This is a genomic window from Flexistipes sp., assembly GCF_036172515.1.
In the GTDB taxonomy this organism is placed as follows: domain Bacteria; phylum Chrysiogenota; class Deferribacteres; order Deferribacterales; family Flexistipitaceae; genus Flexistipes.
Genome location: NZ_JAXKVW010000006.1, coordinates 57,672 through 113,597 on the forward strand (window position 1 = coordinate 57,672; position 55,926 = coordinate 113,597).

52 protein-coding genes, 1 tRNA gene and 2 pseudogenes (1 of these 55 cut by a window edge) are annotated in these 55,926 nt (G+C 37.3%); 21 read left to right on the forward strand and 34 right to left on the reverse strand.

The window, feature by feature from the left end:
- From UMU13_RS05900 to UMU13_RS05960, 13 genes are all read right to left on the reverse strand, one after another.
- Positions 1–197: the beginning of a histone deacetylase family protein gene (locus UMU13_RS05900; RefSeq protein ID WP_328217780.1), read on the reverse strand. 811 nt of this gene lie to the left of the window's left edge; the window shows 197 of its 1,008 coding nt (coding positions 1–197); the start codon lies at positions 195–197; the stop codon falls past the left edge of the window.
- A 3-nt stretch (positions 198–200) separates the two neighbouring features.
- Positions 201–1,007 (reverse strand): RnfABCDGE type electron transport complex subunit B, encoded by an 807-nt coding sequence (locus UMU13_RS05905; RefSeq protein WP_328217781.1) that lies wholly within the window; start codon positions 1,005–1,007, stop codon positions 201–203.
- 34 nt (positions 1,008–1,041) lie between these two features.
- Positions 1,042–1,620, reverse strand: coding sequence for an electron transport complex subunit RsxA (rsxA, locus tag UMU13_RS05910; protein WP_328217782.1), 579 nt, complete (start codon positions 1,618–1,620; stop codon positions 1,042–1,044).
- A gap of 411 nt (positions 1,621–2,031) precedes the next feature.
- The gene (locus UMU13_RS05915; RefSeq protein ID WP_328217783.1) at positions 2,032–2,664 is read right to left on the reverse strand and encodes an electron transport complex subunit E; all 633 of its coding nucleotides are present in this window, start codon (positions 2,662–2,664) and stop codon (positions 2,032–2,034) included.
- A complete protein-coding gene (locus tag UMU13_RS05920; protein WP_328217785.1) occupies positions 2,661–3,218 on the reverse strand; it encodes an RnfABCDGE type electron transport complex subunit G in 558 nt (185 codons plus the stop codon). The genes UMU13_RS05915 and UMU13_RS05920 overlap by 4 nt, the downstream gene beginning before the upstream one ends.
- Complete coding sequence (locus tag UMU13_RS05925) at positions 3,215–4,207, reverse strand: RnfABCDGE type electron transport complex subunit D (protein WP_328217786.1); 993 nt, start codon at positions 4,205–4,207, stop codon at positions 3,215–3,217. Before UMU13_RS05925 ends, UMU13_RS05920 begins: the two co-directional genes overlap by 4 nt.
- Positions 4,204–5,502, reverse strand: a complete 1,299-nt coding sequence (gene rsxC / locus UMU13_RS05930; protein WP_328217787.1) for an electron transport complex subunit RsxC — start codon at positions 5,500–5,502, stop codon at positions 4,204–4,206. Before rsxC ends, UMU13_RS05925 begins: the two co-directional genes overlap by 4 nt.
- Before the next feature lie 14 nt (positions 5,503–5,516).
- The gene (locus UMU13_RS05935) at positions 5,517–5,966 is read right to left on the reverse strand and encodes a deoxycytidylate deaminase (RefSeq protein ID WP_273266153.1); all 450 of its coding nucleotides are present in this window, start codon (positions 5,964–5,966) and stop codon (positions 5,517–5,519) included.
- Positions 5,963–7,219: a serine hydroxymethyltransferase gene (gene glyA, locus UMU13_RS05940; RefSeq protein ID WP_328217789.1), complete on the reverse strand. Its 1,257-nt coding sequence runs from the start codon at positions 7,217–7,219 to the stop codon at positions 5,963–5,965. Before glyA ends, UMU13_RS05935 begins: the two co-directional genes overlap by 4 nt.
- A complete protein-coding gene (rpiB, locus tag UMU13_RS05945) occupies positions 7,219–7,710 on the reverse strand; it encodes a ribose 5-phosphate isomerase B (RefSeq protein WP_328217790.1) in 492 nt (163 codons plus the stop codon). The genes glyA and rpiB overlap by 1 nt, the downstream gene beginning before the upstream one ends.
- Before the next feature lie 235 nt (positions 7,711–7,945).
- The gene (gene purB, locus UMU13_RS05950; RefSeq protein WP_328217791.1) at positions 7,946–9,382 is read right to left on the reverse strand and encodes an adenylosuccinate lyase; all 1,437 of its coding nucleotides are present in this window, start codon (positions 9,380–9,382) and stop codon (positions 7,946–7,948) included.
- Positions 9,383–9,460: 78 nt separating this feature from the next.
- Positions 9,461–9,808 carry a four helix bundle protein gene (locus tag UMU13_RS05955; RefSeq protein ID WP_328217792.1) on the reverse strand — a complete coding sequence of 116 codons (348 nt, stop codon included), beginning with the start codon at positions 9,806–9,808 and terminating at the stop codon, positions 9,461–9,463.
- A gap of 33 nt (positions 9,809–9,841) precedes the next feature.
- Positions 9,842–11,128, reverse strand: a complete 1,287-nt coding sequence (locus UMU13_RS05960) for an amidohydrolase family protein (protein WP_328217793.1) — start codon at positions 11,126–11,128, stop codon at positions 9,842–9,844.
- Between the two features lie 415 nt (positions 11,129–11,543).
- Here UMU13_RS05960 and pruA point away from each other — a divergent pair, with 415 nt between their 5' ends.
- The gene (gene pruA, locus UMU13_RS05965) at positions 11,544–13,187 is read left to right on the forward strand and encodes an L-glutamate gamma-semialdehyde dehydrogenase (RefSeq protein WP_328217794.1); all 1,644 of its coding nucleotides are present in this window, start codon (positions 11,544–11,546) and stop codon (positions 13,185–13,187) included.
- A gap of 44 nt (positions 13,188–13,231) precedes the next feature.
- Positions 13,232–14,143 carry a proline dehydrogenase family protein gene (locus UMU13_RS05970; protein ID WP_328217795.1) on the forward strand — a complete coding sequence of 304 codons (912 nt, stop codon included), beginning with the start codon at positions 13,232–13,234 and terminating at the stop codon, positions 14,141–14,143.
- A gap of 142 nt (positions 14,144–14,285) precedes the next feature.
- Here the strand turns inward: UMU13_RS05970 and UMU13_RS05975 are convergent, their stop codons facing one another.
- Positions 14,286–15,740 carry a catalase gene (locus tag UMU13_RS05975; RefSeq protein ID WP_328217796.1) on the reverse strand — a complete coding sequence of 485 codons (1,455 nt, stop codon included), beginning with the start codon at positions 15,738–15,740 and terminating at the stop codon, positions 14,286–14,288.
- Between the two features lie 255 nt (positions 15,741–15,995).
- On the opposite strand from UMU13_RS05975, the gene UMU13_RS05980 reads away from it, so the two are divergent.
- The 3 genes from UMU13_RS05980 (at position 15,996) to mqnB (ending at position 18,298) form a co-directional block, all read left to right on the forward strand.
- Positions 15,996–16,406, forward strand: coding sequence for a Fur family transcriptional regulator (locus tag UMU13_RS05980; protein ID WP_328217797.1), 411 nt, complete (start codon positions 15,996–15,998; stop codon positions 16,404–16,406).
- A 374-nt stretch (positions 16,407–16,780) separates the two neighbouring features.
- On the forward strand, positions 16,781–17,644 hold the full coding sequence (metF, locus tag UMU13_RS05985; RefSeq protein WP_328217798.1) for a methylenetetrahydrofolate reductase [NAD(P)H]: 864 nt from the start codon (positions 16,781–16,783) through the stop codon (positions 17,642–17,644).
- A gap of 9 nt (positions 17,645–17,653) precedes the next feature.
- Positions 17,654–18,298: a futalosine hydrolase gene (gene mqnB / locus UMU13_RS05990; protein ID WP_328217799.1), complete on the forward strand. Its 645-nt coding sequence runs from the start codon at positions 17,654–17,656 to the stop codon at positions 18,296–18,298.
- Positions 18,299–18,355: 57 nt separating this feature from the next.
- On the opposite strand, the gene UMU13_RS05995 is transcribed toward mqnB, so the two are convergent.
- From UMU13_RS05995 to UMU13_RS06050, 12 genes are all read right to left on the reverse strand, one after another.
- Positions 18,356–19,912: an acetyl-CoA hydrolase/transferase C-terminal domain-containing protein gene (locus UMU13_RS05995; protein ID WP_328217801.1), complete on the reverse strand. Its 1,557-nt coding sequence runs from the start codon at positions 19,910–19,912 to the stop codon at positions 18,356–18,358.
- Positions 19,913–19,922: 10 nt separating this feature from the next.
- Positions 19,923–20,726, reverse strand: coding sequence for a nitrilase-related carbon-nitrogen hydrolase (locus tag UMU13_RS06000; protein WP_328217802.1), 804 nt, complete (start codon positions 20,724–20,726; stop codon positions 19,923–19,925).
- Between the two features lie 204 nt (positions 20,727–20,930).
- On the reverse strand, positions 20,931–21,899 hold the full coding sequence (locus UMU13_RS06005; RefSeq protein WP_328217803.1) for a GDP-mannose 4,6-dehydratase: 969 nt from the start codon (positions 21,897–21,899) through the stop codon (positions 20,931–20,933).
- Between the two features lie 110 nt (positions 21,900–22,009).
- On the reverse strand, positions 22,010–23,443 hold the full coding sequence (gene cysS, locus UMU13_RS06010) for a cysteine--tRNA ligase (RefSeq protein ID WP_328217804.1): 1,434 nt from the start codon (positions 23,441–23,443) through the stop codon (positions 22,010–22,012).
- Between the two features lie 15 nt (positions 23,444–23,458).
- Complete coding sequence (locus tag UMU13_RS06015) at positions 23,459–24,388, reverse strand: ABC transporter ATP-binding protein (RefSeq protein ID WP_328217806.1); 930 nt, start codon at positions 24,386–24,388, stop codon at positions 23,459–23,461.
- 109 nt (positions 24,389–24,497) lie between these two features.
- Positions 24,498–26,054 (reverse strand): long-chain-fatty-acid--CoA ligase, encoded by a 1,557-nt coding sequence (locus tag UMU13_RS06020; RefSeq protein WP_328217808.1) that lies wholly within the window; start codon positions 26,052–26,054, stop codon positions 24,498–24,500.
- Entirely contained in the window at positions 26,041–26,643 is a 603-nt protein-coding gene (locus UMU13_RS06025; protein WP_328217810.1) for a Maf family protein, read from the reverse strand. The genes UMU13_RS06020 and UMU13_RS06025 overlap by 14 nt, the downstream gene beginning before the upstream one ends.
- A gap of 15 nt (positions 26,644–26,658) precedes the next feature.
- Positions 26,659–27,162, reverse strand: coding sequence for a Gx transporter family protein (locus tag UMU13_RS06030; protein ID WP_328217812.1), 504 nt, complete (start codon positions 27,160–27,162; stop codon positions 26,659–26,661).
- Positions 27,146–27,511: a NusG domain II-containing protein gene (locus tag UMU13_RS06035; protein ID WP_328217813.1), complete on the reverse strand. Its 366-nt coding sequence runs from the start codon at positions 27,509–27,511 to the stop codon at positions 27,146–27,148. The genes UMU13_RS06030 and UMU13_RS06035 overlap by 17 nt, the downstream gene beginning before the upstream one ends.
- Entirely contained in the window at positions 27,495–28,496 is a 1,002-nt protein-coding gene (locus UMU13_RS06040) for an FAD:protein FMN transferase (RefSeq protein WP_328217816.1), read from the reverse strand. Before UMU13_RS06040 ends, UMU13_RS06035 begins: the two co-directional genes overlap by 17 nt.
- A complete protein-coding gene (gene amrS / locus UMU13_RS06045) occupies positions 28,463–29,464 on the reverse strand; it encodes an AmmeMemoRadiSam system radical SAM enzyme (RefSeq protein WP_328217817.1) in 1,002 nt (333 codons plus the stop codon). Before amrS ends, UMU13_RS06040 begins: the two co-directional genes overlap by 34 nt.
- Positions 29,464–30,438 carry a polyprenyl synthetase family protein gene (locus UMU13_RS06050; RefSeq protein ID WP_328217818.1) on the reverse strand — a complete coding sequence of 325 codons (975 nt, stop codon included), beginning with the start codon at positions 30,436–30,438 and terminating at the stop codon, positions 29,464–29,466. The genes amrS and UMU13_RS06050 overlap by 1 nt, the downstream gene beginning before the upstream one ends.
- 236 nt (positions 30,439–30,674) lie before the next feature.
- Between UMU13_RS06050 and UMU13_RS06055 the strand changes: the two genes are divergently transcribed.
- Complete coding sequence (locus UMU13_RS06055; protein WP_328217820.1) at positions 30,675–31,358, forward strand: hypothetical protein; 684 nt, start codon at positions 30,675–30,677, stop codon at positions 31,356–31,358.
- Positions 31,359–31,368: 10 nt separating this feature from the next.
- A complete protein-coding gene (locus tag UMU13_RS06060) occupies positions 31,369–31,749 on the forward strand; it encodes a Rid family detoxifying hydrolase (RefSeq protein WP_328217821.1) in 381 nt (126 codons plus the stop codon).
- 481 nt (positions 31,750–32,230) lie between these two features.
- Here the strand turns inward: UMU13_RS06060 and UMU13_RS06065 are convergent, their stop codons facing one another.
- Positions 32,231–32,473, reverse strand: a complete 243-nt coding sequence (locus tag UMU13_RS06065) for a hypothetical protein (protein ID WP_328217822.1) — start codon at positions 32,471–32,473, stop codon at positions 32,231–32,233.
- Positions 32,474–32,659: 186 nt separating this feature from the next.
- Complete coding sequence (mazG, locus tag UMU13_RS06070) at positions 32,660–33,490, reverse strand: nucleoside triphosphate pyrophosphohydrolase (protein WP_328217823.1); 831 nt, start codon at positions 33,488–33,490, stop codon at positions 32,660–32,662.
- A 356-nt stretch (positions 33,491–33,846) separates the two neighbouring features.
- Between mazG and UMU13_RS06075 the strand changes: the two genes are divergently transcribed.
- Complete coding sequence (locus tag UMU13_RS06075; RefSeq protein ID WP_328217824.1) at positions 33,847–35,781, forward strand: cytochrome C; 1,935 nt, start codon at positions 33,847–33,849, stop codon at positions 35,779–35,781.
- 38 nt (positions 35,782–35,819) lie between these two features.
- Here the strand turns inward: UMU13_RS06075 and UMU13_RS06080 are convergent, their stop codons facing one another.
- Entirely contained in the window at positions 35,820–37,112 is a 1,293-nt protein-coding gene (locus UMU13_RS06080) for a sigma-54-dependent transcriptional regulator (RefSeq protein WP_328217825.1), read from the reverse strand.
- Positions 37,090–38,946, reverse strand: coding sequence for a sensor histidine kinase (locus tag UMU13_RS06085; protein ID WP_328217826.1), 1,857 nt, complete (start codon positions 38,944–38,946; stop codon positions 37,090–37,092). Before UMU13_RS06085 ends, UMU13_RS06080 begins: the two co-directional genes overlap by 23 nt.
- Positions 38,947–39,335: 389 nt before the next feature.
- Here UMU13_RS06085 and UMU13_RS06090 point away from each other — a divergent pair, with 389 nt between their 5' ends.
- From UMU13_RS06090 to UMU13_RS06115, 6 genes are all read left to right on the forward strand, one after another.
- Positions 39,336–39,575 carry a MoaD/ThiS family protein gene (locus UMU13_RS06090; RefSeq protein WP_328217827.1) on the forward strand — a complete coding sequence of 80 codons (240 nt, stop codon included), beginning with the start codon at positions 39,336–39,338 and terminating at the stop codon, positions 39,573–39,575.
- Positions 39,576–39,661: 86 nt separating this feature from the next.
- Positions 39,662–40,141 carry a 4Fe-4S dicluster domain-containing protein gene (locus UMU13_RS06095; protein WP_328217828.1) on the forward strand — a complete coding sequence of 160 codons (480 nt, stop codon included), beginning with the start codon at positions 39,662–39,664 and terminating at the stop codon, positions 40,139–40,141.
- 1 nt (position 40,142) lies between these two features.
- Entirely contained in the window at positions 40,143–41,945 is a 1,803-nt protein-coding gene (locus tag UMU13_RS06100; protein WP_328217829.1) for an aldehyde ferredoxin oxidoreductase family protein, read from the forward strand.
- A gap of 57 nt (positions 41,946–42,002) precedes the next feature.
- The gene (locus tag UMU13_RS06105; protein WP_328217830.1) at positions 42,003–42,236 is read left to right on the forward strand and encodes a MoaD/ThiS family protein; all 234 of its coding nucleotides are present in this window, start codon (positions 42,003–42,005) and stop codon (positions 42,234–42,236) included.
- A gap of 3 nt (positions 42,237–42,239) precedes the next feature.
- Positions 42,240–43,466 (forward strand): NAD(P)/FAD-dependent oxidoreductase, encoded by a 1,227-nt coding sequence (locus UMU13_RS06110; protein WP_328217832.1) that lies wholly within the window; start codon positions 42,240–42,242, stop codon positions 43,464–43,466.
- Between the two features lie 79 nt (positions 43,467–43,545).
- Positions 43,546–43,618, forward strand: a tRNA-Gly gene (locus UMU13_RS06115).
- Positions 43,619–43,695: 77 nt separating this feature from the next.
- On the opposite strand, the gene UMU13_RS06120 is transcribed toward UMU13_RS06115, so the two are convergent.
- The 4 genes from UMU13_RS06120 to UMU13_RS06135 form a co-directional block, all read right to left on the reverse strand.
- Positions 43,696–44,832, reverse strand: a complete 1,137-nt coding sequence (locus UMU13_RS06120; protein ID WP_328217833.1) for an Arm DNA-binding domain-containing protein — start codon at positions 44,830–44,832, stop codon at positions 43,696–43,698.
- A complete protein-coding gene (locus UMU13_RS06125) occupies positions 44,833–45,258 on the reverse strand; it encodes a helix-turn-helix domain-containing protein (RefSeq protein WP_328217835.1) in 426 nt (141 codons plus the stop codon). It abuts the gene before it with no gap.
- A 455-nt stretch (positions 45,259–45,713) separates the two neighbouring features.
- Positions 45,714–46,124 carry a hypothetical protein gene (locus UMU13_RS06130; RefSeq protein WP_328217837.1) on the reverse strand — a complete coding sequence of 137 codons (411 nt, stop codon included), beginning with the start codon at positions 46,122–46,124 and terminating at the stop codon, positions 45,714–45,716.
- Positions 46,121–47,089 carry an integrase domain-containing protein gene (locus UMU13_RS06135; RefSeq protein ID WP_328217838.1) on the reverse strand — a complete coding sequence of 323 codons (969 nt, stop codon included), beginning with the start codon at positions 47,087–47,089 and terminating at the stop codon, positions 46,121–46,123. Before UMU13_RS06135 ends, UMU13_RS06130 begins: the two co-directional genes overlap by 4 nt.
- Before the next feature lie 1,033 nt (positions 47,090–48,122).
- On the opposite strand from UMU13_RS06135, the pseudogene UMU13_RS11795 reads away from it, so the two are divergent.
- The 7 genes and pseudogenes from UMU13_RS11795 to UMU13_RS06165 form a co-directional block, all read left to right on the forward strand.
- Positions 48,123–48,476 (forward strand): annotated as a pseudogene (locus UMU13_RS11795) (type I restriction endonuclease); the annotation flags it as partial.
- A 51-nt stretch (positions 48,477–48,527) separates the two neighbouring features.
- Positions 48,528–50,639, forward strand: coding sequence for a DEAD/DEAH box helicase family protein (locus UMU13_RS06140; protein WP_442902135.1), 2,112 nt, complete (start codon positions 48,528–48,530; stop codon positions 50,637–50,639).
- Between the two features lie 376 nt (positions 50,640–51,015).
- A pseudogene (locus UMU13_RS06145) lies at positions 51,016–52,496 on the forward strand (N-6 DNA methylase); the annotation flags it as partial.
- 120 nt (positions 52,497–52,616) lie between these two features.
- On the forward strand, positions 52,617–53,174 hold the full coding sequence (locus tag UMU13_RS06150; RefSeq protein ID WP_328217843.1) for a restriction endonuclease subunit S: 558 nt from the start codon (positions 52,617–52,619) through the stop codon (positions 53,172–53,174).
- An 18-nt stretch (positions 53,175–53,192) separates the two neighbouring features.
- Positions 53,193–53,570, forward strand: coding sequence for a hypothetical protein (locus UMU13_RS06155; RefSeq protein WP_328217840.1), 378 nt, complete (start codon positions 53,193–53,195; stop codon positions 53,568–53,570).
- A gap of 27 nt (positions 53,571–53,597) precedes the next feature.
- Entirely contained in the window at positions 53,598–53,861 is a 264-nt protein-coding gene (locus UMU13_RS06160) for a hypothetical protein (protein WP_328217841.1), read from the forward strand.
- A gap of 171 nt (positions 53,862–54,032) precedes the next feature.
- A partial coding sequence (locus tag UMU13_RS06165) for a P-loop NTPase fold protein (protein WP_328217842.1) occupies positions 54,033–55,926 on the forward strand: 1,894 nt, incomplete at its 3' end.

Below are 55,926 nucleotides of genomic sequence, written 5' to 3' on the forward strand. Positions count from 1 at the left end.
TAACCCGGTGAATGGATTCGTGCAATTCGGTTTATATCATAGTTAAATTCAGCTTTTACTGCATTTACACGATCGGTTTTTACCAAATCACTTTCAAAAAGATGATTGTAAACGGACTTTAATCTCGAGGGATGTTCCGGATGCTTTTCACCGGTGTTATGTCTCAAAAAGTCGTTGTGATAGATAAATCCAAGCACTTGTTAACTTTGACTGGCGCAGTGATTACAATAATTGTTAATTGTTTTCATTGGGCAGACTTCTTCACATTTTCCGCAGTTTGTGCATATTTCGGGATCGATTTTGGCCAGATTGTTTTCCACTGTAATGGCATCAACGGGGCAGTTTTTGGCACACAGTCTGCAGGCAATACATCCCACACTGCATGCTTTTTTAGTTTCCGGTCCTTTATCCTTTGAACAGCAGTTTACAACAAATTTATTTTCAATCGGCATTAGTTCAATGATATCTCTTGGGCAGGCTTTTACACACATCCCGCAGGCGGTACATTTATCCTCAAAAATACGGGGGATTTTGTCTTCACCCATTTCCATAGCGTTGAAAGCGCATGCCTTCACGCAGCTGCCGCCTCCTACACATCCGTATATACATTCTTTGTTTCCACCGGCAAGCATGGTTATACTGTGGCAGTCGCCAGGACCGTAATATTTATACTTTTCAGGTGAGTTGTGGCATCCTCCGTTGCACTTTACCCTTGCAACATGTTTAACATTGGTTCCTGCTTCAATACCGAGAAGTTCTGCTATTTTACCAACTGACTCATTGTCCGCCACCGGACACGCAGATGGTAAAACATCTCCTTTTACAATAGCTTCTGCCAGCGATGAGCATCCGGGCAAGCCGCATGCCCCGCAGTTTGCTCCGGGGAGAAGTTCATCAACTTCTTCTATTTTTGGGTCCTTTTTAACAGCAAACTTTTTGGATGCGATAAAAAGACCCAGTCCTGCAACAAAACCGGTGGAACCGAGTACAATAACAGGTGTAATCATATTTTTAACCTAAAATGATATGTATTTATTGGTTTCATTTAACAAGTCCGCTAAATCCCATAAACGCAAGAGCCAGAATACCTGCTGTAACAAATGCTATCGGTACTCCCCGAAAGTATTTAGGAACATCGGCCAGCTCAACCCTTTCCCTTATTCCGGAGAAAATGATAAGTGCAAGCCCGAAACCGAGTGCCGATCCGATTGTAAAAACAAGCATCTGGATAAAAGAAAAACCTTCCTGTATGTTCAGTATTGCAGCACCTAAAATGGCGCAGTTTGTCGTAATAAGCGGCAGAAATATGCCGAGACTGTTATATAAAGCGGGGGATATTTTCTCAAGCACAATCTCTACAAACTGAACAAGTGAAGCGATAACCAGTATAAAAACAATTGTCTGCAGATAACCCAACCCGAAAGGATTAAGTACGCTGTATTGAATAATCCATGTAATAATGCCTGCCACAGTCATGACGAATGTGACTGCAAAGCTCATCCCTATTGCAGTGTCCAGTTTTCTTGAAACTCCGAAAAAAGGACAGAGCCCCAAAAACCTGCTGAGCACAAAATTGTTTACCAAAACAGCGCTGATAAAAAGTAATACCAGTTCAGCCATAATACATCCTTGTCAAATTACTTTGTTTTCATACCACCCCTAGCTCCTATTATCTTAGAGGGAGAAAAAGAGGGGTATATTTTGTCAAATAACGTTAGAGATTTCTCCGCTCCACCGGTCACATAAATGTTTATGTGACCGCTTCTGGTCGAAATGACATTGAATGTTTGTCATTCCGAGCGAAGCCGAGGAATCTGCTTGTCAAACAACGATTACTTACCCCATCCTAACCTTCCCCTAGGTTAGGGGAAGGAACTTCACTCTCCCTCTACTTTAGGGGGAGATACAGAGGGGGTACATTTGTCAAATAACGGTGGAGATCTTTCGACTCCACTTCGTTCCGTTCGAGATGACAACAACTTATGTAATCCCGATTTATATGGTAATAATTTATGCAAACCTGCTTACTATTTAGTCAACTGCACAGTGTTCTTTTGTTTGACTTTCCTGCCCGCCGCTTCTTTTATCTTCAATATAATTATAGCCAACCAAAATAAACCCTAATGCTATAAAAGCTCCCGGCGGCAATATCATTGCTATTGCCGGAGAAAAACTTTCCGGAAAAATCGTAAAATTAAGAAGGCTGCCGCTTCCGAGTACCTCTCTTACTCCGCCCAGAATGAATAATGCGAATGTAAAACCGAGCCCTACGCCGAGACCATCAACTATTGATTTGAACGGAGTGTTGTTTGATGCGAAACTTTCAGCTCTGCCCAGAATCATACAGTTTACAACTATAAGGGGGATAAACAGCCCCAGAACCTTATGCAGGTTGTGGACGTAAGCATTCATTAATAAATCCACCATAGTTACAAAACTTGCAATTATAACAATGTATGACGGTATACGAACCTTTGCAGGGATTATGTCTTTGATAAGAGAGACGACAAAGTTGGAACATAAAAGAACGGCTGTGGATGCCAGACCCATAGCGATACCATTTATTGCTGATGTTGTCACAGCCAGGGCAGGGCACAGACCAAGCACCTGCTTGAATACAGCATTGTTCTTCCAGAAGCCCTCTTTAAAAATCTTGCCTATCAATTTTTCCGCTCCAGTACATTTTCGGTTACAAATTTGAGGCCTTTATCAACGGCTTCACAAACAGCTCTCGGACTTATGGTTGCTCCGCTGAACTGATCTATTATACCACCATCTTTTTTTACTGCAATATCGTCTTTAACTGTCAGGTTATCGAAAGATTTCTGCCATGATTCTTCTGTTATCTTAGTCCCCAGACCGGGGGTTTCAGCATGTCTTAGAATTTCGATTCCGTTGATCCGCCCGTCGGGTTTGACCCCTATCAAAACCACAACATCTCCTCCATAGCCTCTCGGAGAAGTTGATTTTATGGCATAAGCAACAGTTTCATTATCATTTTTTGCCACGTAAACTTTTTTGCCTTTGACGTTCAAAATTGTTTTGTCCGGTTCGTTGTCATATTCCGGTAAAACAGCTGTCAAGCCTCTTAAAAATTCCTGACGGTAAGCTTCGGCAATTTTTTCTTTTGTAGCCATGTTTACCAGTGAAAGGATAAAAGCTGCCACAGCGGCAACAGCACAAAGTATCAGAACCATTTTGAAATTGCTGTCTTTCATACTTTTTCAGCCTCTCCCAGACTTTCAGGTCTTATATAATAATCTATCAGCGGTACAAAGGCATTCATTATAAGTATTGCAAAAGATACACCTTCCGGATATCCACCAAAAAGTCTTATTACTGCTGTTAAAACGCCGCAGCCTACTCCGAAAATTATCTGTCCTTTTTTTGTGATGGGGGAGGTAACCATATCCGTTGCCATAAAAAAGGCACCCAGCATCAATCCGCCGGTAAAGAGGTGGATAAAAGGACTCAGCGATTTATCGGGAAAAAATAGCCAGTAAGGTATAACGATAATCAGAAATGAGGCTAAGTAGCTTACAGGTATATGCCATGAGATAATTTTTTTATAAATCAGATATAATCCGCCCAGAATAAGAGCGATGGCGGAAATTTCACCCAGCGAGCCGCCGATATTTCCCAAAAAGTATGCTGATGCATCTGAAAAGTCGGTTAGAATCTTTCCGTTTGAAATGAGTTCAGTTTTAGCCTGGCTTAGAGGAGTTGCAGCGCTTACACTGTCAAAATTAAAATTTTCTATTATTGGAGTTGGTTTTATCCATGAAGTCATTTGTGCGGGCCATGAAATTAGAAGAAAAACGCGTGCCACTAGTGCCGGATTGAACGGATTTTGCCCGAGACCCCCGAACACCTGTTTCCCCACTACTATTGCGATAAAACTTCCTATCAGTATAAGCCACCACGGTGATGCGGGAGGAAGGTTCATAGCAAGGAGAATAGCAGTTACCAGTGCGCTGTTGTCATCCAGGGTGATCCTTCTGCCTCTTATTTTTAAAAACAGAGCTTCAAAAGCCAGAGTGAAAATAATGGTTAATATGTATGTTTTCAGAGCAAAAAAACCGAAATAATAGATAGATACTGCAATAGCAGGAATGAGTGCATATATTACATTGAGCATTATTTTATCTGTCTGTACGCTGTCTCTGATATGCGGGGAAAAGGTTACCAGCAGTTTATTTTCACTCATTTATTTTCCCTTTCTTTAACGATATTCATTACCTGTCTTTTTCCTGTTTTAAAATACCCCACTAAGGGTCTGCGGGCAGGGCATACATAACTGCAGCAGCCGCATTCTATACAATTTAAAACGTGCCAGTCCAGAAGCCTTTCATAAAGTTCGCTTATTGCAAACTGCTCCATAATTGCCGGAACCAATCCCATCGGACAAGCGCTTACGCACCTGCCGCAGCGTATACAGTTTGTCATTTTAAGGCTTGGGAGATCTTCTTTCCTGAAAACAATAACTCCGCTCGTAGCTTTTGAGACAGGCATGTCAGTGGTATTTGCGGAAAACCCCATCATAGGTCCGCCGATAACAATTTTTTCCGGCTCACCCACATATCCTCCGCAGGCATCAATGAGTTTTGATACCGGGGTTCCTATCTTAACAAGCAGGTTTTTTGGTTCTTTAACGGCTCCGGTTACTGTGACCGCTCTTTCCGTAAGGGGTAAACCGTTTTCAACTGCATCGTATAAGGCTTTGCAGGTTGCCACATTGTGAACTATGACCCCCACTTCCAAAGGAAGTTTTCCTTCCGGGACAATTCTTCCCAAGACTGAGAGGATAAGCTGTTTTTCACCACCCTGGGGATAAACTGTCGGGAGAGCTTTGACTTCAAAATTGAATCCGTGTATGTATTTATTGAAAGCTTTTATTGCCTCAGGTTTATTATCTTCCACAGCAATAATCAGTTTTTCTATTTTCAGCTCATCCTGAATAATCTTTGCGCCTTTTATGATTTCTTCGGTGCTTTCAATCATCAGCCTGTAATCACACGTGAGGAACGGCTCGCATTCGGCACCGTTAATAATTAAGGTGTCAATTTTTTTTGGAGGAGAAAGCTTAACATGGGTAGGAAAAGTAGCTCCGCCCATTCCCACTATTCCGGCTTCCAGTATTAAATCCTGAAATTTCTTACCGGTGTCTATTTGTTTTGGAGAATCTTCCGGGTTGGATATTTTAATGTTAATTCCTTTGACTTTTCCGGTCAATGGACTGTTCAGATTTCCAATGGAAACAACTTCCCCTGTGACAGAACTGTGTATATTAGTGCTTATAAAACCTTTACTGGCACCTATTTTTTGACCGCATAAAACCTGTTCTTTCTTTTTGACCAGTTCCTGCGCCGGGGCGCCAATATGCTGGCTAAGCGGTACAGAAACAATTTCGTCTTTTTCGTAAGATAACTTTTCTATCGGCTTATCTGCTGTCAGTGTTTTTTTATAGTCTGGATGAATACCGCCGATAAATCCGTTTGTCATTGTGCGAAGTCCCCTTATTTGTCAGAATTAACGTTAAATAGGATGATATCTGTTTCGCTTAAGATATCATCAGCAAGCTTGTCTTTATAGTATTCTTCAAAAACAATACGCTTTATTCCTGCATTGACAATCATTTTGGTGCATATTGAGCAGGGTTTTGTGTTTGTATACAGTGTTGAGTCTTTAATGCTTGTTCCGTGATGGGCTGCCTGAATTATGGCATTCTGCTCCGCATGCAGTCCGCGGCACAGTTCATGCCTTTCTCCGGAGGGTACATTAAGTTGTTCCCTTAAACAGCCTGTTTCAGAGCAGTGGGTAATTTTTGACGGAACTCCGTTATAGCCGGTGGCAAGTATATGATTGTTTTTTACAATCAATGCCCCCACCTGTCTTCTCAGACAGGTGGAACGTTTTTTGACAACATTTGTTATTTCAAGAAAGTATGAATCCCAGTCAGGTCTCAATATAAATCACCTTTGTACAGAGGAAATCTGGCACACAGCTCAAGGACATCTTTTTTCACATTTTCTATAGTTTTTTCCGAATCAATCTCATCCAAAACATCTGCAATCATATTTCCTATTTTTTCCATCTCCGGTTCCTTCATTTTTCTTGTGGTAACAGCAGGTGTACCTATTCTGATTCCACTTGTTACAAAAGGGCTTTGAGTTTCAAAAGGAACGGTATTTTTGTTTACTGTGATGTTGGCTCTACCCAGCGCTGACTCAGCATCTTTACCGGTTAACTCTTTGTCAGTGAGGTCAAGGAGCATAAGATGATTATCCGTACCGCCTGAAACAAGTTTGTAGCCCCGTTTGTTCAAAGTTTTTGCAAGCATTTTAGAATTTTTTACTATTTGAGATTGATACTGCATAAATTCATTCGTCATTGCCTCTTTAAACGAAACTGCTTTTGCTGCAATGGTATGCATTAAAGGGCCGCCCTGCATTCCAGGGAATACTCTGGAATTGATTTTTTTGGCCAACTCGGCGGTGGAAAGAATCATACCGCCTCTGGGACCCCTCAATGTTTTATGCGTTGTTGTTGTAACTATATCGGCATACGGAACAGGATTAGGATGTTCACCAGCCGCAACAAGGCCTGCAATGTGGGCCATATCAACCATTACGTATGCACCAACCTCATCGGCTATCTCTTTGAATCTTTTGAAATCTATTATTCTCGGATATGCGCTTGCACCAACAACTATCATTTTGGGTTTATGTTCCAGTGCAAGTTTTCTGACATTTTCGTAATCTATCTGTTCCGTTTCTTTATCAACACCGTAAGATACTACATTAAAAAATCTGCCGGAAAAGTTTACAGGACTGCCGTGTGTCAGATGTCCGCCGTGGGTTAAATCCATTCCAAGGATGGTGTCGCCTACGTCCAGAATTGCAAAATATGCAGCAATGTTCGCCTGGCTCCCCGAATGTGGCTGTACATTTGCATGCTCTGCACCAAAAATCTTTTTGGCACGCTCAATGGCAATATTTTCAGCAATATCTACAAATTCACATCCACCGTAATATCTTTTACCGGGATATCCCTCTGCATATTTATTTGTCAGAACAGAACCCTGTGCTTCAAGGACGGCCTTGCTCACAAAGTTTTCACTTGCAATAAGTTCCAGATGCGTTTCCTGTCTGTTTACCTCTTTTTCCAGCGAGTCGTAAACCTCGGGATCAAATTTTTTAACAGTTTCGTAAATATTCATTAAACACCCTCTTTGTTTTTAAGATATTTGCTCCAGAAATCTACTGCCAAGGCATCTATCTTTTCAATTCTTCTCAAGTGTCTGCCACTTTCAAACTGAGTGTTAAGCCAGGCTGAGACAATTTTTGAAGCAGTTTCGAAATCCGTAGTCCTGCCGCCGAAAGCTAAAATATTTGCGTTATTATGCTCTTTGCTCATTTTAGCGGAATATTCGTCCCAGCAGAGGGCGGCTCTGATTTCGGGAAAGCGGTTGGCAGTGATTGAAATACCGATCCCTGTACCGCACATAATTATCCCTCTGTCTACTTCATTGTTTAAAATCCCCATTACAACTTTGTATGCGTAATCAGGGTAATCAACTGAATCGCCGTTATTTGTTCCGTAATCGATTACTTGATAATTGTTCTCTTTAAGAAACTCTGTAATTTTTAACTTTAAATTAAAGCCCCCGTGATCGGAGGCTATGCCTATAATGTTATTTGCTTTATTCATCAAAATATATCCTGATTGTTTTATTTTAACCTTATAATTAATATAACCGCCATCGTCAAGAACTTTACGTCAGTATTAAGTGTTAAGCGCTAAGTACTAAGTACTAAGTACTAAGTACTAAGTACTAAGTAGCAAGAGCTAAGATTTATACATTTTACTTGAAAATTTTACAGCAAAAAATATAAACTTAAAACTTAAAACTTAACACTTAACACTTAACACTTAACACTTAACACTATACCTTTATATCCACATCCATCCCGATAAAGCTTTTATATTTATTTATCAAAGGTTCCACCTCATTATTTATGAAATCCTCCACCTGGGATTCTGATCTGCCGGTGAAATCGGATGGATTTAAAAGGTTATTTATATCATCTGAATCCAAAGGAATCCTTTTGTCAGCAGCGAGCATATCTAAAAGGTTGTTTTCGAGGCCTTCATTTTTTACTTTTGACGCAGCTTTCATTGAATTTTCTCTTATGACCTCGTGCATCTCCTGTCTGCTGGCACCTTTTTTTACAGCTTCCATAATAATGTTTTCTGTTGCCATGAAAGGAAGTTCTTCCATCACATGTTTTTCTATCATCTTTTCATAAACTACCAATCCGTCAGTGACATTGTACATAAGATCGAGTATTGCATCTGCTGTAAGAAAGGATTCGGGAATGCTGATTCTTCTGCCGGCAGAATCATCAAGAGTTCTTTCAAACCACTGTACCGCATGCGTCATATAAGGATTAGTGGAAAGCGCTATTATATGACGGGAAAGCGAACATATGCGTTCTGTCCTCATCGGATTTCGTTTGTAAGCCATAGCGCTGGAGCCGATCTGTTTTTTTTCAAAAGGTTCCTCAATTTCTTTCATATTCTGCAGAAGGCGGATATCTGTGGCCATTTTGTGAGCTGATTCAGCTACCCCGGCTAATGTTTTTAAAATTCTGGAATCCTGCTTTCTGGTATAGGTTTGGCCGGTGATTTTTAATACTTTGTCAAATCCCATTTTTTGGGAAACCAGCTGATCAAGTTTTTTTACTTTCTCATGATCGTTTTCAAAAAGCTTCAGGAATGAAGCCTGGGTGCCCGTTGTTCCCTTTACACCTCGGAATCTTAGCTCATCTATTTGAAATATCAAATCGCCGGCATCAAGCATTAAATCCTGGATCCACAGACATGTACGTTTGCCGACAGTTGTTAATTGAGCAGGCTGAAAATGTGTAAAGCCGAGTGTGGGAATATTTTTATATTTTAATGCGAATGTCTTAAGATTATTTATTACGTTTATTAACTTTTTCAGGGTAAGTTCTGCAGCTTCTTTCATTACTATAAGATCTGTGTTGTCACCAACAAATGCGCTTGTAGCCCCCAGATGAATAATTGGCATAGCTTTGGGACAGGCTTTGCCGAATGTATGAACGTGCGCCATTACATCGTGGCGGAACTCTTTCTCTTTTTCTTTTGCGTAATCAAAATCAATATTTTCGATATTTCTTTTCATTTCATCAATTTGCTCATCAGTGATATTGAGCCCCAATTCTTTTTCCGCTTCAGCCAATGCTATCCACAGTTTTCTCCAGGTGGTGAATTTTTTGTGAGGGGAGAAAATATACTGCATGTTTTTACTTGCATATCTTTCATTCAAAGGGTTTGAATAAGTTTTCAGATTGTCCATGACGACTCCTGCTTTATAAGTTTTAAGTTCTAAGCGCTAAGCAATGAGAAGTAATGTCAGCTTACTTACTACTTAGTACTAAATACTTTTTTTTAAATTGTTTATTAGTCCGCTTAGCATTTTTAAAATTTCATCCGATTCATTAATCCAAATATTCCCAGTTTCATTGTCTATATAGCCAATTTCATTTCCTATATGTATCTGTGTGATAAGCTCTGCACACGAACCCTTTGCGATATCCAGGAATTTTATGCTATCCTTTTTGGAAGCTTTTTCCATTTCTTCGGCTATATTTGAAGCTATGGATAAGCTGCTTCTTGTAATTTGGTCTTTAAATCCATAATCTTTAGAATCCTGCAAATATTGATAGATACTGACTGATAGTCGACAGCTTCTTTGCCAAACGTCAAGATTTTCACACTTCACAGCTTTATCCCCTTAGCACTTAACACTTAACACTTAACACTTATTAACTTTCTTCTGCCAATATCTTGCCTTATCTTTTATCGCCTGTTGATCAATAAAAGTCAATTTTCCGTTTTCCATAAGCTGACGGCCGTTTATGAAAAGATCTGTAATATTTTCAGGGTTGGCTGAATATATGAGATGGGATACGGGGTTGTAAACGGGCAGGGTGTTAATGTCATCCAGATTCATTACGAAAAAGTCAGCACAATTTCCTTCTTTCAGCTCTCCCATATTCCTAAGTTGTAAGCTCTTTGCAGCATTTCTGGTGGCCATATTCAGCACTGATTCTGCATCAAAGACAGTAGCGTCTCTGTTCAGTGCTTTGTGTATTTTAGCCATAGTAGACAACTCACTAAGCATATCCAGATCATTATTACTTGCAGCTCCGTCGGTACCTATTGTTATGTTTGTGCCAGCTTTATACAACTGATACATTGGAGCAAAACCGCTTGCCAGTTTCATGTTGCTTTCCGGGCAGTGGGATACATTTACTTTTTTTCTTCCCAGGAGTTCTATTTCTTCTTCTGTTAAATGTGTGCAGTGAGCAAAAACAGCATCGGTGTCAAACATCCCAATTTCATCAAAAAGCTGTACCGGAGGTTTGCCGTATTTGGATTTTATCTCTTCGATTTCCCATTCTGTTTCAGCCAGATGAGTGTGGATTGTTATGCCGTTTCGTTCGGCAAAATCGATACATTTTTTATAATTTTCAGGGTTTACTGTATACGGAGCGTGCGGGCATAATGCAGTTGTGATGAATCGGCTGCCTTTGAATTCATCGAGAAAATCCCCCGCTTTATTTATGTATTCATCAGCGTTTTGTGCGAATTTTGTCGGAAAGTCCAGCACACCGAGACCAACAACACCTTTGAAATTTGCATCTTCTATGGCTTTTGCTATACTTTTTGAAAAGAAATACATATCGTTTGCACAGACAGTTCCGGACTTAATCATTTCAGCAACGGCGTGGATAGTGGCATCGTAAACGAACTCACCGGACAGCCATTTACTTTCAGCAGGCCATATGTATTTCTGCAGCCATTCCATTAAAGGCAGATCATCGGCCAAACCTCTGAAATAAACCATTGGCAGATGTGTGTGTGTATTTATCAGACCCGGGAAAATTGCTGAATTGGGAAATGACTTAATTGGTGTTTCATCAGGGTTGTTTATTTTATCTCTGAGACCGATAATTTTTTCATCTTCCACAAGTATATATTTGTTTTCATGCAGTTTACCATCATAATATATATAATCTGCATAATAAGCTTTTATCATAAAATAACCTCCGACGATTCGCTTTTATCAAATATGCATACTTTATTCAATATGATTTTGTTTCTATCGTCACTCATTTTTCGCTGATCAAATTTTATTGTAATCAGTATTATGTTAGCCAACTTTATTTAAAACTCTAGTTTTATGTAAGTTTGGGGTGATGCCAAAGTTTTGTTTAGTGCTTTATTTCCAAGCCAAGATTATTAAACCCACATTGTTTTTCCCGATAAACAGAATTTTTACACTGAGGTGATAATGGGCAGCGTGGAACTTAAGTATCTGTTTAATTTTTTAGTATATTTTTAATGGACATAAAATTTGTAAAAAAATGTTATAAAAATCAAAATTCGCATTGACTGTTCACTTTTTTGAAATTAGTATTATATCAGAACACAAAATAATTGAGAGGTGTCTTATGATAACGTACAATAATTCCAAACTTAAAGTGCCACAGCCTCAGAACGAACCTGTTTTTTCTTATGAACCCGGTTCAGAAGAAAAAACTCTATTGAAAGCTGCTTTGAAAGAACTTAAGGGACAGAAAATAGAGATTCCGCTGATTATCGGAGGTAAAGAGGTAAAAACAGGGAACATGGGTAAAGTAGTATGTCCGCATGATCATCAGCATGTGCTTGCAGAGTATCATAAGGCCGGCGAAAAAGAGGTTCAGATGGCTATTGAAGCTTCTCAGGAAGCGTGGAAAGAGTGGCAGGAATATTCATGGGAAGACAGGGTGGCGATATTTCTTAAAGCTGCTGAACTTTTATCCACGAAATACAGAAATATAGTCAATGCGGCTACAATGCTCTCCGTCAGCAAAACGGCACATCAGGCAGAAATTGATTCGGCCTGCGAATTGATAGATTTCTGGAGGTTTAACTGTTATTTTGTGCAGCAAATTTATGCGGAGCAGCCGCTAATCAACCCGAAAGGAATATGGAATTATACTCATACACGCCCCTTGGAAGGTTTTGTTTTTGCTGTTACACCGTTTAATTTTACTGCAATTGCAGGAAATCTTCCCACTTCTCCGGCTATTATGGGCAATGTGACTATATGGAAACCGGCATCCACCGCACTTTATGCTCCTTATTTTCTAATGAAAATTTTCAAGGAAGCAGGACTTCCGGACGGTGTAATTAATTTTGTTCCCGGTTCCGGATCCACTGTAGGTAATGTATGTTTCAATGATCCAAGACTTGCAGGTGTTCATTTTACCGGCAGTACCGCTGTATTTCAATCTATGTGGAAACAGGTGGGTACAAACATTGCAAAATATAACAGCTATCCAAGAATTGTCGGTGAGACAGGGGGTAAAGATTTTATTTTTGCCCACAAAACCGCTGATGTGAGAAAACTTGCGATTGCAATGATACGGGGTGCTTATGAGTACCAGGGGCAAAAGTGTTCTGCAGCATCAAGATCATACATACCCAAATCTTTGTGGGGTGAGGTGAGAGAAATTCTCGAAACGGAAATTGCCAAAATTAAAATGGGTGATGTGGAAGATTTTTCCAATTTCATGAATGCCGTAATAGATAAAAATGCTTTTAGCGATATTACCGGCTATATTGATTATGCAAAACAGTCGGACGATGCCGAGATTATAATCGGCGGTAATTATGATGACAGCAAGGGATATTTTATAGAGCCAACCGTTATACTTACCACCGATCCCAAATTCAAAACTATGGAAGAAGAGATTTTCGGCCCTGTTATGACAGTTTATGTTTATGATGATGATAAATATGAAGAGACCCTTGACATTTGCGATCAAACATCACCTTATGCCCTTACTGGTGCTGTATTTGCAACTGAAAGGGGAGCCATTAGGACAGCTATGAAAAAGCTGGAGCACGCGTCCGGCAATTTCTATGTAAACGACAAGCCGACAGGTTCCATAGTAGGACAACAGCCATTCGGCGGCGCCAGAGCTTCTGGTACAAATGATAAAGCGGGAAGCTATCAGAACCTTATCAGATGGGTTTCCACCAGAGCTGTTAAAGAAAATTTTAATGCTCCGGAATCTTTCGAATATCCATTTATGGGCGAAGAATAATTTTTGAAGGGGATTGTTAAATCCCCTTTTCTTTAGGAGGAAATATGTCTGCTCTGAATTTTTTGATTTCCAAAACTATTATGCATGTGCCCGGACCTGTGGTGAGTATTTTTGCGAAAAGTTATATTGCCGGCCAGGAGTTATCCGATGCAGTAAGAGTTACCAGAGATTTTAATAAACAGGGAATAATGAGTACCATTGACTTGCTTGGCGAATTTATAAAAACAAAAGATCAGGCAAAATATTTTAAAGAAAGATGCATAGAAATTCTCGATACGATTAATAAGGAAAAACTTGATTCTAATTTATCCATCAAACCTACACAGATGGGATTGAGTCTGGATGAGGATTTTGCATTGGAAAACATTAGAGAGATAGTTGCATATGCCGCCTCTATAAACAACTTTGTGCGTGTCGATATGGAAGATACGCCGAATACCGATAAAACGCTGAAACTTCATGCGGAATTAAAAAAAGAATTTGGCAAAAGCGTGGGTACTGTGTTGCAGTCTTATTTAAGGAGAACACCTTCAGATATTGATAATCTGGATCCCAAAGATTTGAATATAAGACTTTGCAAAGGTATTTATAATGAACCCAGGGAAGATGCTTATAAAGATCCATATATTGTAAATCAAAATTTTATACACTGTCTTGATAAATTGTTTGCAAAAGGGGCATATGTAGGTATTGCAACACATGATGAAAAGCTGATTTTTGAATCCCTCAGACTGATTGAAAAATATAATCTGAAAAGGGAAGATTATGAATTTCAGATGCTTCTCGGAGTGGATGCGCAGCTCAGAAAAATCATTGTTGATGGGGGACACAGGCTCAGAGTGTATGTGCCTTTTGGAAAAGACTGGCTCCCATATTCCAAAAGAAGATTGAAAGAAAATCCAAAAATTGCAACACACGCTTTGAGGCAGATGTTCGGAATACACGGCCATAATTAATTTATTATTAGCATGTTTTGAAGCTGAGCCGGATGATTATTTTTCCAGCTCAGCTTTTCATTCTTAATATTATATCCAGCAGCTATGTAATTTGAAAATTTATTTTACGGGTGCTGTTTACAATATTTCCCGTTTTTACTTATTAACCATTTTCTATCCCTTTGGCAATGCGGTCACCTATTTCTTTGTCTATGTTGCGCCAGTATTCAAGCGCACGTTCAAGAACAGGTTCGGAAACACCATCTGAAAGATGACCAATAACATTGGACACAAGTCTGTCACGTTCTTCTTCACTCATAACCTTGCGTACCAATGTACCTGCCTGTCCCCAATCATCGTCATCTTTACGCAATGTATAAGCAGAACGTATGAAATTTCCGCTGGCACTCCAGACGGTTTCCTCAGGATAGTTTTCAGAATCGGCTTTAGGACCTCCCTTTGTATTGGGTGCATAGACAGGATCGGACGCATTTTCAATCCGCATTGTCCCGCCTTTGCTGTAGCTGTTTACTGAACTTTTTGGTCTGTTAACAGGAATTTGTTTGTAGTTTACTCCTAATCGCGCCCTGTGAGCATCCGAATACGATATTAAACGGGCCTGAAGCATTTTGTCAGGACTTGCCCCGATGCCCGGGACGAGGTTGCTTGGCTCGAATGCTGCTTGTTCAATTTCTGTGTGAAAATCGCTTGGATTACTGTTAAGAGTCAGCCGGCCGACTTCATGCAACGGATAGTCTTCGTGCGGCCATACTTTTGTAAGGTCGAATGGATTGAACCGGTAGTTTTGAGCTTCTTCAAAAGGCATAATTTGAACTTTTAGTGTCCAGCTTGGATAGTCCCCTTCCTTGATGGCATTGAATAGATCGCGCCTATGATAATCCGCATCTTCACCTGCAATACGATCACCTTCCTCTTGTGTGAGACATTCGATTCCCTGATCGGTTTTAAAGTGATATTTTACCCAGAAACGCTCTCCTCTGTCATTTATCCACATGTAAGTGTGGCTTGTGTACCCGTTCATATGTCTATAACTTTTTGGAATACCGCGGTCACTCATTAATATTGTAACCTGATGGGCAGATTCAGGAGATTGAGTCCAGAAATCCCACTGCATATCATTATCCCGCAATCCGCTGTCCGCCCGGCGCTTCTGGGAATGGATAAAATGCTGAAATTTCATGGGATCGCGGATGAAAAACACAGGGGTGTTATTTCCCACCATGTCATAGTTGCCCTCACTGGTGTAAAATTTGAGAGCGAAACCCCGGACATCCCTCCATGTATCGGGACTGCCGCTTTCCCCGGCTACTGTTGAAAAACGGGCAAGCACTTCAGTCTTTGTTCCCGGCTGAAACATGGCAGCTTTAGTGTAGGCACTGATATCCTTAGTTACTTCAAACTGACCAAATGCACCTGAACCTTTGGCGTGGGGCTGGCGGTCCGGAATCATTTCCCTATTAAAATTAGCCATTTGTTCCATCAAATAGTGGTCCTGCATCAGAATTGGGCCGTCAGAACCCACCGTCAGTGAAAACTCATCACTGGAAACAGGGATTCCGGCATCTGTCGTTGTAAATTTTTTGCTATTTTTTTTCATTATGGTCCTCCTTTTGATTTTGTTAATATGCTTACTTTGTGCTTTAAATTATATCTTTCTTAAAAACAGTAGTCAATAATAATATATATTTAAGGAAAAAAATTATTAACTAACTATAGGACTCATTTCAAACCAATTGTTTGTTTCCAAAATTCCGAGAAAATTTATCTTTGTATTTTTAAATAACTTAAGAAAGGGGCGGGTGAAAAAACTACGGATTGACAATTGCTGTTTATTAGGTAATTTACAATAATTATGGAAAATCAAATGAGTGCTTTATTAAAAAATTACGGACTAAAGGCGACTCCTCAAAGAACAGTTATTCTGAAGGAGATAACTGAAGCAGGGCATATTAATGTCGAAAATTTATATGAAAAAGTAAAAGAGAAACTTCCAACGACTTCTCTTGCCACTATTTACAAAAATGTTCACAGCTTGGTCGAATCAAATCTGCTTACAGAGCTTTTTATAGAAGGCAGAAAAACTATGTACGAAATTGACAAAGGCTATCATGTACATTTGATATGCAGTAAGTGCGGAAGAGTAAACGACTTCTTTATGGGCTCAGAGGATTTGATCGAATTTTTTTCCGCATATATTGATAATAAAATTACATTAGTCACAGCTAATATTTATTATATTTGCAATAACTGTCTTCAATCATAATTAATTTTCAGACTTTAAATAAGAGTAAGCCCGGCACTCTGAACATTATCCTGAAATCAGTTATTACAAGAACTCTGTAAAACATTTTTAAGTATTTCTTGTAGAGTAATTGTTAGTTTGTCTGCTTGAATATTTCTGACAAATGGATTAAACAATATTTTTAACTAAGGAAACTCCGTTAATGTGATGTATCGTTACGATGAAAAAAGAATAATGTAACTAAAATTGCAAAGTTAAAAACTTAGTTTATGAAAATAAAGATAATAATAGATTTGATGTTTGCAATATATCATAATTTATATAAAATACTGTCTGAAAAAACTTTCTAATGCTTTTGTGTTGGTTTGCAGGAAAATTATTACAATGGAGTTGTTATGAAAATTAGTGACATTTTATCCAGAAAAGAGAGGTTGTTATCTTTTGAATTTTTTCCGCCTAAAAAGGTTGAGAATGAGCATATACTTTTTGAATCTATAGAAAGGCTAAAAGGGTGGAATCCGGATTTTGTGTCGGTAACTTACGGAGCAGGCGGAAGTACACGGGATAAGACTCTCGACTGGACAAAGAAAATTAAAGATGACTACCTTCTCAATGTCATGATGCATCTGACATGTATAGCTTCAACCCGTGAAGGAGTGATAAATATCCTTAAAGAACTGAAAAAAAATGGTATTGACAATATTTTTGCCTTACGCGGCGATATCCCGGAGGAACTTGATAATATAGAAGAGGCATTTAAGGATTTCAGGTATGCATCTGATCTTGTAAGGCTCATCAAAGAAGTTGATGACAGTTTTTCAATTGGAGTTGCCGGCTATCCTGAAGGTCATATAGAATGCCCCAACATTGGTGAAGACATAGAAAACCTTAAAAAGAAGATTGACCAAGGTGCTGATTTTATTATCACACAGCTGTTTTTTGACAACAGATATTTTTACGATTATTTGGATATGCTGGAAAAATATCGTATAACGCTGCCTGTAATAGCCGGAATTATGCCGATTATCAATATAAAACAGGTTATAAAATTCACAGACATGTGCGGGGCAACGGTTCCGGAATATCTTAAAAATAAGATGATGGACAGGTCTCCGGAGGAGATGCTCAATATAGGTGTTGATTTTGCCACTAAGCAGTGCAGAGATCTCTTAGAAAACAATGTTAAAGGGCTGCATTTTTATACTCTCAACAGATCCAGGGCCACAATTAATGTCCTGAAGAATTTGAATCTGGACTGATGGGGCAGCATGAAAAAAAGTGTTGTTTTTGTACCCACACTTAAAGAAGCGGAAAAGATTTTTGAAAATGTTTCATTTATAACAAATGATCACAGTCTGTATCTTGCAGAACTGAAAAATATTGACGTCATAATAACGGGTATCGGAAAGTCAAACGCTGCTTTCTCTTCCTGTATTTCATTGGTAAATTCAAGTTATTACACTGTTTATCTTCTCGGCATTTGCGGAGCTTACCGAAATTCCGGTCTTAAACCGGGAGATATTGTGAGCATCACAAAGGATTATTTTGCTGATGAGGGGCTGATGAATTCAGATGATGAGTATAAGCTATTATCAGAAATGGGCTTTACCATAAATGACGGGCGAAATTATTCTGAGTTTAACTGTGCGGAAGGCTTGAAGAAAGTTACCGGGAATACCGTTTCCTTTCTTAGCGGTACAGATAAAACGGCCGGCTTATACCAATCCAAAACGAAAGCATCGGTTGAAAACATGGAAGGGGCTTCGTTGGGTATGGTGTGTGAAAGACTGAACATATCAGCTCGGCAGGTGAGGGCAGTATCAAATTTTTGCGGTGATAGAAAGAAACAGGAATGGGATATTAAAAAAGCGTTTAATGTACTGAGAAAATTTGCCGAGGATTATATTTTGTGAATTGTCTATAGAAGTAAATATGGAAAAAAAGGGGTGCTTTGGCACCCCTTTTTTAATTTATTTTTCCCAGAATCTCATTGTTCCGTTTTCGATGAAATTAAGCTGCATTTTGTAAACTTCATCCAAAAGATGCGGCTCGTGTCCCATCCCCTTTTCAATTCCTTTTTTGGTAGCTCTTTCAAGATAATCGTTAAGGTAATCCTTGTAAGCAGGATGTGCACATTTTTCAATTACTTCTTTGGCTCTTTCTTTGGGTGCAAGACCTCTTAAGTCTGCAAGTCCCTGCTCTGTTACCAGAATATCAATATCATGTTCTGTGTGGTCGACATGTGTTACTTTGGGTAACACAGTTGTAATGCCGAACTCATCGTTTTTAGAAGGTCTGCAGGAAGGAGCATGCATGATGGAAAGGTATGCATTTCTTTCAAAATCACCTGAACCGCCGAGGCCGTTAATCATACGTGTACCCAGAACGTTTTCAGAGTTTGCATGAGCATAAATATCAAACTCAACAGGTGTATTCATACCTATACAGCCAAGCCTTCTGATAACTTCAGGGTTGTTTGATATCTGCTGGGGTCTGAGAACAATTCTTTCTTTGTATTCATCAAACTTGTCAAAGAATCTCTTGAAACCTTTCGGTGAGAGACTTAATGATGTGGCACTGGCGAAATCCAGTTTGCCGCTGTCAAAAAGATCCAGCATTGTATCCTGTAAAACCTCTGTGTAAACGTTAAGGTTTTGAAAATCACCGTGTACAAATCCACCCACGATTGCATTGGCTATATTTCCAACGCCTGACTGCAATGGGAACAGATTTTCAGGCAATCTTCCAACTTTCACTTCGTTTTTAAAGAAGTCCATAATATGACCGGCAATAGTATTGGATAAGTCATCCGGCTCTGTGAGCTCACGGCCATTATCAAGCAAATCTGATTCCACAATGGCAACTATTTTATCATGGTCACAAGGAATATAAGTAGTACCGATTCTGTCCGCAACATTTGTTATCAGATAGGGTTTTCTGTGGGGAGGCATATCTGTAATCAGTACATCGTGCATACCCTCAAAAGAAGGCATCTTTGTGTTAACTTCAATAATCAGCTTGTCTGCTATGTCAACAATTTCCGGAGCAGTACCAACAGATCCTGCAAGAATGATTCCGCCGTCTTCAGTGATTCCGGAAGCCTCGATTATACCTATATCCAGCTTGCCGCCTTTATCCTTAGTATAGAATCCGTATTTGAGATCCTGAGCAAACATTGATAAATGCTTTGAACCGAATCTGATTCTGCCGCTGTTAATGCCTTTCTGAATATTTTTACCGGTGTTGTAAGGCCAGCGTCTGTCTATCATGTCCAGAGATGCCCATCTGTCTTCTGTTTCAGCGCCGACTGAAGCGCCGATAAAAAGATTAAACCTTAATTTACCCTGTAAATTATTTTCTTCTACATAATTAGCCAAAGCTATCGGTACTTTTTTGGGATAACCCACAGGCGTAAAACCGGACCATCCGAGATCCATTCCGTTTTCAAAAAACTTAATAGTATCTTCCGCCTTCATTACTCTGTCCAGCAGTTTCTTTTTACGAACGCGTTTTTCTAATTCTGACATTTACTCCTCCTTATTGAGTCCTTATTTTGGACTTTCTTTTTATTTCAAACACATTCTTTGCGTCGTTAAAACTGGGAATTTTCTCCCTAATTTCGCTGCATTTGGCAATATCCACATTACATTGAACAACTTCTTCTCTGGATTCGGAGCCTTCGGCAAGTATTGTCCCCCAGGGATCACAGATAAGCGATACTCCGCAGTTGATGACTTTTTTGCTGGTATGGGCATTGCCGGCATTACATCCTGCCACAAAACACTGATTTTCAATTGCCCTGGCTTTGAGCATTGTCTTCCAGTGATTTTGTTTTTCTGCAGGCCATATTGCGGGAACGAGCATCAGCTGGGATCCTTCAAAGGCAGCCATTCGGAAAAGCTCAGGAAATCTTATTTCATAGCATGTGTGAAGAGACAGTTTTACGCTGTTATGTTCAAAGACTGTCATGTGGCATCCTTTGCTGAAATATTGATCTTCTTTTAAAGGAGAGAAAAGGAAATTTTTTCTGTAAACAGCTTTAACACCAGAGGAATCCACAGCATAAAGTGTATTATATATTTCACCTTCTTTGTTTTCAGGCAGTGATGAAATTATAACAGAATTTCCACCTGCAATGCTTGATAATTTGTTCAGGATATCAGGTGTGTTTTTAGAATGGGATTGCAAATTATTATAATCAAAACCGGTAGCCCACATCTCAGGGAGTAATATTACATCACAATTGTCTCCGGATGCAGATTCTATCTCCGGCAAGAAAGTATCCAGATTTTTGGAAATATTTCCTAAATATACATCTTTTTGTATGCAGGATATTTTCATATAGCTCCTCTAATACTTCTTCTTTTTAAAACAATATTTTTTTATTGTCAAGTATTATGTTGTATGGCTTGTTTATAAATATTTTCTATAGATTAAATCAAAAATTTTTAAGCATATAGTTGCTTGTTTTAAAAAGGTTGGTGGATGGGATAAATTGCCGGCCGGCCTGTATAGACGGCGACCGGCTGAGAGTTACTTAAATTGTCAGTCTCTGAGTTCTATGTTTTTCGTAAATTCTATATTATCCAGAAACCATTCGATAGTTTTGTCAATTCCCTGTTCCGGGGTGTGCTCAGGTTTCCACCCCAGGATATTATCGGCTTTTTGTATGTCAGCCCAGGTTGCGGTCATATCAGCTTTATGAAAAGGTTTGTATTCTATTTCTGCTTTTTTGCCCAACTTTTTTTCAATCATCTTAACCACATTCATCAGTTCGTAAGGGTTATTGTTACCCAGATTAAATATTTCATAACCTACATTTTTTAAAGCTTTTACAGTACCTTCTGCTATATCATCAACGTAGGTAAAATCTCTGGATTGACTTCCGTCACCGTAAATGGTTATCGGCTGCTCTAAATAAATCTGCTTTATAAAACGGAATATACTCATATCCGGCCTTCCGGCAGGACCGTAAACGGTAAAATATCTTACTACTGATACGTCAATATCAAAAAGGTTGTGATATGAATAACAGGTAACCTCTGCACCTTTTTTGGATGCTGCGTAAGGGGATATAGGTGTATTTACAGGTTTGTCTTCGGTAAAAGGCATTTTTTGCCCGGCATATAGACTTGATGTGGAAGCCAAAACAAATTTCCTTATGACCTTTCTTCTGCACATTTCCAATAAATTTAATGTGCCGTTTGTGTTGGTATCAAAATAAACAAACGGGTTTTCAATGCTGTATCTGACTCCCGCTCTGGCTGCCAGGTTGATTACTGAGTCAAATTTATACAGGTCAAACAGGAGAGATAAGGCTTCAAAATTGGAGATATCAAGTTTGTGGAACTTAAATCCGGGATGGTTAATGTTGCTGAGTCTGTGAAGTTTCAGGTTAACATCGTAATAGTCATTAAGGTTATCAACCCCAATTACATTGTGTCCGCTTTCAAGCAGTTTTTTTGCTGTGTGGGCACCTATAAATCCTGCCGCGCCGGTAAGTAAGATGTTCATTAATCTCTCCCTTGTTAGTTCAATGTTCAAACCAGCCCTTAGTCACAGATTAAGAGGCTGGATAAACCTCGATCACCTCTAACTACCTCCACTACCTCTAACTACCTTTCTCAGTGTACTCTCCGTGCCCTGTATTTCGTTCCTTCCGGGGTGTCAAGGAGCTCAACTCCTTTTTCTTCAAGTTCGTCTCTGATTTTGTCCGCTTTGTCAAATTCTTTGTTTTTTCTGTATTCATTTCTCTGATTTATTTTTTCAAACAACTCATTTTCCGGGATACTCAGGTTTGCTCTAAACCAATCTTCCGGAGTTTTTGCCGCTATACCCAGTGTTGAGCGCACTATTTCCAAAATATCATTAAACTGATTTTTTAAACTTTCAAAAGACTCTTTATCCGGTTTGTTTTCCAGTAAGACATTCATTTTACGTATATACTCGAAAATTACTGAAAGTGCAGCTGCTGTATTAAAATCATCATCCATCGCTTCGGTGAAATCTTTTTCAAAATTACTTTTAATACTGCTTACTTCATCTATCAGATTTTTCCCTTTTTTGCCCGCCTTATAAGTTTCCATCGTGTCGATGAGTGTATATATCCTGTCTAAGGCGCTTTCGGCTTCTATAAGTTTATCTTCGGAAAAATCCAGCGGACTCCGGTAGTGGGTAGTAAGGAGAAAATATCTTAAACTTTCGGGCTCAAATTCTTTGATTATATCTCTTATGGTGAAAAAGTTGCCCAATGATTTTGACATTTTTTCTTTGTTAATATTCACAAAACCGTTGTGCATCCAGTATTTGGCAAATTGACAACCGCATGATGCCTCTGATTGGGCTATTTCGTTTTCGTGATGAGGAAAGATAAGATCCTTTCCTCCTCCGTGAATATCAAATGGCAGACCTAATATTTTTGAGCTCATAACACTGCATTCTATATGCCACCCCGGTCTCCCCTTTCCCCAGGGACTCTCCCAGCCGGGTTCACCTTCCTTGCTTTTTTTCCATAAGGCAAAATCCAGAGGATCTTCTTTGTTATCTCTTACTTCAATCCTGGTGCCGGCTTTCAATTCTTCAATATCCCTGTTGGATAATTTGCCGTATTCCTGAAAACTTTTTACCCGGAAATAAACGTCTCCGTCAATTTCGTAGGCATTTCCCTTTTTAATGAGCTCAGAGCAAAGTTCAATCATATCATCTATGTACTCTGTTGCTTTAGGTTCATAATCAGGTTTCATTACATTTAATTTGTTCATATCGTAATCATGTTCTCTGATATACTTTTCTGTAATTTCTTTCCAGCTAATACCTGTTTCTTTACTTTTCTTGATTATTTTATCGTCTATGTCGGTGAAATTCTTTACGAAATTTACATTGTAGCCTTTGTACTGCATGTACCTGCGGGCAGTATCAAAAACAACAGCACTTCTGGCATGACCCACATGGCATTTATCGTAAACAGTCACTCCGCATACATACATATTTACATTATTATCATTTATCGGTTCAAAAATTTCCTTGCGTGCATTCAGCGTGTTATAAATCTTCAACATTTAACACCTCATTCTTTATTTGTATAAATTACACAGAGCATAATGGGTCTCGGTGGCCTGATATTTGTACAGTTCGTTTCTGCATATGTCCATAAAAAACTTACACCTGCTTGCATATGGGCATAAGCCTGTGGTTTCCGTTGTCACTTTTTTTATATCTTTTTTTGTTGTTGCCTCCAGAAGGTTTTTGGTATAGGGGTGAAGAGGATTTTTTATTACTTCACTTGATTTGCCGTATTCCAGAACCATCCCTTTATACATAACAAGAATCTCATCGCATAGAAAATTTACAATTGCCAAATCATGGGCTATGAGAAGCAGTGTTTTGCCGCTTTCTTTCCGCAGCTTTTGCAGCAGATTTAAAATCTGGGCCTGTATGGAAACATCCAGTGAGCTTACCGGCTCGTCGGCCACAACAATTTCAGGTTCTATGCTGAGAGCCCTGGCTATGGATATACGCTGCATCTGACCGCCGGAAAACTGATGGGGATACCGAAACAGATGTTTTTCAGTTAACCCAACCATCTCCATAAGTTCAACGCAACGGGAATATATTTCCTTTTTATCTTTGGTTATGTGTCTTTTTATACCGTCTTTAAGGGTTGAATATATTTTAAGTTTGGGATTAAGACTGGAATAGGGATCCTGGAATATCATCTGAACATTTTTTCTGTATTCCCTGAAAAGTTTTTCTCTGGATGATATTATGTCTCTATTTTTATATAAAATTTTTCCACTATCAGGGGGGAGTATGCCGGCTATAAGGTTGGCCAGAGTTGTTTTGCCGCTTCCGGATTCACCCACAATTCCGAGAGAATCTGCCTTTTTGATTTGCAGGGTGATATCGTCCGTTGCCGTTATATGGGTTTTGGATGTTTTGAATGAAGAATCGTAGGCTTTAAATGTTTTGGTTAAATTTTTCAGTTCGATAAGGTTTTTTTCCATGGGAAGAAGATAAAAAAATAATTATTCAAAGGCAATAGGAAAATTTGTAAGAGCCGTTAAGCGTAATGCGTGATGGATTATGTTTTCAATGTTCAAGGTTCAATGTGACTTAGCGCTTAACACTGTCTTTAATCTGCTCTTTAAGTTTTCTTTTTAAAACTTTACCCGTTGCCGTCATAGGCAGTTCATCTTTTACGTATATATGCCTGGGGAGTTTAAAGTTGGCCAGATGCTTTTTCAGGTACTCTCTTATTTCGTGGGTGTCTATTGTTTCCCCTTCTTTTGGCATGACATAAGCTACAGGCACTTCGCCGCTTACTTTATCTTTTATTCCGATTACTGCAGCTGCTTCTACATTCTCAAAAGCATATAAAAGCTCTTCGATTTGTCTGGGGTAAACATTGATCCCCTTTACAATAATCAGATCTTTCTTTCTGTCGACGATGTAGATAAATCCGTCTTCATCCACCTTTGCCATATCACCGGTAAAAAGCCATCCGTTTCTTATTGTATTATATGTGGCTTCCTGCATTTTCCAGTATCCTTTCATGACATTAGGTCCTTTAACAATCAGTTCCCCGACTTCTCCCACCGGCACTTCCTCTTCTTCTTCATCAACCACTTTAACTTTAACATCCGGCAGCGGTCTGCCCACAGAATAGGGTTTTTGCCAGTCAAGCCTGTTAACGGATACAACGGGGGAAGCCTCGGATAAACCGTACCCTTCTATTATTGGTTTTTTAAATTTTTCCACAAAATTATTCAATGTTTCCTCAGGAAGGGGTGCTCCTCCACTCACATGGATTTTTACCGGATATATAAATTTTATAAACCACTGGGGCATTTTGGACTTTGTGAGCGCAGAGTATACCTGGGGAACACCCAGGAAAAATGTTGGTCTTTTGAATATAAGTATATTTTTGAAGGATTTTTTTCTGAGTTCAAGTACAGAGCTGAGGATTATGATTGAACATCCACAGTATGTAGGCAGCATAACACAGGTTGTAAAAGCATATGAGTGAAACATCGGCAGAAAAAGCAGGAATCTGTCCTTGCGTGCAATTTTGAAGGCTCTTGCACAGCCATCAACATTGGAAAGCAGGTTTTTGTGCGATAGTATTGCACCTTTTGGATAGCCTGTAGTGCCGGATGTATATATGAGGATTGCAGTGTCATCCAGAGACTGATTAGCCGGGAAATCACTGTCGTCCATGTTTGATAATTCATTATAAATATTCAGCGTTTTTTCACCGCTTTCAAGTTCAAGATCTTCAAATGTTAATATGTTATCGAGGGATTGCACAAGCTCCTGCATGTTTTTTATTTCACCGGCAAACTGACTTGATGAAAAAAGAAAACGGGCTTCGCAGTCATTCAGGATATAAGCTATTTCTTCCTCTTTAAAAAAAGTGTTGATAGGCACTGCAATACCGCCGGCCTTCATAACGGCCAAAAAACTCAGTATAAATTCCGGAGAATTTTCCAGAAGTATTCCAACCCTCTCACCGGTTTTTAACCCAATATCCAAAAGCTTTGCAGCTATTTGATTTATAAGTTTATTGGCCTGAGAGTATGTATAAGTCTTATCCTGAAAAAGTATGTATTTTTTGTTTCCAAATCTGTCAACTTGTGTTTGAAACATATCACTGATATTATTGAACTTCATGACTAAAACCTCCGAAAGGAGCCAGGTTAAGCCTGGTGAATGTTTCCATTACTTTGCCCACAGGCAGGCCCACAACATTATCATAGTCGCCGACAATCTTTTCCACAAGAAGGCTTCCCTTTCCCTGGATGCCGTAAGAGCCGGCTTTATCCATCGGTTCGTCCGAATTTATATACCAGTCGATAAGGGGCTCGGAAAGTTTCTTGAAATATACTTCTGTTTTTTGAAAGAGCCGTTCGCAAATACTTTTGTTCTTGTTAACTATTGCCACACCGGTATAAACCTCATGTTTTTTCCCGCTCAGCATCCTCAGCGTTTCTCTGGCATCATTTTCATCACTGGGTTTGCCGATTATATTATCCTCAAAATAGATGACGGTATCGGCTCCTATAATGAAAGCTTCAGTGTAAATATTGCTTACATTGTAAGCTTTCATAGTTGCAATTTTCATAACTAATTTTTCCGGAGGGATTTTTTCGTCCAGATTTTCTTTTACTGTGGAAGTAGTATATTGGAAATTTATCCCCAGTTTTGTAAAAAGTTCCCTTCTGCGGGGGGAACCGCTGGCAAGAATAATTTTTTGATACATTTCAACACCTTTGGTTTATTTTGTACCGATAATTGTGTGTTTTAGTATTAAACAGGTTAAATAGCCTGTTAACATACCTGTAAATATGGATAATAATGAGAAATAAGGCAAAAATGAATATATTGCAAGATTTTTTATTATAAAAATTTTAAGAATGATGAACTGACAGACGATATGAATCACACCTCCGAGGGCAGAGGCTGAAACGGGAGAGGTGAATCTGCCGGTTAATCTGATATATAAAAACATAACCAAGGCTGCTGTAAGTGTGGAAGGAAGACTTAGAAGTACTTTGATAACAACGTTTCCGCCAAAAATGCCTACAAATACAGATTTTAAAAATACAACAATCAGCGTATCAAAGAATGTTAAGGAGTACAAAGCCATCAAGACACCGATATTGGCAAGACCGAGTTTTACTCCTGGCACAGGCAGAGGAAAGAAATTTTCCGCCACGCCGAGAATTATTGCAAAAGCCGAGTACAAACCTATTTTGGCGATTTTATCTGGATATTGCATCTATATTCCCGTTTTTTTCGCACTTAATCTGCACCGCGGCTTTATTGGGTACACAGACGGCCATTTCAGCGCAGTTGTTAACCCAGCCGTATTTTATACATAGTTTGTCCGGACAGTCCGATTTTATAAATCGTGCTTTTTTATCCTTTATCTCAAGTATCATGTTTACATTGTATTTACTGTTCAGGTCAATTATACCGTCTTCAAAAGGAATTTCGTATTGTTTTTGGCCGATTAGCAGAAATAAACTTTTTTTACCGGTGGAGCCGTTTTTTGCCGTTAAGGGATAAAGACATGCGGCTATGAGAAGCAGAATTACAAACAAGTCGGCTTTAGTCGGATATTTCATATCCCTGCCAGCCGCAAAGTTTTATCTTTTTTGATTTAAGAGTGTAGACAAGTACAGGTGTTTTTTCTTTCTTGCATAATTCTTTTATTTTATTGATATCCATCAGGTAGTAAACTGTAGCAAGCCCGTCAGATCTCTCAACCGTATCAGCTATTACACTGATACTTTTGTAATTATTTGCCGTTTGCAGTGTTGTTGAATCAAAAATATGGGTGTATCTTTTTCCGTTTTTTTCAAAAAATCTTTCGTAATTACCGCTTGTGGCAACCGCTTTGTTTTTCAGTGCTATAATGGAAAGAAATTTTGTCTTGTTATCAGGGTTTTTAATGGCAATATGCCATTTCCTGTTTTTCTTGTTTCCCAAAGCGTACAAATCCCCGCCGGCATTTATCATTGCCGATTTTATCCCCTCTGACTTTAAAAATTCTATTCCTTTGTCAACAATATATCCTTTGGCATAAGCTCCCATATCTATTTTCAGTTGTGTTTTTTTGCTGAGACTTGTTTTGTCAAAAACAAGATTTGAAAATCCGACATCGTCAGATTTATTTTGTATTGTTTCGTTGTCCGGTATCCGAAAAGGTCCTTTCGGGAATCCGTATAAACTGCTTATTGTTGCAATTGTTATATCAAATTTTTTATTGCTCTGTTTTTTGTAGTATTCTGCTTTTTGCAGCAGATTGTAAATTATTCCGGGAACTGGGATGCTTTGTCCGGATTTTGCATTGTTCACTTTCTCTGCAAATCGGGATACTTCTTTTTCCCAGGATTTCATCTTTCTGTTTAATTCGTTGATGATATTATCATTCTTGCTGCCTAATGTAATATTGACAATTGTACCCATTTCATAAAAGGAACGGGTATTGTACTGCTTGCTGTCTCTGCATCCTGAAATAACTGATACAATGAGGACAAATAAAAATGCTGTGATTATTTTTGCAAATTTATCCATCAACAGATTATTGCCTTTACCAACTTGCCGCACTCGGGACACCGGGAATCTTTTATATATGATTTAGTATTGTAGCCGGTTCTTTTTATAAGCGTAGTGGAACATGAGGGGCAAATTGTATTACTGGTGCTCTCTCCGTTGTTATCAGTAAGATTTATGTTTCCCGCATATACGTAATTCAGTTTTTCCTTTGCAATGTGGTAAAGCTGTCTCATTGTTGAAGGAGGAGTCTGTTCTATATCGCACTTGTAACATGGGAAATATCTTGAAATATGCAGTGGGATGTCCGGACTCAAATCCGCTATCCATTGGCACATACTTGAGAATTCGTCAGGATCGTCATTTTTTGTCGGAATTATAAGATTTGTGAGTTCGGTATGAATGTTATTTTCGATAAGATATTTTATTGTCTGTTTTGCCAAACTAAAACTGCCGTTAACCCATTTGTAAAAATCGTCGGAAAATCCTTTCATATCAACATTTACAGCGTCTGTGAATTCTGCAAGTTTTTCCAGCGGCTCTCTATTAATACAGCCGTTGGTAACAAGTACATTTTTGAGACCGGCCTTCCTGAACTCTTTCATACAGTCCAGAACAAATTCATACCAGATTATCGGTTCATTGTATGTATAGGCTACTCCTATTGTCTTGTTTCTCCTGGCAATATCAACAGCCTGTTCGATTTTAAGTGTTTCTCTGGGTGTTATTTGGGTGCTTATCTGCCAGTTTTGGCAGAAAGGGCACTTTAAGTTGCACCCGTTTGTGCCTATTGAAAGGATGTCGGATCCTGGATAAAAATGATAAAGCGGCTTTTTTTCCACAGGATCAACATTTATCGATGTAATTTCTTCGTACGAGGTTTGATAAAGTGTGCCGCCTTTATTCTGCCTTATAAGGCAGATTCCGGATTTTCCATCGGCAACACGGCAGTGGTGGTGGCATAGATTGCATTGTACTTTGCTATCCCCGAGTTTTTGGTAAAATTTTGCCTCAACATCCATCAACGATCCCTCTTCACCATATAATCCGCTAATAAAAGCAGGGAATCCTTATATGGGTTATCATCAAATTCGTTAAGCAACGTCTTGGCTTTAAATATATAATCATCTACAAATTTTTCAGCCTTTTCCTTGATATTGTTGTTTTGCATCAGGGTCAATATATACTCCAGATTTTTATCCGAATAATCTTCACTTGTAAATATATCCCTGATAATCTTTATTTCATCCTTTTTCAGACATTGTCGGAGAAGTATCATCGGCAGAGTCATTTTCCCCTCTTTAAGATCAGTACCGGGATTTTTGCCGGTGTAGTCCGGATTCCCCAGATAATCCAAAATATCATCGCTCATCTGGAAAGCCAGACCGACATATTTGCCAAAGTCTTTTAAAGCTGAGACTTTCTTTTTGTCCAGTCCTCCCAAAATACCTCCGATTTCACAACAAGCGGAAAAAAGTACAGCTGTCTTGCTGAAGATGATTTTTTCGTAATCTTCAAATTTGAGAAAAAAGTCCGCAGTTTTGATTAACTGGAAAACCTCTCCCTCGCTCATTGTTTTTGCAGCATTGGCAAGGATTAACTGGATTTCCGGGTCTCCGTCTCTTACAAGATTTACAAAAGCCCTTGAATATAGGAAATCTCCGCACAATACGGTGATATCGTTACCGAAAACCCTGTTTACACTGTTTTTGCCTCTTCTGTATTTTGCTCCGTCTATAACATCGTCATGTATAAGTGTTGCAGTATGTATATATTCCACAACACCGCTGAGCGCCGATGACCTGTTGCCGTTATATCCTGCTAATTTCGCTGCCAGAACTAAAAAAACGGGTCTCAGTCTCTTGCCGCCGCTTTCAAAAACATAAGAAGCGACTTCATTGACCATCTCGACTTCAGAATCCAGGTTTTTTGTGAGTTCTGAGTTGACATCGTTCATTTCCTGTTCAATCAACGAGTACACATCGTTTATGTTCATTCTGCCTCCAGGTAAATATATATACTTAATTGTATCAAAAATTTGTCTTTATTGCATCTCAAAATACCTAAACTAAAACCGTTATTATAACATGACTATTCAATAAGTCTAATATAAAGTTAGGCTGCCTCTAACTACCTCAACTACTCCCTGTAAAAAATTAAAATAGACTATTGAATTTAACTTATTACATATATATTTTAAAGAAAAAAATAAATAGCCAGGGAACGTTGTTTATGAATTATATAGAAATTGAAAACAAATATCTCACTTATCTCAAACTTTTTGACGGAATATCTGTAAATGCGCCTGAAAATTCAATTGCATGCGATGTTTCATTTAATGATTTCATAACTGCCAGACATCTTGCGGATAAAAGCTGCTTCAGAAGGGTGTATGCAATTTCCAGAAGGCAATTTGTTAACAATGAGAAAATTACCACAATTTCCTATCAGTATAATTTGGCGTATTCCCTTACCCGTATAAAATGCGACTTTTTGCTCTCTTTGGGCGGTATTTACAATTTCCAGCCGATGTATGATGTTGTTCATGCCATCAATAAATGTATGAATGTGGGGGGTAAGTTTGTATTTGTTGTATATCCGGAAATTTTTGACGATGCCGGGAGGGATGTTCTTTACGGATTAAGTGTTTCTTCAGAAATTCCCGTCAAAGAAAAGCTGAAACGGTGGTTTGCTGCTCTTCACAATTCATTAAGCCATATTTTTGTTAATATAAGGACTGAGAGTATAATGCAGGATGTTTCTTTCGATGAAATAAAAGATTTGTTTGCATCGGAAAACTTTAAAAAGTATATATTTAAAAACGATAATGAGTATAAGAGATTTTTTCACCCTCTTAATAAATCAGAGCGCAAATACTGTCTGTCCTGGAATGTACTAAAAGGAACTAAATTATAGAGAGGTCAAAATGCGATATATAAGAACGGATGAAGCACCGGCAGCTGTTGGTGCTTACTCACAAGCTGTTGAACAGAATGGTTTCCTTTTTATTTCCGGTCAGATACCTATCGATAAAACAACTGCAGAGCCCCTTAACGTTGAAATAAAGACTCAGGTGCAAACCTGTTTGAATAACCTTTACAATATTGCAAAAAATGCCGGATATTCAAAAGAAGAAATAATAAAGGTTACTATCTATACAACCAAAATGGATAAGTTTCCGGAAATCAACAGTGCATATGCTGAATTTTTCGGCGAACATAAACCGGCAAGAGCTGTTGTCGGTGTTGCAGCTTTGCCTAAAGGGGTAACTGTTGAAATTGAGGCTGTGTGTATTAAAAGCAGCTGAGAAGATGTTCTTAATTTTTAATGAAGTGTATTTTAAGTTATTTATGGATGTTAACTGTTATTCGCTTTTATTACATAAATTATGTAATAAATAATTGTGAAGTGATAAGTTATGACTACCGCTAAAGAAGAGATAAAAGCACTCTTGGATAAACTTCCTGACGATTGTTCATTAGAAGATATCCAGTATCATCTATACGTGGTGGAGAAGATCCAAACGGGGACAGAACGAGCTGAAAAGGAAGGGACGCTATAATTCTGGTTGTGGCAGTAATACATGGAAAACGATTGCATGAAAATATCACGGAGCGTTTTAAAGACACCACATAACATTTACTTCCGGCCGGCTCCAAGAAGATGTTGTCTAATAATGTGGACTACCAGCAATCCGGACTGGTGCCCAAAGTATTTCTGCTCTCTGAAATCTTAAATTTACCACTAAATTATTTTTATTAAAAATAATTGGTAAAATCCTATTTTTTTCAGCCGCAGGAAGCACCGCAGGTGCCGCACCCTGATCCACAATTTCCACTATAAAGTTCAATCCATTTGAAAAACTGCTCATTCACCCATGCCTTGTCTTCATCGATGAGTTTTTTATAAATTGCGTCAAAATCATTCCTGGCTTTTTCAAGTTCTGCTATTTCATCTTTTATTTCCTCAGCTTCAGCGAAATCTTCCATGATAGTTATTTCTTTTTTTAATTCAAAAGCTTCTCGTCTCATTATTTCACCTCTTATTTATACCAATTTAGTCTTAATTATTAATCAGTCAATATTTTTAAAAAATATTACTTTAAAGACTCTTTGATGAAATTGATCTATATCAATAACGTCAGAATTTATAATTTTCATGAGAATAAATTTTCCTGCCAGCACACTATCTCACTACCTCACTACCTCACTATCTCACTACTTCTCTTTCTTGGCTTCCTGCCAGAGAGCTTCCATTTCTTTCAGAGATGTTTTTTCCAGGGAGCAGCCTTTTTCCGCAAGACTTTTTTCAATGTGTGAAAATCTCTTTGTAAATCTTTTGTTAACATTTCTTAAGGCCTCGTCTGCATCAATTTCTAAAAATCTGGAAAGATTAATCAGAGCAAAAAGAGCATCGCCAAGTTCATGTTGAATATCTGATTTGTCGCCACTTTTAATTGCGTCTTTAAGCTCATCGTATTCTTCGTCCACCTTTTTCAGACAGTCTTCGGCAGAATTCCAGTCAAAACCTTTTTTAGAAGCTCTTTTCTGTAACTTTTGAGAATGTTGTACCGATGGCAGGCCTTTGGGGATACCGTCCAAAACCGATTTTTTCTTTTTCCCTTCATCCGACTTAATGGCTTCCCAGTTTCTCATCACTTCAGCAGTGTTTTTTACTTTAGTGTCAGCAAAAACATGGGGATGCCTTCTGATAAGTTTTTCGGAAATTTCCTGTATTACCTCATTTATGGTGAAATATCCGTCTTCTTCAGCAATAACCGAATGTATAACTATATGCAGCAGCAGATCTCCGAGTTCTTCTCTGATATTATCGATATCCCTGTTATCCAGAGCGTCCACCAATTCATACGCTTCTTCAATAAAATGATTTTTCAGAGAATATAAGTTTTGTTCCCTGTCCCACGGGCATCCCTCTGGAGAACGCAGTGTTTTGATAATTTTTATGAATTCAGAGAAAGACTTGCAGATATTATTGTTTTCATTGACTTGGGCTTTTATATTGTTTTTACACATAGTGCTTACTCTCATTAATTAATTTAATATCAGAATTACCACTTTTTTTGCATGCGGTAAAGAATCAAAATATTGACACCATCCATTTTTATAAACAGGGATAAGTGGAGACAGAGAAGTAGTGAGTGAGTGAGGTTGAGGCAAAGGTAAAGATAAAGGTTGAGGAAGTTGAATGGTTGAGTAGTTGATAATCGAATCCAGAACTCTCCATTAAACCTGCATTTTTTTGCAAATTACAACAAGGGAGTCGCATTTTGCAAAATTAAAGTTAGAAATATTGATTTATTGGTTTATGTCTAATTGGCATGTTTTTTGTTATATAATAAATAGTAAGACTAATTCAGCAAATTATAGAAATTAAAGGAGGCTTTATGAAAAAGTTTGGTTTAGGTCTTGTGTTTATTTTTATTGTCTCTGTTTTGTTTTCGTCAGTATACGCTTACGATGAAAACTCAAGTTGTGTAAAGTGTCATTCAGATAAGGGAAAGATGAAAGAATTAGGCTACCCGCAATTATACTTGGATCCCAATCAGGTGGATAAAGAAGTTAACATGGGCGGTATACCTACATGTGTGGATTGTCATCTTGGCAACAGTCAGACCATGGATATGGATAAGGCTCATGAAAATATGCCCAGGCCGTTCTATGCAGCAATCGGTAAAAATTTCAAATACGAAGCGGTTTCCAGAGAAGTTACTGACTACGCAAGAATTCAACCCGAGGGTAATAATAGGGGAAAACTCCTGTTGAGGAAACCTACAAAAGATGCTAAGGAAAAATATGGCATTAAAAAAATTAAGCAGCTTTTTTATCACGACCGCGATCCAAAAACAATGGCTTATTCACCAGAAATAGCTGAAAAGACATGCGGTAAATGTCATGCAGAAGAAACAGAAAACTATAATGAATCCGGGATGGGTTTGAATAAATACCAGCGCGGATTCACCTCTTTTAAAACATCACCCCCGGGACCACAGAATTGCGGAGCATGGTTTGGAGACAATTATGAGAAAATTTCAGGAGAATGCACCCGAGACTTTACAAAAGAAATGAATGCCGGTAAAGCTCGTGGATGCAATAAATGTCATGCCAGCTGCAATGATTGTCATTACAAAGGTTTTGAAAAGTCCAAGGCAAGTCATGTATTTTCCGCCCAGGTGGAAACTCTATCATGCTACGGAAGCGGAAAAGGTACGATTTGTCATGCCGGCCCTATGGACAGAAGAAGAGGTGCAGGTTATCTGAGAAAAGAGTTTGCTTTTCCTTATGGAGAACTGCCACAAGATGTCCATGCAAAAATGGGATTGAATTGTACAGATTGCCACAAAATGGAGAAACATGACTACGGGCACATAGGTTCAGGCAAAGTAAAAGAATCTTGTTCCGATTGTCACTCTAAGATTGTTAAAGCTGTCAACACAGGCAAACACAAGAATGTTGATTGTACATCCTGTCATATAAAAGAGGTTGGTGCTTATCAGTTTACTTTTTGGGGGCCGGGAAAATCTGAAGGTATGGACAATCTTTATGCCAAGCATAAACAATACTACGGCACAAGAGATCTTCCCTTACTAGTAAAACATCCTTCAAAAGGAGAGTGGATACCTGTAAAGCCATATCCTATGGGTGTCATGAATATTAAAGGTGCTGTAAAACCCACCGGTCTTAAGTTAAGGGAAATTAAAAAGACAAAAGTGGAAGGAAAAACAAGAATCGGGGAGCCGAAAACCTTTATTACACGTAGAAATCCTGATGAAATAAATGATATGTATATAATTACAGGAAAATACAGTGGATTTGAAAATAATGACAATATGATGGCATGGATTCAGATGGATAAGATGTCTCATGCACTTGGTGAACCTAGAGAATGTGAAAGTTGTCACAGTTCACATGAACAAGTCATGACTAGTTGGTTTACCTATAGCAACATGGCAGATGTAAAAGAGCCTTTTAGCGGTTCATATATTTTAAGAGCTGGTAAAGACGGTATGTTCTTTTCAGATTTTGAGCACACTGAGATTAAACCGGTAAGTGGAAGACATATCGATGACTTTGCACCTTTTGTAATGAAGCCTGATGCATGGGATGTTGAAGGCATAGATTTTTCAATACCATTTAATGAAGAGAAATATGAAAATGACAGAATGGAACTCAATAAAATTTATGCAGAAATACATAGTTTGAAAATGCAATACAAAAATAATAATTCCAGAAAAGCGGAATTAGAAGAGATCAAAACTATACTATATCATAACAGGGATATGGCAAAAGAGATGCTTGCAGCATTTAAGTCAAAAAATTAATAAGTTACGGTGCGGCAATTGTCTGCCGCACCGTAACTTTAATTTATACCGTATTCTTTGAGTTTTCTATAGAGAGTTGATCTGTCTATTTTTAATAATTTAGCTGCTTTTGTTTTATCTCCTTCAGTTTTGTCTAAAATATTTAAAATATGATGTTTAATAACTTCATCCAATTCAATATCATTATCAGTAAGCCCACTGCTGCATAAAGAGATTGAAGAAGGGGTAATTTCATAGGCAGTTTCCAGAATCATTGCTCTTTCTATAATATTTGACAACTCTCTTATATTGCCGGGGAAATTGTATTTTAAAAGAATATCTTTAGCTTGTTGATTGATATCCTTGATTTTATTGTTTAAGTGTTTAAATTTTTCCATAAAAAAGTAAGTTAAAGGGATAATATCTTCTTTTCGTTCACGAAGCGGGGGGATTTCGATAGTTATAATATTTAATCTATAATACAGATCACTCCTGAACTCCCCTTTTTTTACCATTTCCTCTAAATTTTTATTGGTTGCCGATATTATTCTCACATCTGATGTTTCATAGCCTGAGGCTCCGACTGGAATAAATTGTTTCTCTTCCAGAAACCGCAGAAGTTTTGCCTGAAAACCGGACGGCATTTCCCCTATTTCGTCGAGGAGCAATGTGCCTTTATCAGCCAGTTTTGCAAGACCTTTTTTGTCAGCATTGGCACCGGTAAAAGCACCTTTCTTATATCCAAATATTTCTGATTCAAAAAGATTTTCCTGCAGATTTGGGCAGTTCACCTGCAAAAAGGGGTTGTTTTTTCTCTTGCTGTTGAGGTGAATAAATTTGCTTAAAACCTCTTTTCCTGTGCCGGTTTCACCAGTTATTAAAACATTGGAGTCTGTTTCGGCAACTTTTAGTGCAAGGTTAACTACTTCGGTCATTTTTGCCGATTCATATACAAAACTAAAATCATATTTTTCCCTGGCAAACAGTTTCAGGCTAATATTTTCTTCAATCAGATCAATTTTTGCCTTTAGCAGTTCGGGATCGACAGGTTTTAATACGTAATCGTGTGCGCCAGCTTTTATACAATTAACAGCTTCTTCAACAGTACCGAATCCTGTTATCAGTATGAAATAAATTTCTGACTTAAAAGTTTTCACTCTTTTTAAAAGATCGATTCCGTTACCATCCGGAAGCTTTATATCTGAAATGATAATATCTGTATGTGATGATTTGATATAGTTGAATGCGGTTGTAAAATCGTAAAAACCGGTGATATTGTAATAACTGTCTAAACTTCTCTTTATTAATTTATTCAGTGTTTTATCATCCTCAATGAGTGTTATTTTTATCATAGCTCTCAAACTCCAGTGTAAATTTTGTTCCCATGTCTTTTTTAGAATCAACATAAATGAAGGCATTGTGTTCCCTGATTATTTTATAAACCAAAGATAAACCGATCCCCAACCCTGATTTAGGTGATTTTGTTGTATAAAAAGGAGTGAAAATATTTTCAATTTCTTCATGAGTCATACCTTTGCCATTATCGATAATTTCAAGTTTATATTTATTTTTATTTTCGCTAAGGTAAATATCTATTTCTCCTTCAGGATAAACAGCATCTACAGCATTCATCAGGATATTTGATATTGCTAATTGTAACAAACGCTTATCTCCATATATACTGGCCTGTTCATTTATATCCAAGCTAAAGATTATGTAATCATTTGCTTTTAAAAATTTCAATGCTGTCATTACTACTTCATTCAAATTAATTTTCTCTTTCCGGAAATCATGCTGGCTTTGGGGTGAAAGTGTTTTCAGCGAATTAATGATTTCCACACATCTCATTGCTTCTTTTTTTATAGTTTTTACGTCAGCGGCATTTTCTTTTGGAAGCTCTTTTTCCAGAATTTTACAGGTGATTATAATAGAATTAAGAGGAGTATTTAATTCATGGGAGATGCCTGCCGAAAGAAACCCGATTGAACTTAACCTATTAAGTATTTCAATTTTTTTATGATTGTCTTCGATTTCACTTATATGTTTTTGTAAAGATTCAGCCATATTATTTATTGTTTCTGCAATACCTTTCAGTTCATTATCAAATGTGCCTTTTATTCTATAATGCAGGTTGCCGTTTGAATATTCTCTTGCGGCTTTGTTGATTTCATTTAAAGGTGACAAAAGTTTTTTACTTAAATATGCGGCTGTCAAAATACTGAGAAATATTCCAAGCAGCATAACAGCCAAAAAATTTCGTCTTAGTGCATTTATATTTTTGAAAAAATAACTTCCTTTTAGGACAGTGCATACTTTCCACCTCTGATCAGTATTATTATAAGGGTATACTGTGGCAAAAGCGAGGAAATTATGTTTATTTTTTAATTCTATTATGCCACTTTTGTTATTTTTGATTGTTTCAACATCTTTCTTTGAATATATTTTATCTAAAATATATTGGGTATTGAACTGATTTGCAAATTCATAATATCTGTTCGGATGGAAAAGGAAAATACCGTCTCTATCAGGGTTGTTTACATTTACCTCTGCAATAAACGAATATCCTTTATTTTCTTTTAGATAATCCAAAACTTCCCCAATTTTATTTCCCCAAAAATTTACAACCAAGTAACCTGTTTTTTTGTTATTATCGAAATATGGTATCATTGTACGGATCATTGCCGGACAGAATTCAGTTGTTTCCGGAAGTTTTCCCCTTTCAAAATTGGAAAAAATAATTTCAGATTTCTGCAATTTTTGCACTTTCTGAAAAAAAGCTTTGTTTTGAAGATTGATTTTTTTGAAATTTCTGCTGCCGGATAAATTTTCACATTCTCTCATGAAAATTTTTATATTACCTTTTATGTCCACAACCCTTATTGCTTGGATCAATTCGATATTTTTGCAATATTTAAGGAAAAGATTTTCTAACTGAACTTTAATCGTGGGATTATTATTTTTTAAATAATTGTGGATTTTTTTGTTATTGTAAATCAGATGGGTGATTCTTTCTATTTCTTGCAAAAAATTATCAATGGATTCATAATTATAATTTGTTACTAATTTTCCCTGATTATTTAATTCACTCTTAATAATAATTTTTGACTGGTAAAAATATACTCCTGTGGAAAAAATAAGTACAAATGTAACAAGAATAGATATAAAAATTGCCAATCGTTTGCTCATTGTGGTTAAATATTACATCATTTTTTTAAGTAATCAAAGTTATAATATTTTTGCAAAAATTTTTGAAGCATCGCAGGGAAAATATGTTATAATTTATATTAAGAAGCTGAAAACTTTGAATAATGTATTCTTATAAATTTTACCACCCCTTAATCCCCTCCTAACTCTTTGATAGGAGGGGAGATAAAGCTCCTCCCCTAAATTAGGGGAGGTTGGGTGGGGTATTTATTCAAAGGTCTCAAGCTGGGGAAACTGTCTGTTTTTAAAGTCATAACCCTGGATGGTTTTGGACTGAAATGATGCATGAGAAAATGAATACCTGATAAAGAAATTAGTTTTAGACAGAAGAATCATGAAACGAAGCGGATAATAAGCTATGTGTGCTTGATATGATTACCGTTAAAGCCTATGCAGGTTTGTCAGATTATCTGACGAACAAAACCGGAAAGTATACTACGGTTTTTGATAATAAAAACCGGCATGTCACTGTGTCTGATATCCTTGAATATTATAAAATTCCCAAAAAAGAGGCATCTATAATCTTGATTAACGGTAAATCATGCGAACCGGATTCGGAAGTGACCGATGGAGACACGTTGACTTTATTTTCTCCAGTGGGAGGGGGGTAAGGATTGTTATACGAGTATTTCTGCCGGGTGATTATGGAATTTACACCCGCATATAATTGTGCAGGAAAAATAAAAAGGGGGTAATTATGCAAAAACTAATAAGGGTGGAGCCGTCCAAATGTATCGGCTGCAAAACATGCGAACTTTCATGTTCCCTTAAGCATTTTGATGAGTTCGCACCGTCTAAATCAAGAATCGTAAATGAAATTTTTATGGATGAGGCTGCATTTGTTACCGTTACTTGCATGCAGTGCGATGAGCCATGGTGCTTAAAGGCCTGTCCGGCAGGGGCAATATCAAAAAACAGCGACACCGGGGTTGTTTTGGTTGATGAAAATCAGTGTGTGGGCTGCAGAACCTGTGTAAGCGCCTGCCCATTTGGTATGATAAAATATGCCGAAAGTAAAATGAAAGCTGATAAATGCGATTTATGCGGAGGGGATTATCCGGAATGTGTGGCTTTTTGCCCAACAGGATGTCTTACATTTGAAGAGGAAGATACTCCCACAAGATCCAAGGTTAAAAAATTTGCCACTTCAGTAAAAGAAGGGCACATGGAGGTGTGATATGACAGGCGGTTGGGCAGGAAAAATATTAAGGATAGATTTATCCAATGAAAAGTACAGTGTTGAAGATTTGAATCTTGAGGCAGCTAAAAAGTTTATAGGCGGAAGAGGATTGGCCGTTAAATATTTTACGGACGAAGTACCTGCGGATGTGGATGCCTACAGCGATAAAAATAAAGTGTTTTTGTCAGTAGGTCCTCTGACAGGGACATACGGTGCTGCCAACGGACGGTATATGGTTGTAACGAAATCTCCGCTGTCAGGTACAATTGCATCTTCAAATTCAGGCGGATACTTTCCTTCGGAACTTAAGTATGCAGGATACGATATGATTATTTTGGAAGGAAAGGCGAAGAATCCCGTTTATATAACAATCTATAACAATAATATTGAAATCAGAAGTGCTAAAAAACTTTGGGGGAAAACCACCCACGAAACGGAAGATATTATTCATAAAACATTTCATCAGGATGCAAAAATAGCATCAATAGGTCCTGCCGGAGAAAAGCAGGTGAAGTTTGCATGTATTATGAACGATAAGCACAGGGCAGCAGGCAGAAGCGGTGTCGGTGCTGTTTTGGGCAGCAAAAATGTTAAGGCCATAGCTGTCAGAGGTACAGGCGGGGTGAAAATCTCCGACAAAGATGCTTACAGAAAATCAGCATTTGAGGCATATAAATTACTGAAAGATTCTCCCGTAACTTCTCAGGGACTTCCGGCCTACGGTACTGCAGTGCTGGTAAATGTTATTAACGAAACAGGGCTTTTCCCCACTAATAATTTCCAGAGAGACACATTCGCAAAAGCAGAAGATATTTCCGGTGAAACGATGGCGGATACCATTTTAAAAAGGAATAAAGCGTGTATGGGATGTATTATCGGCTGTGGAAGAGTGACGGCAATTTCAGATCCAAGATTCAGCGGCGAAGGTGAAGGACCTGAATATGAGCCTATCTGGGCGCTCGGAGCCGACTGCGGGATTAGTGATCTGAAAGCAATTGCCAGGGCTAATTATATATGCAACGAAAACGGATTCGATCCCATAACTGCCGGGGGTACTATAGCATGTGCAATGGAGATGTATGAAAAGGGAATAATCAGTAAAGATGAAATAGGAAGATCTCTGGAATTTGGCGACGCAGAAGGTATGGTGGAAATGATGGGAAAAATAGCCAACAGGGAAGGTTTCGGCGACAAACTGGCAGAAGGCTCTTACAGACTTGCTGAAGAATACGGCAAACCTGATTATTCCATGAGTGTGAAAAAACTTGAGTTTCCCGCTTATGACGGAAGAGTTGCCCAGGGAATGGCAATAAATTATGCCACAAGCAACAGAGGGGCCTGCCACGTCAGAGGCTATATGATTTCCCCTGAAATCCTCGGAGTGCCAGAAAAAATGGAACCCACCAGCCTTGATGGAAAAGCTGAATGGACAAAGGCTTTTCAGGATGTTACGGCGCTTGTGGATTCTTCCGGAATATGCCTTTTTACAACATTTGCCATAACCCCTGAAGAGATTAAAAACTTCTTCAATGCTGCCACGGGATTGAATTATTCTGCCGATGATCTTGTTGAAGCCGGTGAAAGGGTGTGGAATCTGGAAAGGTTGTATAATCTTGATGCCGGTATCGATCCTTCTCAGGATACCCTTCCTAAGCGGATTCTTGAAGAACCTGTTCCGGACGGACCTCATAAAGGGTCAGTGGCCAGGCTAAGTGAGACGCTTCCTAAATATTACGAAGCAAGGGGTTGGAAGGATGGAATCCCTACATCTGAGAAACTTGCAGAGCTCGGACTAAGGTAAATAAGTGGAAGGCGAAAAGCCTTCCACTTATTTTTTGAAGATTTTTGGTCATTTGTGATGATAAAGGTAAAAATATACGGAATTTTGAGGGTCTATACCGGAGCTGCCGGCCTCGATCTGAAAAACGGGATTACTGCGGCTGAGATAAAAAGCAGACTGTTTGGGGACAAGTTGGATCACAGTTACATAAAGATTCTTTTAAACGGAGAACATGTGGATGACAAAACCGTTTTGGCGGATGCGTCCGTTTCATTGTTTTATATCGGGGGAGGGGGATATCCCGGAGGTTAGTTTATGTATAATTATGATTTTATAATAGTGGGAAACAGTGCTGCAGGGCTAAATGCCATGCGTACACTGAGGCATTTCGATAAAAGTTCGTCTGTTGCTGTGATTGACAAGGAAAATGAGCCTGCTTATTCGAGAGTATTAACACCCTATTACGTGGGTGACAAAATAAAAAGAGATGCTCTGTATATCGTTGATAAGCAGTTTTATAAGAAAAACGGTTTAGATACGTTTTTCGGGAAAGAGCTGGTTAGTATTGTGCCGGAGAAAAATAAGATAGTTTTGAATGATGGCACAGAGCTGAATTATGGTAAACTTTTGCTGGCAACAGGCGGCGAAGCAAAAGAGATAAAATACAACAATACCAGAAATGTATTAAAATTGAGGCATTTTAAGGATGCCGACAGAATGAATGAAATGTTTGAAAACTCGTCATCAGTTGTTGGCTTTGGAGCCGGGTTGGTAACGATTCCCTTACTGTCACATCTAAAAGAGGAAGTTGAAAAACACCTTGTGATTTCCTCTGACAGAATTTTTTCAAGGGTAGTGGATAAAGATGCTTCCGGCATTCTTGAAAAAAAATTTGAATCCAGAGGGCTTACAATTCACAAAAAAGATGATTTGACAGCCATTGATGAAAAATCAGATAAGCTTGATATTACTTTAAAATCAGGCAGTAAACTGATTGCCGATCTCGTTATTATCGGTAAAGGTGTGGAGCCGAATATTAAGTTGGCAAAAGGTGCATCAATCGATACCAACTGGGGAATCATGGTTGATAAACATTGCCGTACAAGTGCGGAAAATATTTTCGCTGCCGGAGATGCGGCGGAATGTGATGATTTTTTGGGCGGAGGAACGGTTATTCAGGGAAACTGGCTGACAGCGGCGGAGCAGGGGGATGTGGCTGCAAAAAATATGCTCGGACATGATGTTGAATATGAAGGCAGTCTTAAGAATAACACTACAGAGGTTTTTGAAACAGAAGTGGCAGTTGTGGGTTATTTTGGAGATGATGTAAAAAGTGAAATTTTTTATGATGAAAAAAGAGGTTTCTTTAGAAAAATTTTTCTTGACGATTCTGATACAATTATAGGCGCTACAATGATAGGTGAAACCAACGATGCAGGGATTTATTACGGACTGGTAAAGCGCAGGGCTAAATTGAATAATTTCAATTTTAAAGGTTTTATGAATCATGCGAAAATTTTAAAAAATATGGATTATTGTTAAACGTTTTGATGTATAAATTATTTAAAGTAAAATTTTTATTGACAAGAGACTCTATTTTTTATATAAAGTCCACCTGCTTGCGGGCGTAGCTCATCTGGTAGAGCGTGACCTTGCCAAGGTTGAGGTAGCGGGTTCGAGTCCCGTCGCCCGCTTTCTTTTTCCCTTTTAATATCAACAACTTAATTTTTGCGTTTTCCCACCTGTGATAAAATTGTGATAATTTACCAATTTAAAAGCGATTTTCCAAGTTTGACCTGTTGCCATCTCTTATATCCTTAACATAAACATCATAAACCATCTTTAAACTAGTGTGCCCTAAATTTCTTGCTACGAAAGCGGGAGTATCACCTTCCGCAATACTTATTGATGCGTATGTATGCCTGCATTGGTACATTATCCTGTATTCAATTCCAAGTTTTTTAAGTGTTGGTATCCATACATTCTTCTTTATATTTTCGGCCTTGTTGTAATGGGTTCCATATTGAGTATTGAATATAAATTTTGAGCCTTCTACTCGAAAGTTGTCGTAATGATAATTTAATGCTTTGACCACAGAAGTTATAAGTTTAACTTTTCTTATTGAACCCTGCGTTTTAGGCGGTCCAATTTCTCCGAGGGATACACTTTCACATACAAAATAAGTTCCATTTTCTCTGTTGTAATTTTCCCATTTCATAGCAAGGACTTCCCCAACTCTCATCCCAGTCAATAACAGCACTTTAAACATCGCATAAAATTTTGGTTTATTTTTTTCGATGTGTTCCAGTATCTTGTCAACTTCGTCATCGTTAAAAGGGTATATTTTTTTATTTTTTATAGATACTCCTTCACATTCAGACATTAAATTCTTGTTTACAATTTCCTTTTTAAGTGCAAGTTTGTAAATCTGACTTAGACATAATCTGGTATTTTTTATTGTTTTTGGGTCGTAGCCTGCATCCAACAGTTTTTCTATGAAATGGTCTAAGTCTCTAATCTTAAGATCTCTTATTCTTTTTTTACCGAGGATTTTTACTGTCCTGTTTCGGTAATCAGAGTATGATATAAGGGTCTTTCTTTTTTTTCCACGTTTTTTACAGTTTTCTAACCACTCATCTGCAAGTTCCTCAACCGTTGGATTTTCATAAATAGTAGTTTGCTCTTTTTCTTTCTTCTTGTACCCAAACTTTACCAGATTTTTCGATTCTGGAAACCATTTGGAATAATCAAAAGAACCAGCTCTTATCTGTCTTTTTATTTGATTGCACATCAATGAAGCTTCTTCTCTGTTTGCTGCAGTATCGTCTAAGCCGATAGGTTCTCTACACTGTATTTCCATGTATGTGAAACTAATCCACAACTTATTATTTCTTTTGTAAACACCCATTTAGCACCTCCGAGCCTTGTTTGCCCAGAGGCCAAAATCTTGTAACAATGTTTCTCTTTTGAACAGTATCTTGCCACCAAAATTAATGTAATGTCTTCCTTTCCTGAATTTTCCTTTTGACTTCATATTTCGGATGTGTTGTTCATGGCACCTGAATAATTCCGCAACTTCCGAAACAGTTAGAAGAACATTTCCATCATCTGCCAGCTTCTCTTTTAGTTCTTCGAGTTCTTTGACCAGATTATAATACTGATCTGTAATGTCAGTCAGCCTGAAATCATTATCATCACCTGATTTTAGGAAAATTCTGGATACGGCGGCAAGTTCGTCCTCATCTCTCCCTATTAAATTGTCAAACAACTGAGCTACGTTTTCTGTTACTTTAATATTACCAGATCTTTCAGAATCTTTACAGGAGTTTTTCATATGATTATCCCCCTCTTATGAGAAAAGGGATAATCATCCCTTGATAATTTTTTCCGCGCAGACAGTTATACTCACCGAAATTTTTTTATTTTTGTATAACCCCGCACAAATCCTATATTATAAAACATAAAGTTTTATAATACTCCCTCAGTTGAACTTTTTATAAGTATATTTGCTGGGTTTAAGACAGGTTTAACACGAATTTGATATCGTGAATAAATTAATCCAAAGTGGATAAAATATCCGATATTTGGACATACTCTGATGGATAGATTTGATCGCTGTAGAAGTGTTACTCAGTTATAAATAGGATTCGAAATAAAAAAATCAACCCAAAATTTCAAAAAAAAGATATGTTAAGCATTATACTTATCTCCTTTTTTTGGAGATAAGATTATCACCTTATAACTGCATCTCTTTTTTGCAGAGATATTGTTATCCCCAAAAAAAGGAGATTATTCAGGAGGCAATACCTTACCGAATTTTTTTCTCCAATGTTTAATATTATTGTATTCTTCCAGTGTAACGGTTATTTTCTTTTTACCTTCAAATGACTTTAATAATTTACTCACATCATAGGCAAGCTCATGTTTACCAATGGCTTTAAAAAGCTTATTAACTGAGTACAAAGTGTCTTTGAGATAAGATTTTGATATCTCACCGCACCAACATCCGTTTTTTACCTCATTATAAAAAGCATTGCAGTGATTATTGTTTAACTGACTGAGTTTAGTTACCTCTGGGTATTTATTTGTAATAAAATCACAAAATTGTTTGATCAAACGGTAGTCCTGATTAACGGTTGTTTTACTTCCAGTAATTCTGAATCTACGCCTGAATTCACCATACAAAATATTTTTACTCATTTCCCCCTCCCAAGATAATAAGATGTGATATCAATGCGGTGATGTCCAAGTTCCTCACTAATTTTTAGTCTCACCTCAAAGCTCTTTTCCTCTTTAACGGGATTTTTCTTTGAAAAGCCTGCTTTGACAGGTGGCTCATGACCAGTAAGTTCTTTATATCGTTTTTGTGCATAATAATGGCGGTTTCCATGAAAATTATACTTAAGACCAGTTTCTCTTTTAAAATCTTTTACGACATTGTAGGCAAACCTACTCCATTCCTTAAAAAAAAGGTTATCTGGAATTAATGAGCGAGTCAGATTATACTCTTTCCTGAAATTTTTTATATCCGAAATCAATTTTCTTTGGGCTTCTGTTGAATCTATTGTCCTGAGCTGACCGCCCTTGGTTCCTTTTCTTATTTCCAAATTATTGTTTTTACGGAGTTCTTTTCCTGACAACAAGGCTGATTCTTTAAATCTCAACCCTGCACTTCTCTGTAATTCCACCTGCAATCTCAGAGCTTCATAGCGAACATCACCACTTGCATTAAATTTATCCGAAAGATATTCAGAAAATTTCTGATGATTTTCATCGGATATACTTTTGTCTGTGTTGTTAAATCTTGTACCCCTATTCAGCCCATACCCCCGTGCGGAGATTTTGAGATCATCTCGGTAGTAATAGTTAAATACGGAATTAAGCGCTGATATTATGTTTGTTGCATGTCCTCTTGATATTTCACCGCTGTCCAGCCTTTCCAAAAGGTTATCCGCAAAATCTTCCATATGGTTTGATTCGAGTTTTGCAAGATTTTTTAAATCATATTCATTGTTTACAAATTCAGCCAACATTCTTGCAGCTTGCGCTACTTTCTGGATTGTCCCTTCATTGGCAGATTTAACTACCTCAGTCGCCAGCCTGAAACTTGCCGCTTTACGCGTTAAATTGTTTTCACCAACAAAGTTTCTTTTTACTTTTTGCATACTGCACCCCCTCTCTTAAACAAGAACCATTCCAGATCAGAAACAAAAAACACTATTTAATGTGTATAAGTGACACATTAAAAATATTGGGATCATCATCCCAATTGGATTTTCGGTGGGTGAGCCAAAACAAATTGTACACTGCAACATATATATATTAGCGATTCCTCTGAGATTAAGGTTCACAGAAAACCTGTACAATCTATATGAACTCACTATTTGTGTGAGATTAAAAGGATTTCAGACGCAATCATGTGTGGCGCAGCGACCTAATGAACATCATGCTCGGACTCGTAAAACGGCCGAACACAATGACACAATTGCGAATTTTCTGTTTTTTCTGTTATGTGATTAATTGATTGAAGCCTTTGATAATCAAGGCTCAGGAGTTATTATATTTTTTTGCATTCACTTTATAAAGTGAACGCAAAAAAATATATCGTTGTGTGATTTATTATTTTTGTGTTTTACAACTTCGTTGTTCATCAGCGATCGCTGATGAATTTCTGAAAATTGACAGATCATGATTAATGAATTTTGTCTCGAAAGTTGAACTTAAGTATAACTTAAGGAGCAGTTCTGGTAATGCAAGGGAAAATTTGAAATTTTTTGTATTTTTTTATGGTTGGTCACAAATAGGATCAAACAAATAATCATGGCGTTCCCTTGTATCAATTTTCAGAAAATTATTTCAAAGAAGACCTCAAACCTATGGATAAAGCTTAAGCTTTTTACGACCTCTTATGTGACATAATCGGCACAAAACTGTCGAATGCTGAAATGTTGTCTAAGTTGCTGATAGTAAGAAAAAATATTAACTCAGAGGACAATGGTGATAACGTTATCCTGTCGAAAGAATTAAGCGAAAGAGGCATAGCTTTATCGACAATAATAAGGCTATATATTATTAGTCTTTTCATTTCCTTGAATCGCCTGGTAATTTCAGGTATATTTATCATGTTGTTAATTTTAGCGATAGCTGATTTTTTACAAATTATTTTATATTTTTCTTTTAATAAAAGGCTGAAAATTTATGGCAAATCCCAAAGAGGCAAAAGCAAGGCTAAAAATTAATAAGCTGCTTGAAGAAGCAGGATGGCGTTTTTTTGATAATGAAAGTGGTGAAGCTAATATACAGCTGGAACCAAATGTAAAAATTTCTAAAAAAGATATTGAAGCACTCGGCAGTAATTTTGAAAAAACAAAAAACGGATTTATAGATTATCTGCTTTTGGATGATAAGGGCTACCCCTTTGTTGTATTGGAAGCAAAAAAGGAAGACAAAAACCCGTTAGACGGAAAAGAGCAGGCAAGAAAATATGCACAGAATATCAATGCCCGCTTTGTTATACTCTCAAACGGAAATCTCCACTATTTCTGGGATCTGGAAATAGGCAATCCCGAAATTATCACAGAGTTTCCCACCCAGGAATCCCTTATTCACAGGCTTGACTTTAAGCCGAATAATAAAAGACTTGCAGATGAAGAAGTAAAAGCTGATTATATTGCACTTACCCAAAATCCTAACTTCAAAGAAGACCCTCAATACCAAAACGAAGAAACAAGAAAAAGATTTTTATGGGAACAGGGATTAAGAATACTCAGACCGTATCAGGTAAAATCAATCCATGCTTTGCAGGAATCAGCCAGGCAGGGAAATGACAGGTTTCTTTTTGAAATGGCAACAGGCACAGGTAAAACACTCATTTCTGGTGCCGTCATAAAACTTTTTTTGAGAACGGGAAATGCAAAGAGAATTCTGTTTCTCGTTGACCGTTTAGAGTTGGAAGATCAGGCATATAAAAATTTCAGGGATTATCTCGGCAACGATTTTCAGACGGTTATTTATAAGCAAAACCGTGATGACTGGAAAAAGGCTGAAATTGTTGTTTCAACAGTTCAGAGCCTATCTTCGCAGGATAAATACAAGAAACTTTTTTCTCCAACAGATTTTGATTTGCTGATTGCAGATGAATCCCATCGTGCCATCGGCGGAAATTCCAGGGCGGTTTTTGAGTATTTTATCGGCTACAAATTAGGGCTTACGGCGACACCTAAAAATTATCTGAAAAATGTAAATCCCGATGAATTGCCTTACCAAGACCCTCGGGCATGGGAGAGAAGACAATTATTAGATACTTATATTACTTTTGGCTGTAAAGACGGAGAACCGACATTCAGATATAGTTTAATTGACGGAGTAAAAGACGGATATTTGATAAATCCGATAGTGGTGGATGCAAGAACGGATATAACAGCCGAACTGCTTTCTGAAAAAGGGTACGCAGTTATGGTGAAAAATAAAGAAGGCGAAGAGGATGAAGAAACATATTTCCAAAAAGATTTTGAAAAGAAATTTTTCTCAGAGAAAACTAATAAGGTTTTATGCCAGACTTTCATAGAAAATGCTCTCAAAGACCCTATCAGCGGTGAAATAGGTAAAAGCATCGTATTTTGTGTCAGTCAAAAACATGCTTCCAAAATCACACAGACCCTGAATGAGATGGCAAGTAAAATATGGCCTGATAAATACAACTCAGACTTTGCAGTTCAGATAACTTCCAATATTACGGGATCACAACAATTTACCACTAATTTCGCCAATAATAATCTTAACGGACACACAAGGTTTCTTGATAATTATAAATCAAGCAAAACCCGTGTCTGTGTGACAGTAGGTATGATGACCACTGGTTATGACTGTGAAGACATTTTAAACCTTGCACTTATGAGACCAGTATTTTCACCCACTGATTTTATACAGATAAAGGGCAGAGGAACAAGAAGATACAGCTTTGAATATACTGACGAATATGGAGACAAGCATAAACAGGAAAAAGGTACTTTTAAGTTCTTTGATTTCTTTGCCAACTGTGAATACTTTGAAGAAAAATTCGACTATGATGAAGTCCTGGAACTCCCAAAGGTTCAAAAAGGGAAAGCTGATTGGGAAGATACCCCTTACGAAACAAATGAAGTGGAAATCTTTAATCCCGATAAAGTCAAAGAAATAAGAGAAGAAACGGTCGGCTTAGAGGGAATGAAAATTGACCGAAAACTTTTTGAAAAAGCCCAGCGTGAACTTAGTGAAGATAATGACATAAAAACAGCAGTGGAAAACGAACAATGGGATAAAGCTGTTAAAGTTACCCGCGATAAATATGAAAATAAACCTGAGCTTTACTTGAATTTGGAGAAAATCCGCAGGAGTGAAAACCTTGACCGTCGTATTTCATGGCGGGAGGTTTTGGAAAGAATTTTCGGATATATAGAAAAGTTTAAGGGTAAGGACGAGCTTTTGGAAGAAGAAGTTGAAAAGTTTATTTCTATATATAAGCCTGAGAACAAATACGTCCCCTACATTAAAAACTATCTCAAAGCTTATATTACCGATGAAAAATTCAGGGATATAATAAACAACAAACATTTTGCAGAGTTAAACGTATATCCTGGATTCAGCATGTCAGAATTTAAGGCACTGAATGGTTGGAGAGAAACAGTTCCAGAATATGTAAAAGATTACGTGCCCGTCAATCAGTATATGAACTAATTGTTATTCATAAGGGAGAACAATGCTCAACTCAGAAACCAAAAGAAAAATTGATACTGCCAGACAAATACTTGTGGGAAAAATCCCCGATCCGAAAGCACAGGTGGAGCAAATCACCACAGCTCTTGTCTATAAATTTATGGATGATATGGACAAAGAAGCTCAGGAGTTGGGCGGAGAGGCAAGATTTTTTACTGACGGTTTTAGCCAGTATTCATGGACAAAGCTTATGGATAACAGGCTATCTGGGCAGGAAAAACTTGATTTATATGTGGAAGCAATAACAAATATGCAGAAGAATCCGCATATACCGCAGCTTTTCCGTGATATTTTCAAAGGTGCTTTTTTACCGTTTCGTGATCCGAGAACACTTACTATGTTTTTAAAAGAAATCAATGAATTTGAGTATGATCACAGCGAAAATCTGGGAAATGCTTTTGAGTATTTGCTTTCTGTTCTCGGCAGTCAGGGAGATGCAGGGCAATTCCGCACACCGAGGCATATTATCGATTTTATTGTAGAAGTTGTTGCCCCTAAGAAAAACGACACAATACTTGATCCTGCCTGTGGAACAGCAGGTTTTTTGATTTCAGCATACAAACACATTTTAAAAATAAACTCTTCAGATTACAAACCCGAAACAGAAAAAGAAGAGGATAAAATCAAACTTGGAGAAACTGCAACAGAAACTGTAATTGAAGAAAAGAAAAGCTATAATGGTGACTTGCTAACCCCAGATGACAGAAAAAAACTCACTCAAAACATTACAGGGTATGATATTTCCCCCGATATGGTAAAGCTTGCATTGGTAAATCTGTATCTGCATGGTTTCACTGATCCCAAAATTCATGAATACGACACTTTAAGCAGTGATAAAAGATGGGATGAAATGTATGACATCATCCTTGCGAATCCGCCGTTTATGACACCAAAGGGTGGTATCAGTCCACACAAAAGATTCAGTATTCAGGCGAAACGTTCGGAAGTGTTGTTTGTGGATTACATTGCCGAGCATTTAACGATTAAAGGTAAAGCTGGGATTATTGTTCCCGAAGGTATTATCTTTCAATCTGCAAATGCATATAAAAACTTAAGGAAAAACTTAATCGAAAATTGGGGCTGTATGCAGTGGTAAGTTTACCAGGTGGAGTTTTTCAGCCTTATAGCGGAGTGAAAACCTCTATTCTCTTGCTTGACAGAGAATTTGCCAAGAGGACTGATGAAATCTTGTTTGTCAAAGTGGAAAACGATGGTTTCGACCTGGGGGCACAAAGAAGAAAGATAGAGAAAAATGACCTCCCCAATGCATTAAAAGCTTTGGAGAGTTGGAAACAGTCGGCTGTCATCCCGAGCGAAGTCGAGGGATCTCTTGCTTTTGCAGTAAGCAAAGAAAAAATTGCTGAAAATGGTGAATACAATCTCACAGGTGACCGCTACCGTAAAATCGTGGATTATAGCAATGCCAAATGGCCGATGGTGGAACTGGGTGAAGTTTGTGAGATTTTAGATAGCAAAAGAAAACCTATTACAAAAGGAGAAAGAAAATCAGGAATTTATCCATATTATGGGGCAACTGGGATATTGGATTATGTTCAAGACTATATTTTTGATGAAAAGTTAGTCTTGGTTGGTGAAGATGGCGCAAAATGGGATAGAGGAGATAAAACTGCTTTTATTGCTACTGGTAAATATTGGGTCAATAATCATGCTCATGTCCTAAGACCCAATAGAAGCAAGATTCTTGATGAATTATTGGTTGAGATTATAAATTCAATGGATTTGAAAACTTATATTTCAGGAATCACTGTGCCAAAATTAAATCAAGTAAACCTAAAATCAATCAAAATCCCCCTCCCACCACTCGAAGTCCAGAAGCAAGTCGTAGCCGAAATAGAGCAATATCAAAAAGTCATCGACGGAGCCAAACAAGTAGTCGAAAACTGGAAGCCAAGTTTCCGAATTGATCCTAATTGGCCAATGATTGAGTTAGGAAAAGTTTTATACAGGTTATCGAATAGTATTGATCCACAAAAAAAACAAGGTAACGTCAATTATGTTGGTTTAGAAAACATTGAGCCAAATACGGGTAGGCTAATTGGGGATATAGAAACCAAATACCAAAATATTAAAAGTGCCAAAACATACTTTGAGCCTGATCAAGTGTTGTATGGAAAGCTGAGGCCAAACTTAAACAAAGTATTTTACACCAACTTTCATGGTATTTGTTCAACTGATATTTTTGTTTTGCAGGGGAATAGAAATAAAGCAAATCATAAATTTTATTCTTATTATTTAAGAAGTAAACTTTTTAACGATAAAGTTTTACAAGGACTTGGTGGTGCTCAATTACCAAGAGTTTCTTGGAATTATTTATCTAATATCCAAGTGCCTTTACCATCTCTAAAAGTCCAAAAACAAATCGTAGAAGAAATTGAAACTGAGCAGAAAATTGTCAATTCAAACAAAAAACTGATTGGAAAAATGGAACAAAAAATTGAAGCTAAAATCTCCGAAGTCTGGGGCGATAAAAATTAGTTTTTAATGGGATATATCATGGAAGAAATTCACGCATTATCACAATATTTTCCCTTGGATACTTCAGATCCTACTCTTAAAAGATATTTGGAACACCAACTTAATCATGCAATAAGATGCGTTGAAAATGAGCTCTATCCAAGCGCTTATTCTCATTTGCATATTTTGTATATGGTTTTTGTTTATATTCAACTTTTGAGAATTTCCAAAGAAAAGTCAGATGAGTTTGCACTTTGTTGGGTAGGCTTCCCAAGTCAAGAAAAAGACTTTTTAAAGGACACCACAAACCCGTTTGCTTTCTCAAAAATACAAGAAAAAACAGTATCCCGCTTTTTTAGATTGGTCGGTTTTAATGATGGCTCAATAGGCAACATCTCTGAATTAGTAAAAAAATGAAATGAACATTTGCATGCCAACGGGCAAGTGTTTTTTGAAACTTCTGAAGAATTTGAACAAGAACTGGAAGTTTACATAAAAAAGATGCAAACAATATTAATCAAGCAAAAAAGCTTTTTAAATGGTATTTATAAATCTCTTATCGAAAGTTATGAGGAAGGATTTGAAATAACTCAGGATGAAATAGAAACAAATTTTGCTGGTCAATATTATTTTTCAGAGTATGAGTTAAGGATGTTGGCACAGGAAAAAAGTGATTTAGCTTCAAAATTTATAAATAATGAGATGTAACTATGTAATTCAAATTATGAAAAAACTTTTTTTGAAATGTAAAATATTGTATGTTAAAATTATTATCAATTAAGACTTTAAACTATTTCGCTTGTAAGGAGTAAGATAAAAACATTTCAAAGCATATTGAAACTAATGTAAAATTATAAATTTATAAGGTGAAATTTATATATGTTGTCACAATCTGAAGATGAAAAGCTCCCTGTAGAATTTCTCGAAGATGAGCCTGTAAATGAAGATGAATTAGGACTTCATGCACATATTGCTGAAAATATAGAAAATATAATTGCGAAAGATAGTGTGAAAAAGAAAACTATTGGGCTATTTGGTCAATGGGGCTCAGGTAAAAGTTCTATAATAGATATTTTTTCTAAAAATTATCAAGATGATAAAAATAAAATTATTACTTATGATTCTTGGGCACATAGGGGTGATCTTTTAAAAAGATCATTTTTGCTTAAATTAGCAAGGGAACTAAAAGTAGAAAATGAAAATTTTGAAGACGAAATTACCATACAAGATCATTTAACAAAGAAAAAAATTTCTAAAAATTTCAAGATCACTGGTAACAAACCAGAAAATTGGGTTATCTTTTTATCAGGTCTTATTATTTTTGCTTTCCTTCTTAGAATGTTAGGAGTCTCTTTTAGTAGAGATGTGTTATTCGGTCCTTTGTTTCATTTACCCTTATTAAAGAATCTTCCATATATTTCAAATGTAGAAAATATTTTTATGATTGTTCTTATTGTCTGTTTCTTTTCTTTTATTATTATTTTCTTTATAAGGAGAAAAAAGATTTTAGAAAAAATAAAACAATTTATGAATTATTATTTAGGTAAAAATATTGATCTCACTGAGAACCATCTTACACAAGAAGACTTAGAATTTTCCAGTGACTTTTATCAAAGATGTTTTGATTTTATTATAAACCCTGAAAATAAAAATTCTGACGGATACGAAAATATTATTATAGTTTTTGATAATTTAGATAGAGTTGATGAAGATACGGTTTTAGATGTGTTGTCTATGTTACAATTATCTGTGCAAAATGATGCAAATGAGAAAAGCAAGTCTTGGTTTATTGTTCCTATAGATAAAGATAGATTATCGGGAATATTGAGCAAGCAATTTAAAAATACTGGAAATAATAACGTTATTGAAAACAATAAGGAGACCTATAACAACAAAACTCCTGAGAACGATACAATCTCTGATAATAATGAAAATCTTGTGGGAAATAATGATATTGGGAACAATAAAGACGGCTTAAGGGAAGCCAATGATTTTATTGAGAAAATATTTCAATTTAGGATTGAAATCCCTCCCATAAATGAAAGTGATTGGAGAAGTTTATACAAAGAAAAATTCTTCAAAATTTTTAAATTCTATGATCGAAATAAAGATGAGGACAAGCAAATATTTACAAGAAGAATTTTTGAAAGCTTTACTAAATATAATGGAAACTCGTATTTTTTAACGCCAAGAGAAATAATTAGTTTTTTAAATGATTTGGGGATAAACTATTTATTTTGGAAAGATGATATACCAATTACGTTACAGAGCCTATATTTAGCGTTAAAAAAATACGATTTGAATGATGATTTTTTCAATCAAGAAGATTTAAGGTGTAAAATTATTGGAAAAGCTAAATTTGTTTATAATATTTTTGATGAATATGAAGTATACGAGGCAATCTTAAAGCAACACTATAAATCAGATAATATAATAGACCTATTTGTGAACAAAGCGAAAGAATTATTGGAAAAAAATGAGTATAACTCTTTAAACAAAATCATAAAGAATTTAGATTCAAGTAAGAAAAGCAGACTTATGGAAAGAGTACTTGAAGTTTCAGAAGATGAATTGACTAAAGATATTAACATAATTTCCAATTATATAAAAACAATAGAAGACAGCGATTTAAAAAAAGAAGGTAAAAAATACTATAAAGAAATAATTGCTAAAATAGATGATCATATAAATAACGGTACAATTGAAGGTCTTAGTCCTGACGACATTGAGGGAATATGTATAATTTTAAAGGAAAATAAAGACTTTAAGAAAA

What these genes read in the sequence shown, in the direction of transcription:
- mqnB (WP_328217799.1), top strand. Translation starts at nt 17,654, where the DNA reads ATGAAAAAAAGTGTTGTTTTTGTACCCACACTTAAAGAAGCGGAAAAG.
- UMU13_RS06080 (WP_328217825.1), bottom strand. Translation starts at nt 37,112, where the DNA reads ATGATAAAAATAACACTCATTGAGGATGATAAAACACTGAATAAATTA.
- UMU13_RS06060 (WP_328217821.1), top strand. Translation starts at nt 31,369, where the DNA reads ATGCGATATATAAGAACGGATGAAGCACCGGCAGCTGTTGGTGCTTAC.
- UMU13_RS05960 (WP_328217793.1), bottom strand. Translation starts at nt 11,128, where the DNA reads ATGATAAAAGCTTATTATGCAGATTATATATATTATGATGGTAAACTG.
- purB (WP_328217791.1), bottom strand. Translation starts at nt 9,382, where the DNA reads ATGGACAATCTGAAAACTTATTCAAACCCTTTGAATGAAAGATATGCA.
- mazG (WP_328217823.1), bottom strand. Translation starts at nt 33,490, where the DNA reads ATGAGAGTAAGCACTATGTGTAAAAACAATATAAAAGCCCAAGTCAAT.
- pruA (WP_328217794.1), top strand. Translation starts at nt 11,544, where the DNA reads ATGATAACGTACAATAATTCCAAACTTAAAGTGCCACAGCCTCAGAAC.
- UMU13_RS06095 (WP_328217828.1), top strand. Translation starts at nt 39,662, where the DNA reads ATGCAAAAACTAATAAGGGTGGAGCCGTCCAAATGTATCGGCTGCAAA.
- glyA (WP_328217789.1), bottom strand. Translation starts at nt 7,219, where the DNA reads ATGAATATTTACGAAACTGTTAAAAAATTTGATCCCGAGGTTTACGAC.
- rpiB (WP_328217790.1), bottom strand. Translation starts at nt 7,710, where the DNA reads ATGAATAAAGCAAATAACATTATAGGCATAGCCTCCGATCACGGGGGC.
- rsxC (WP_328217787.1), bottom strand. Translation starts at nt 5,502, where the DNA reads ATGACAAACGGATTTATCGGCGGTATTCATCCAGACTATAAAAAAACA.
- UMU13_RS05995 (WP_328217801.1), bottom strand. Translation starts at nt 19,912, where the DNA reads ATGTCAGAATTAGAAAAACGCGTTCGTAAAAAGAAACTGCTGGACAGA.
- UMU13_RS06130 (WP_328217837.1), bottom strand. Translation starts at nt 46,124, where the DNA reads ATGAGTAAAAATATTTTGTATGGTGAATTCAGGCGTAGATTCAGAATT.
- UMU13_RS06055 (WP_328217820.1), top strand. Translation starts at nt 30,675, where the DNA reads ATGAATTATATAGAAATTGAAAACAAATATCTCACTTATCTCAAACTT.
- UMU13_RS06020 (WP_328217808.1), bottom strand. Translation starts at nt 26,054, where the DNA reads ATGAAGTTCAATAATATCAGTGATATGTTTCAAACACAAGTTGACAGA.
- UMU13_RS06075 (WP_328217824.1), top strand. Translation starts at nt 33,847, where the DNA reads ATGAAAAAGTTTGGTTTAGGTCTTGTGTTTATTTTTATTGTCTCTGTT.
- UMU13_RS05970 (WP_328217795.1), top strand. Translation starts at nt 13,232, where the DNA reads ATGTCTGCTCTGAATTTTTTGATTTCCAAAACTATTATGCATGTGCCC.
- UMU13_RS06125 (WP_328217835.1), bottom strand. Translation starts at nt 45,258, where the DNA reads ATGAAAAACTCCTGTAAAGATTCTGAAAGATCTGGTAATATTAAAGTA.
- UMU13_RS05925 (WP_328217786.1), bottom strand. Translation starts at nt 4,207, where the DNA reads ATGAGTGAAAATAAACTGCTGGTAACCTTTTCCCCGCATATCAGAGAC.
- UMU13_RS06085 (WP_328217826.1), bottom strand. Translation starts at nt 38,946, where the DNA reads ATGAGCAAACGATTGGCAATTTTTATATCTATTCTTGTTACATTTGTA.
- UMU13_RS06120 (WP_328217833.1), bottom strand. Translation starts at nt 44,832, where the DNA reads ATGGGTGTTTACAAAAGAAATAATAAGTTGTGGATTAGTTTCACATAC.
- UMU13_RS06090 (WP_328217827.1), top strand. Translation starts at nt 39,336, where the DNA reads ATGATTACCGTTAAAGCCTATGCAGGTTTGTCAGATTATCTGACGAAC.
- UMU13_RS06150 (WP_328217843.1), top strand. Translation starts at nt 52,617, where the DNA reads ATGATTGAGTTAGGAAAAGTTTTATACAGGTTATCGAATAGTATTGAT.
- UMU13_RS05920 (WP_328217785.1), bottom strand. Translation starts at nt 3,218, where the DNA reads ATGAAAGACAGCAATTTCAAAATGGTTCTGATACTTTGTGCTGTTGCC.
- cysS (WP_328217804.1), bottom strand. Translation starts at nt 23,443, where the DNA reads ATGTTGAAGATTTATAACACGCTGAATGCACGCAAGGAAATTTTTGAA.
- UMU13_RS06030 (WP_328217812.1), bottom strand. Translation starts at nt 27,162, where the DNA reads ATGCAATATCCAGATAAAATCGCCAAAATAGGTTTGTACTCGGCTTTT.
- UMU13_RS06005 (WP_328217803.1), bottom strand. Translation starts at nt 21,899, where the DNA reads ATGAACATCTTACTTACCGGCGCGGCAGGATTTATAGGTGCCCACACA.
- UMU13_RS06000 (WP_328217802.1), bottom strand. Translation starts at nt 20,726, where the DNA reads ATGAAAATATCCTGCATACAAAAAGATGTATATTTAGGAAATATTTCC.
- UMU13_RS06065 (WP_328217822.1), bottom strand. Translation starts at nt 32,473, where the DNA reads ATGAGACGAGAAGCTTTTGAATTAAAAAAAGAAATAACTATCATGGAA.
- UMU13_RS06135 (WP_328217838.1), bottom strand. Translation starts at nt 47,089, where the DNA reads ATGCAAAAAGTAAAAAGAAACTTTGTTGGTGAAAACAATTTAACGCGT.
- metF (WP_328217798.1), top strand. Translation starts at nt 16,781, where the DNA reads ATGAAAATTAGTGACATTTTATCCAGAAAAGAGAGGTTGTTATCTTTT.
- UMU13_RS06050 (WP_328217818.1), bottom strand. Translation starts at nt 30,438, where the DNA reads ATGAACATAAACGATGTGTACTCGTTGATTGAACAGGAAATGAACGAT.
- rsxA (WP_328217782.1), bottom strand. Translation starts at nt 1,620, where the DNA reads ATGGCTGAACTGGTATTACTTTTTATCAGCGCTGTTTTGGTAAACAAT.
- UMU13_RS06025 (WP_328217810.1), bottom strand. Translation starts at nt 26,643, where the DNA reads ATGTATCAAAAAATTATTCTTGCCAGCGGTTCCCCCCGCAGAAGGGAA.
- UMU13_RS06035 (WP_328217813.1), bottom strand. Translation starts at nt 27,511, where the DNA reads ATGAAATATCCGACTAAAGCCGACTTGTTTGTAATTCTGCTTCTCATA.
- UMU13_RS06100 (WP_328217829.1), top strand. Translation starts at nt 40,143, where the DNA reads ATGACAGGCGGTTGGGCAGGAAAAATATTAAGGATAGATTTATCCAAT.
- amrS (WP_328217817.1), bottom strand. Translation starts at nt 29,464, where the DNA reads ATGGATGTTGAGGCAAAATTTTACCAAAAACTCGGGGATAGCAAAGTA.
- UMU13_RS05980 (WP_328217797.1), top strand. Translation starts at nt 15,996, where the DNA reads ATGGAAAATCAAATGAGTGCTTTATTAAAAAATTACGGACTAAAGGCG.
- UMU13_RS06155 (WP_328217840.1), top strand. Translation starts at nt 53,193, where the DNA reads ATGGAAGAAATTCACGCATTATCACAATATTTTCCCTTGGATACTTCA.
- UMU13_RS05975 (WP_328217796.1), bottom strand. Translation starts at nt 15,740, where the DNA reads ATGAAAAAAAATAGCAAAAAATTTACAACGACAGATGCCGGAATCCCT.
- UMU13_RS06110 (WP_328217832.1), top strand. Translation starts at nt 42,240, where the DNA reads ATGTATAATTATGATTTTATAATAGTGGGAAACAGTGCTGCAGGGCTA.
- UMU13_RS06015 (WP_328217806.1), bottom strand. Translation starts at nt 24,388, where the DNA reads ATGGAAAAAAACCTTATCGAACTGAAAAATTTAACCAAAACATTTAAA.
- UMU13_RS06105 (WP_328217830.1), top strand. Translation starts at nt 42,003, where the DNA reads ATGATAAAGGTAAAAATATACGGAATTTTGAGGGTCTATACCGGAGCT.
- UMU13_RS05905 (WP_328217781.1), bottom strand. Translation starts at nt 1,007, where the DNA reads ATGATTACACCTGTTATTGTACTCGGTTCCACCGGTTTTGTTGCAGGA.